At 65.1% G+C, this 56,433-nt stretch carries 55 protein-coding genes and 1 tRNA gene (2 of these 56 cut by a window edge); 25 read left to right on the forward strand and 31 right to left on the reverse strand.

From position 1 onward, the window contains the following. The 3 genes from tuf to RJT48_RS02580 all read right to left on the reverse strand — a co-directional run. Window positions 1–1,039, reverse strand: partial view of a translation elongation factor EF-1 subunit alpha gene (tuf, locus tag RJT48_RS02570; RefSeq protein WP_311170662.1) — the 5' portion only. It extends 227 nt beyond the left edge of the window; only the first 1,039 of its 1,266 coding nucleotides appear in the window; the start codon lies at window positions 1,037–1,039; its stop codon lies off the left edge, out of view. 172 nt (window positions 1,040–1,211) lie between these two features. Next, window positions 1,212–2,177 carry a homoserine dehydrogenase gene (locus tag RJT48_RS02575; protein ID WP_311170663.1) on the reverse strand — a complete coding sequence of 322 codons (966 nt, stop codon included), beginning with the start codon at window positions 2,175–2,177 and terminating at the stop codon, window positions 1,212–1,214. Next, window positions 2,174–2,800: an amino acid-binding protein gene (locus RJT48_RS02580; protein WP_425604692.1), complete on the reverse strand. Its 627-nt coding sequence runs from the start codon at window positions 2,798–2,800 to the stop codon at window positions 2,174–2,176. Before RJT48_RS02580 ends, RJT48_RS02575 begins: the two co-directional genes overlap by 4 nt. A gap of 183 nt (window positions 2,801–2,983) precedes the next feature. Here RJT48_RS02580 and RJT48_RS02585 point away from each other — a divergent pair, with 183 nt between their 5' ends. Beyond that, a complete protein-coding gene (locus RJT48_RS02585; protein ID WP_311170664.1) occupies window positions 2,984–3,235 on the forward strand; it encodes a hypothetical protein in 252 nt (83 codons plus the stop codon). Here the strand turns inward: RJT48_RS02585 and RJT48_RS02590 are convergent. Then, a complete protein-coding gene (locus tag RJT48_RS02590; protein WP_311170665.1) occupies window positions 3,226–5,415 on the reverse strand; it encodes an elongation factor EF-2 in 2,190 nt (729 codons plus the stop codon). The genes RJT48_RS02585 and RJT48_RS02590 overlap by 10 nt on opposite strands. A 263-nt stretch (window positions 5,416–5,678) precedes the next feature. Between RJT48_RS02590 and RJT48_RS02595 the strand changes: the two genes are divergently transcribed. Further along, window positions 5,679–6,443 (forward strand): DUF5781 family protein, encoded by a 765-nt coding sequence (locus RJT48_RS02595; RefSeq protein WP_311170666.1) that lies wholly within the window; start codon window positions 5,679–5,681, stop codon window positions 6,441–6,443. A gap of 108 nt (window positions 6,444–6,551) precedes the next feature. Here the strand turns inward: RJT48_RS02595 and RJT48_RS02600 are convergent, their stop codons facing one another. From RJT48_RS02600 to RJT48_RS02645, 10 genes are all read right to left on the reverse strand, one after another. After that, window positions 6,552–7,166, reverse strand: a complete 615-nt coding sequence (locus tag RJT48_RS02600; protein ID WP_311170667.1) for a 30S ribosomal protein S7 — start codon at window positions 7,164–7,166, stop codon at window positions 6,552–6,554. A 1-nt stretch (window position 7,167) separates the two neighbouring features. Next, window positions 7,168–7,596, reverse strand: coding sequence for a 30S ribosomal protein S12 (locus tag RJT48_RS02605; RefSeq protein WP_089768796.1), 429 nt, complete (start codon window positions 7,594–7,596; stop codon window positions 7,168–7,170). Window positions 7,597–7,781: 185 nt separating this feature from the next. Then, on the reverse strand, window positions 7,782–8,642 hold the full coding sequence (locus RJT48_RS02610; protein WP_311170848.1) for a mechanosensitive ion channel family protein: 861 nt from the start codon (window positions 8,640–8,642) through the stop codon (window positions 7,782–7,784). Window positions 8,643–8,786: 144 nt separating this feature from the next. Then, a complete protein-coding gene (locus tag RJT48_RS02615; protein ID WP_311170668.1) occupies window positions 8,787–9,209 on the reverse strand; it encodes a NusA-like transcription termination signal-binding factor in 423 nt (140 codons plus the stop codon). 3 nt (window positions 9,210–9,212) lie between these two features. Beyond that, window positions 9,213–10,445 carry a DNA-directed RNA polymerase subunit A'' gene (gene rpoA2 / locus RJT48_RS02620; protein WP_311170669.1) on the reverse strand — a complete coding sequence of 411 codons (1,233 nt, stop codon included), beginning with the start codon at window positions 10,443–10,445 and terminating at the stop codon, window positions 9,213–9,215. Further along, window positions 10,438–13,362 (reverse strand): DNA-directed RNA polymerase subunit A', encoded by a 2,925-nt coding sequence (locus tag RJT48_RS02625; RefSeq protein ID WP_311170849.1) that lies wholly within the window; start codon window positions 13,360–13,362, stop codon window positions 10,438–10,440. The genes rpoA2 and RJT48_RS02625 overlap by 8 nt, the downstream gene beginning before the upstream one ends. A 15-nt stretch (window positions 13,363–13,377) precedes the next feature. Beyond that, window positions 13,378–15,207, reverse strand: a complete 1,830-nt coding sequence (rpoB, locus tag RJT48_RS02630; protein WP_311170670.1) for a DNA-directed RNA polymerase subunit B — start codon at window positions 15,205–15,207, stop codon at window positions 13,378–13,380. Between the two features lie 3 nt (window positions 15,208–15,210). Next, window positions 15,211–16,779, reverse strand: coding sequence for a DNA-directed RNA polymerase subunit B'' (locus RJT48_RS02635; RefSeq protein ID WP_311170671.1), 1,569 nt, complete (start codon window positions 16,777–16,779; stop codon window positions 15,211–15,213). Next, complete coding sequence (locus RJT48_RS02640; RefSeq protein WP_311170672.1) at window positions 16,776–17,003, reverse strand: DNA-directed RNA polymerase subunit H; 228 nt, start codon at window positions 17,001–17,003, stop codon at window positions 16,776–16,778. The genes RJT48_RS02635 and RJT48_RS02640 overlap by 4 nt, the downstream gene beginning before the upstream one ends. 422 nt (window positions 17,004–17,425) lie before the next feature. After that, the gene (locus RJT48_RS02645) at window positions 17,426–18,718 is read right to left on the reverse strand and encodes a glucose-6-phosphate isomerase (protein ID WP_311170673.1); all 1,293 of its coding nucleotides are present in this window, start codon (window positions 18,716–18,718) and stop codon (window positions 17,426–17,428) included. Between the two features lie 122 nt (window positions 18,719–18,840). On the opposite strand from RJT48_RS02645, the gene RJT48_RS02650 reads away from it, so the two are divergent. From RJT48_RS02650 to RJT48_RS02670, 5 genes are all read left to right on the forward strand, one after another. Continuing rightward, window positions 18,841–19,374, forward strand: a complete 534-nt coding sequence (locus RJT48_RS02650; protein WP_311170674.1) for a DUF8056 family protein — start codon at window positions 18,841–18,843, stop codon at window positions 19,372–19,374. 106 nt (window positions 19,375–19,480) lie between these two features. Next, window positions 19,481–19,972, forward strand: coding sequence for a DUF5812 family protein (locus RJT48_RS02655; RefSeq protein ID WP_311170675.1), 492 nt, complete (start codon window positions 19,481–19,483; stop codon window positions 19,970–19,972). Window positions 19,973–20,042: 70 nt separating this feature from the next. Then, on the forward strand, window positions 20,043–20,924 hold the full coding sequence (gene secF / locus RJT48_RS02660) for a protein translocase subunit SecF (RefSeq protein ID WP_311170676.1): 882 nt from the start codon (window positions 20,043–20,045) through the stop codon (window positions 20,922–20,924). Further along, window positions 20,924–22,528 carry a preprotein translocase subunit SecD gene (locus RJT48_RS02665; RefSeq protein WP_311170677.1) on the forward strand — a complete coding sequence of 535 codons (1,605 nt, stop codon included), beginning with the start codon at window positions 20,924–20,926 and terminating at the stop codon, window positions 22,526–22,528. Before secF ends, RJT48_RS02665 begins: the two co-directional genes overlap by 1 nt. A gap of 263 nt (window positions 22,529–22,791) precedes the next feature. Further along, window positions 22,792–23,031, forward strand: coding sequence for a DUF7511 domain-containing protein (locus RJT48_RS02670; RefSeq protein WP_311170678.1), 240 nt, complete (start codon window positions 22,792–22,794; stop codon window positions 23,029–23,031). Between the two features lie 96 nt (window positions 23,032–23,127). Here RJT48_RS02670 and RJT48_RS20735 read toward each other — a convergent pair whose 3' ends face one another. From RJT48_RS20735 to RJT48_RS02685, 4 genes are all read right to left on the reverse strand, one after another. After that, a complete protein-coding gene (locus RJT48_RS20735) occupies window positions 23,128–23,280 on the reverse strand; it encodes a PGF-CTERM sorting domain-containing protein (RefSeq protein ID WP_425604696.1) in 153 nt (50 codons plus the stop codon). 6 nt (window positions 23,281–23,286) lie between these two features. Then, window positions 23,287–23,958 (reverse strand): ribonuclease HII, encoded by a 672-nt coding sequence (gene rnhB / locus RJT48_RS02675; protein WP_311170679.1) that lies wholly within the window; start codon window positions 23,956–23,958, stop codon window positions 23,287–23,289. Continuing rightward, window positions 23,955–25,367 (reverse strand): tRNA pseudouridine(54/55) synthase Pus10, encoded by a 1,413-nt coding sequence (locus RJT48_RS02680; protein ID WP_345784725.1) that lies wholly within the window; start codon window positions 25,365–25,367, stop codon window positions 23,955–23,957. The genes rnhB and RJT48_RS02680 overlap by 4 nt, the downstream gene beginning before the upstream one ends. A gap of 273 nt (window positions 25,368–25,640) precedes the next feature. After that, window positions 25,641–26,201, reverse strand: coding sequence for a DUF4112 domain-containing protein (locus tag RJT48_RS02685; protein ID WP_425604693.1), 561 nt, complete (start codon window positions 26,199–26,201; stop codon window positions 25,641–25,643). A 145-nt stretch (window positions 26,202–26,346) separates the two neighbouring features. Here RJT48_RS02685 and RJT48_RS02690 point away from each other — a divergent pair, with 145 nt between their 5' ends. The 7 genes from RJT48_RS02690 (at window position 26,347) to RJT48_RS02720 (ending at window position 31,325) form a co-directional block, all read left to right on the forward strand. After that, window positions 26,347–27,303 (forward strand): ABC transporter ATP-binding protein, encoded by a 957-nt coding sequence (locus RJT48_RS02690; RefSeq protein WP_311170680.1) that lies wholly within the window; start codon window positions 26,347–26,349, stop codon window positions 27,301–27,303. Then, a complete protein-coding gene (locus RJT48_RS02695) occupies window positions 27,300–28,067 on the forward strand; it encodes an ABC transporter permease (protein WP_311170681.1) in 768 nt (255 codons plus the stop codon). The genes RJT48_RS02690 and RJT48_RS02695 overlap by 4 nt, the downstream gene beginning before the upstream one ends. Before the next feature lie 119 nt (window positions 28,068–28,186). Next, the gene (locus RJT48_RS02700) at window positions 28,187–29,092 is read left to right on the forward strand and encodes a S49 family peptidase (protein WP_311170682.1); all 906 of its coding nucleotides are present in this window, start codon (window positions 28,187–28,189) and stop codon (window positions 29,090–29,092) included. Beyond that, a complete protein-coding gene (locus tag RJT48_RS02705; RefSeq protein WP_311170683.1) occupies window positions 29,079–30,068 on the forward strand; it encodes a motility-associated ABC transporter substrate-binding family protein in 990 nt (329 codons plus the stop codon). Before RJT48_RS02700 ends, RJT48_RS02705 begins: the two co-directional genes overlap by 14 nt. A 91-nt stretch (window positions 30,069–30,159) precedes the next feature. After that, on the forward strand, window positions 30,160–30,756 hold the full coding sequence (trmY, locus tag RJT48_RS02710; protein WP_311170684.1) for a tRNA (pseudouridine(54)-N(1))-methyltransferase TrmY: 597 nt from the start codon (window positions 30,160–30,162) through the stop codon (window positions 30,754–30,756). Between the two features lie 3 nt (window positions 30,757–30,759). Beyond that, window positions 30,760–31,167 (forward strand): CHY zinc finger protein, encoded by a 408-nt coding sequence (locus tag RJT48_RS02715; protein WP_311170685.1) that lies wholly within the window; start codon window positions 30,760–30,762, stop codon window positions 31,165–31,167. A gap of 85 nt (window positions 31,168–31,252) precedes the next feature. Beyond that, window positions 31,253–31,325: transfer RNA gene (locus RJT48_RS02720), tRNA-Pro, on the forward strand. 530 nt (window positions 31,326–31,855) lie between these two features. On the opposite strand, the gene RJT48_RS02725 is transcribed toward RJT48_RS02720, so the two are convergent. From RJT48_RS02725 to RJT48_RS02770, 10 genes are all read right to left on the reverse strand, one after another. Next, the gene (locus tag RJT48_RS02725; protein WP_311170686.1) at window positions 31,856–32,788 is read right to left on the reverse strand and encodes a VOC family protein; all 933 of its coding nucleotides are present in this window, start codon (window positions 32,786–32,788) and stop codon (window positions 31,856–31,858) included. 132 nt (window positions 32,789–32,920) lie between these two features. Beyond that, window positions 32,921–33,706: an HpcH/HpaI aldolase family protein gene (locus RJT48_RS02730; protein ID WP_311170687.1), complete on the reverse strand. Its 786-nt coding sequence runs from the start codon at window positions 33,704–33,706 to the stop codon at window positions 32,921–32,923. 123 nt (window positions 33,707–33,829) lie between these two features. Continuing rightward, window positions 33,830–34,192, reverse strand: coding sequence for a VOC family protein (locus tag RJT48_RS02735; protein ID WP_311170688.1), 363 nt, complete (start codon window positions 34,190–34,192; stop codon window positions 33,830–33,832). A 143-nt stretch (window positions 34,193–34,335) separates the two neighbouring features. Further along, complete coding sequence (locus RJT48_RS02740; RefSeq protein WP_311170689.1) at window positions 34,336–35,193, reverse strand: methylenetetrahydrofolate reductase; 858 nt, start codon at window positions 35,191–35,193, stop codon at window positions 34,336–34,338. A gap of 193 nt (window positions 35,194–35,386) precedes the next feature. Then, on the reverse strand, window positions 35,387–36,148 hold the full coding sequence (locus RJT48_RS02745; RefSeq protein WP_311170690.1) for an IclR family transcriptional regulator: 762 nt from the start codon (window positions 36,146–36,148) through the stop codon (window positions 35,387–35,389). 588 nt (window positions 36,149–36,736) lie between these two features. Next, window positions 36,737–37,693, reverse strand: a complete 957-nt coding sequence (locus RJT48_RS02750) for an NAD(P)-dependent oxidoreductase (protein WP_311170691.1) — start codon at window positions 37,691–37,693, stop codon at window positions 36,737–36,739. 200 nt (window positions 37,694–37,893) lie between these two features. Next, a complete protein-coding gene (locus RJT48_RS02755) occupies window positions 37,894–39,213 on the reverse strand; it encodes a hypothetical protein (RefSeq protein WP_311170692.1) in 1,320 nt (439 codons plus the stop codon). A gap of 265 nt (window positions 39,214–39,478) precedes the next feature. Beyond that, window positions 39,479–41,041 carry a class I adenylate-forming enzyme family protein gene (locus tag RJT48_RS02760; RefSeq protein ID WP_311170693.1) on the reverse strand — a complete coding sequence of 521 codons (1,563 nt, stop codon included), beginning with the start codon at window positions 41,039–41,041 and terminating at the stop codon, window positions 39,479–39,481. Window positions 41,042–41,604: 563 nt separating this feature from the next. Then, entirely contained in the window at window positions 41,605–41,817 is a 213-nt protein-coding gene (locus RJT48_RS02765; protein WP_311170694.1) for a YgaP family membrane protein, read from the reverse strand. Window positions 41,818–41,969: 152 nt separating this feature from the next. Next, entirely contained in the window at window positions 41,970–43,946 is a 1,977-nt protein-coding gene (locus RJT48_RS02770; RefSeq protein ID WP_311170695.1) for an aconitate hydratase, read from the reverse strand. A 330-nt stretch (window positions 43,947–44,276) separates the two neighbouring features. Here RJT48_RS02770 and RJT48_RS02775 point away from each other — a divergent pair, with 330 nt between their 5' ends. The 7 genes from RJT48_RS02775 (at window position 44,277) to RJT48_RS02805 (ending at window position 50,113) form a co-directional block, all read left to right on the forward strand. Next, window positions 44,277–44,744, forward strand: coding sequence for a deoxyuridine 5'-triphosphate nucleotidohydrolase (locus tag RJT48_RS02775; protein ID WP_311170696.1), 468 nt, complete (start codon window positions 44,277–44,279; stop codon window positions 44,742–44,744). A gap of 153 nt (window positions 44,745–44,897) precedes the next feature. Next, a complete protein-coding gene (pan2, locus tag RJT48_RS02780) occupies window positions 44,898–46,127 on the forward strand; it encodes a proteasome-activating nucleotidase Pan2 (protein ID WP_311170697.1) in 1,230 nt (409 codons plus the stop codon). 96 nt (window positions 46,128–46,223) lie between these two features. Next, window positions 46,224–46,694 (forward strand): pyruvoyl-dependent arginine decarboxylase, encoded by a 471-nt coding sequence (locus tag RJT48_RS02785; RefSeq protein WP_311170698.1) that lies wholly within the window; start codon window positions 46,224–46,226, stop codon window positions 46,692–46,694. A 249-nt stretch (window positions 46,695–46,943) separates the two neighbouring features. After that, window positions 46,944–48,635 carry a Na+/H+ antiporter NhaC family protein gene (locus tag RJT48_RS02790; protein WP_311170851.1) on the forward strand — a complete coding sequence of 564 codons (1,692 nt, stop codon included), beginning with the start codon at window positions 46,944–46,946 and terminating at the stop codon, window positions 48,633–48,635. Between the two features lie 203 nt (window positions 48,636–48,838). After that, window positions 48,839–49,333, forward strand: coding sequence for an asparaginase domain-containing protein (locus RJT48_RS02795; protein WP_311170699.1), 495 nt, complete (start codon window positions 48,839–48,841; stop codon window positions 49,331–49,333). Window positions 49,334–49,419: 86 nt separating this feature from the next. After that, the gene (locus RJT48_RS02800) at window positions 49,420–49,800 is read left to right on the forward strand and encodes a DUF5811 family protein (RefSeq protein WP_311170700.1); all 381 of its coding nucleotides are present in this window, start codon (window positions 49,420–49,422) and stop codon (window positions 49,798–49,800) included. A gap of 13 nt (window positions 49,801–49,813) precedes the next feature. Beyond that, the gene (locus tag RJT48_RS02805) at window positions 49,814–50,113 is read left to right on the forward strand and encodes a hypothetical protein (RefSeq protein WP_311170701.1); all 300 of its coding nucleotides are present in this window, start codon (window positions 49,814–49,816) and stop codon (window positions 50,111–50,113) included. A gap of 58 nt (window positions 50,114–50,171) precedes the next feature. Here RJT48_RS02805 and infB read toward each other — a convergent pair whose 3' ends face one another. Beyond that, a complete protein-coding gene (gene infB, locus RJT48_RS02810) occupies window positions 50,172–51,986 on the reverse strand; it encodes a translation initiation factor IF-2 (protein WP_311170702.1) in 1,815 nt (604 codons plus the stop codon). Window positions 51,987–52,178: 192 nt separating this feature from the next. Between infB and RJT48_RS02815 the strand changes: the two genes are divergently transcribed. Both RJT48_RS02815 and RJT48_RS02820 read left to right on the forward strand, forming a co-directional pair. Further along, window positions 52,179–52,433, forward strand: coding sequence for a PRC-barrel domain-containing protein (locus RJT48_RS02815; protein ID WP_311170703.1), 255 nt, complete (start codon window positions 52,179–52,181; stop codon window positions 52,431–52,433). Window positions 52,434–52,448: 15 nt separating this feature from the next. Then, window positions 52,449–52,907: an NOB1 family endonuclease gene (locus RJT48_RS02820; protein ID WP_311170704.1), complete on the forward strand. Its 459-nt coding sequence runs from the start codon at window positions 52,449–52,451 to the stop codon at window positions 52,905–52,907. Window positions 52,908–53,025: 118 nt separating this feature from the next. On the opposite strand, the gene RJT48_RS02825 is transcribed toward RJT48_RS02820, so the two are convergent. Further along, on the reverse strand, window positions 53,026–53,775 hold the full coding sequence (locus RJT48_RS02825) for a CPBP family intramembrane glutamic endopeptidase (protein ID WP_311170705.1): 750 nt from the start codon (window positions 53,773–53,775) through the stop codon (window positions 53,026–53,028). 360 nt (window positions 53,776–54,135) lie between these two features. On the opposite strand from RJT48_RS02825, the gene RJT48_RS02830 reads away from it, so the two are divergent. After that, a complete protein-coding gene (locus RJT48_RS02830; protein WP_311170706.1) occupies window positions 54,136–54,552 on the forward strand; it encodes a DUF6276 family protein in 417 nt (138 codons plus the stop codon). Between the two features lie 19 nt (window positions 54,553–54,571). On the opposite strand, the gene prf1 is transcribed toward RJT48_RS02830, so the two are convergent. Next, complete coding sequence (gene prf1 / locus RJT48_RS02835; protein WP_311170707.1) at window positions 54,572–55,822, reverse strand: peptide chain release factor aRF-1; 1,251 nt, start codon at window positions 55,820–55,822, stop codon at window positions 54,572–54,574. 212 nt (window positions 55,823–56,034) lie between these two features. Between prf1 and minD the strand changes: the two genes are divergently transcribed. Then, window positions 56,035–56,433, forward strand: partial view of a cell division ATPase MinD gene (gene minD / locus RJT48_RS02840; RefSeq protein WP_311170708.1) — the start only. Its footprint extends 1,137 nt past the window's final position; the window shows 399 of its 1,536 coding nt (coding positions 1–399); it begins with the start codon at window positions 56,035–56,037; its stop codon lies beyond the right edge, outside the window.

Consider the following 56,433-nt stretch of genomic DNA (forward strand, 5'->3'; position numbering starts at 1 on the left):
AGGCGACCTGCGCCGTGTGGGCGTGGAAGACCGGCGTGTAGCCCGCGGTGATGACAGAGGGATGCTGCATCACGACGACCTGCGCCGTGAACGTCTCGGCGACCGACGGCGGGTCGTCGGCGGGACCACAGACGTCACCGCGACGGATGTCGTCCTTGCCGATGCCGCGGACGTTGAACCCGACGTTGTCGCCGGGGCCGGCCTTCGGCACTTCCTCGTGGTGCATCTCGACGGTCTTGACCTCGCCGCCGACGTCCGACGGCTGGAAGGAGACGTTGTCGCCCGGGCTGATCGTCCCGGTCTCGACGCGGCCGACCGGGACCGTCCCGATGCCGGAGATGGTGTAGACGTCCTGGATCGGCAGGCGCAGCGGCGCGTCCGTCGGCGGCTGCGGCTCCGGCAGGTTGTTCAGCGATTCCAAAAGCGTCGGGCCGTCGTACCACGGCGTGTTCTCCGAGGACTCGGAGACGTTGTCGCCCTCGAACGCGGAGATCGGGATGTAGACGGCGTCGTCGGAGTTGAACTGGACCTGCTTGAGCAGCTTGTTGACCTCGTCTTTGACCTCCTTGTAGGTGGTCTCGCTGTAGTCGACGAGGTCCATCTTGTTGACGCCGATGATGAGCTCGTTGATGCCCAGGGTCCGGGCGAGGAAGACGTGCTCGCGGGTCTGGGGCGCGACACCGTCGTCGGCGGCGACGACGAGGACCGCGTTGTCGGCCTGCGAGGCGCCCGTGATCATATTCTTCACGAAGTCACGGTGGCCCGGACAGTCGACGATGGTGAAGTAGTACTCGTCGGTGTCGAACTCCTGGTGGGCGATGTCGATGGTGACCCCGCGTTCGCGCTCCTCGGCGAGGTTGTCCATCACGTAGGCGAACTCGAAGCCGCCTTTGCCCTTCTCTTCGGCTTCTTCGCGGTGCTGTTCGATTACGTGCTCGGGGACGGACCCTGTCTCGAACAGGAGTCGCCCGACCAGCGTACTCTTTCCGTGGTCGACGTGGCCGATGATGGCCAGGTTCTGGTGCGGTTTGTCGCTCATATTGTGTAGGTCACGCGCTAAGGCGCTCTGTACCGACGAGGTATGCCAGATAGCCGTAAAACCATTTCGATACGTAGGCGGCCGAAACGCCGCAGTATCGCGGTTTGTGGCCGTCTCCCACGATGTGAACGGACGGGGTTCGCGTACCGCTGTAACGCCCGACTGGAACGACTCACTCGAGCCGCCCGACGTCGCCGAGCACCGCCGAGGCGGTCTCCTGCCCGCCCGCACCCCGTCCGCTGAGGTTCAGTTGTCCCGCGTTCGTCGTTTCCAGCTGTGCGATGTTCCGGGTACCCGTGACGGCGAGGGCGGCGTTCTCCGGAACGAGCCGTGGCCCGACGCGGATCCCCTCGCGCGTGGCCTCCCCGACAAGTCGCACTGTGCGCCCGTCCTCCGCGGCGAGTTCGAGTGCGCTACCGGGGACGTTCGTGATCCCCTCGACGTCCGCGTCCGCGAGCGTGAACTCCCGCTCGCCCTCCGAGAGAATATTCGCGAGGATGACACACTTCAGCGCAGCGTCGGTCCCCTCGACGTCGAAGGTTGGATCAGCTTCGGCGACCCCGAGGTCCTGCGCCTCCGCGAGCACGTGTTCGTAGTCGATTCCCTCGGCGGCCATCCGCGAGAGGATGAAGTTCGCCGTTCCGTTGAGGATGCCCCGGACGGCGGTGACCTGTGCGGGGGAGATGTCCTCGATCGTCGAGACGATCGGGATCGCGCCCCCGACGGTCGCCTCGAAGCGCACTTCGCCGTCGCTTTCGCGTTCGAGGTCCCGGACGTCGCCGTAGCGCTCGGCCACCGGTCCCTTGTTCGCGAGGACGACGTGCCGGTCGCGCTCTAAGGCGGTCCGGAGGTGCGAAAAACCGGGCTCGGCGTCGTCGAGCGTCGTGGGCGTCGCCTCCACGAGGACGTCGTAGTCGGCCTCCAGCGCGGCTTCGGGGTCGCCGTCGCCGACGCGACCCTCGGCGGCTTTCCGGTCTAACGCGGCCGCGACGTCGATCCCCTGCTCGCCATCGTCGACGACGGCGGAGGCGGAATCGGCGAAGGCGACCACCGTGTGGCCGTACTCCGCCGCGAGGTCGACGACGGCGCTTCCGACCGCGCCGGCTCCGAGGACGGCGAGACGCTTCCCGGCGGTCATACCGCACCCCCGGTAAGCGGCTCGATGACGTGGAGTTCCTTCTCCTCGGCCAGTTCGTGGACGATCGACAGCGCCGCCTCGGTCTCGCCGGCCCGCGTCGCCATCCGCAGGCGGGCACTGGAGACGTCGCCCCGACCCTCCGGGGCGTTCAGCGCGAAGTCAGCGATCGAGGTCACGGGGCTCTCCTCGATCCGCTTGAGGGAATCGGAGAGGTCACTGTCGACGATGTGGCCGACGAGCAGCACGACGACTTCTTCAGCGTAGTGTTCCGCGCCCGCTTGCACGACGTTGACGCCCTCCTCTCGGAGCGCCGCGACGATCGCCTCGAAGCGATCGGGCGTGGCTTCGACGTCGACCTCGACCGGGATCCGGCCGCGCGGCGTGACGTTCCCGCGCTCGTGGAAGATCGAAAGCAGGTTCCCGCCGTTCTCCGAGATCGGTTCGAGCGCGGCCAAAAGCTGCCCCGGTTCGTCGGCGAGTTCCAGCCGGATGGTGTGCGGCTGAGGGTCGCCGTCGGCGTCGATGTCGCTCTTGGCGCCCCCCACCGGCGATCGGGACCGCCGGCTCCGGTTGTCGCCCGGGGCGTCTTCCGACTCGGCATCGGACCCAAGCTCCGGGCTCACGGTCGACTCACTCCCGAGGGGATCCGGCTTTTGCACCGCGTGCCTCGATTCCCGGAGGACGCGGCGACGTTACGAACCGTGCTCGCGGCCGGTGGGCCCAGCCGCGGGGTCGCCTCAGTACACATACCCCAAGATCAACCCCCGGACCGATATAAGCCTTCATCGATGGCTCGCGGGGGATAGATGCGGCTGCTATCGACGGCGACATCGTCGGGGCGGCTGCTATCGACGGCGACATCGTCGGGGCGGCTGCTGTCGACGGCGATATCGTCGGGGCGGCTGCTATCGACGGCGACATCGTGGGGGCTGCTGCTGCTGTCGACGGCGACACAGTGCGGCAGTTCTCACAAAACGGATCGAGAACGCGTCCAGCAGGAACGGCGAGTCGAGGCCGACGGAACCGTCCGATCTACGGTTCGGGCGATTCAGAACTGATCGACCGAACTCGGGAGTTCGAGCTTCATTCCCTTGCGCTCGCGGATCTCCATAATCTTCTCGCGCTGGAGATTATCGGCGAGCACTCGGAACCCGGCGTTTTCGGTGTTCCACGAGGCGCGGCCCTCGGTCGCCGAGCGGATGTCGGAGGAGAACCCGATCATCTCCTCGACGGGCGCGATGCCCTCGATGACCATCAGGTCGCCCTCCTGGAACATATCGTCGACGCGGCCACGCCGGCCCTGGATCTCGCCGGACGCCGAGCCCATGTGTTCGGAGGGCACGTCGATCCGAACGTTCTGGATCGGCTCCAGCAGCTTGATGTCGGCGTCGATGAGCGCGCGGTGGACGGCGTTGCGGACGGCCGGGATGACCTGCGCCGGACCGCGGTGGATGGTATCCTCGTGCAGTCGCGCGTCGTGCAGGCGAAGCAGCGCGCCCTGAACTGGCTCGTTGGCCAGCGGCCCGTCGTCGAGGGCCTCGTCGAGACCCTCGATCACGAGTTCCATCGTCTCGTTGAGGTGCTGAATCCCCTTCGTGTCGTCGATGAGGATGTTCGTCCCGTGGATGTGTTCGACCTCCTGGGAGGTGTCTTTGTCCATCCCGGCCTCCTGCAGCGCCTCGCGACGCTCCAGTTCGGGCATATCCATCGAAACCTCGCCGAGCTGGATTGCCTCGACGATGTCCTCCGAGAGGGGCTCGACCGTGATGTAGAACTTGTTGTGGCGGTTCGGCGAGACGCCCTCGACCTCGCGGGATTCCGACTGCGGGGACTCGCGGAAGACGACGATCGGTTCGCCCGTCTCGACCGGAATGCCCTGGTTCTTCTGGATGCGCTGGGTGATGACTTCGAGGTGGAGCTCGCCTTGGCCGCTGATGAGGTGCTCGCCCGTGTCCTCGTTGATCTCCACCCTGATGGTCGGATCTTCTTTTGCGACCTGCTGGAGCGTCTCGATGAGCTTCGGCAGGTCGTCCATATTCTTCGCCTCGACGGATTTCGTGATGACCGGCTCGGAGATGTGCTCGATCGACTCGAACGGCGTCATCTCGATCGACGAGACCGTCGAGCCCGCGATGGCGTCCCGGAGACCGGTGACGGCCGCGATGTTGCCGGCGGGGACACCGCGGTCGAGCTCCTCGCGTTCACCGCCCATGAAGATCCCGACCGACTGCACGCGGTTTTTGCCGACGGTTCCGGAGACGTACAGCTCCTGACCCTGCTGGATCGTACCGCTGAACAGCCGCCCGGTGGCGATCTCGCCCGCGTGGGGGTCCATCGAGATGTCGGTCACCATAAAGACGACCTCGCCGTCGTCGTCGACCTCGCGCATCTGCCGTGCGAGCTCGGATTCGTCGTCGCCGCGCCAGACGCGCGGGATCCGGCGAGGCTGAGCGTCGAGCGGGTCCGGGAAGTGCTCGGCGACCATGTCGAGGACGACGTCCGAAAGCGGCGTCTGCTCGTGGAGCTCCAGCCGCTGGTCGTTGCGCTCCATCTCGATGATCTCCGGGAAGCCGATCCCGGTTCGAGCCATCGACGGCGCGGAGACACCCCACTTGTAGAGCGCCGAACCGAAGGCGACGGTGCCGTCCTGGACGGAGACCGTCCAGTCGTCGATGTCGTCGCGCTCTTCGGTCATTCCGCGGATGAGCTCGTTGACGTCGGCGATGACGCTCTGCAGGCGTTCCTGCATCTCCTGTGGTCCTTCCTGGAGCTCGGAGATGAGGCGGTCGACCTTGTTGATGAACAGCGCGGGCTTGACGCCCTCGCGGAGCGCCTGCCGGACGACCGTCTCGGTCTGCGGCATCGCGCCCTCGACGGCGTCGACGACGACGAGCGCCCCGTCGACGGCGCGCATCGCTCGCGTCACGTCGCCACCGAAGTCGACGTGGCCGGGCGTGTCGATGAGGTTGATGAGGTGGTTGTTGCCCTCGTACTCGTGGGTCATCGAAACGTTCGCGGCGTCGATGGTGATCCCGCGTTCCTGCTCGTCCTCTTCGGTGTCCATCATCAGCCGGGTCGCCTCGCCCTCGTCGGCGATCATCCCGGCACCGGCCAGGAGGTTGTCCGTCAGTGTGGTCTTCCCGTGGTCGACGTGAGCCGCGATGGCGATGTTCCGGATCTGCTCCGGATCCTCCATCAGTTGCTCACACTCTTGTACGATCTTCTTTCGTCGGCCCATTATACGAACCCGTACCGGCAGGAGGGTCAAAAGGGTAGTGTTTTGCGGTGGGGGAAATCGACGGATACGGCGGTTTTCGCGCGTCGTATGCCTCTTTTTGTCACGCGCTGTGCCGAAATCTCCTGTGTCGCTCGCTGCGGTCACGTCTCCCGACTCTCCGGGCAGCACTAACGCGGCTTTTGACTCTCCGGACGGCGAGTCGTTTTCTGCCGCTCCGTGCGGGGGCAAGAGTCTTGTCCGCCGGTCCCGTGGGAACTTCACACATGGATCTGCGAGTACGTGGGGACGTTCCGGCCGATCCCTTTCTCGGCGCGGCGGACCTCTTCGAGACCGAGTACGAACTCGACAAGCCGGTTCACGTCGACGTCCGGACGGATCCCGACGAACGGACCTGGGCGGCACACTACGACGACCACCACGTGCTGAATATCTCCCGTCAGGCCGCCACGAGCGCGATGGCGAGGGAGCTGGTCGTCCACGAACTCGCCCATATGGCGCGCAACGAGGAGGGACACACTTCCCACCACTTTCGGACTGAGGAGGCGCTGTTTCTCGCACTCGCGGGCGAATCAGTCGAGCGACGGAAGGTCGCCCACTGCTATCAGATCGCGAACCATATGAAGGACATCTACGCCGACGACATCACGCTCTCGGTGATGCCGCCGGCGAAACTGGTGGCGTTCCTCGAATCCGAACTCGCCCGCGCGGTCGCGACGCGGCCGGAACCGACGCCGTGGCCCGACTCACGACGCGTCACCGCCGGGTCGGATCCGGAGATCACGGCGGTCAATGCGGCGTTCGCGCTCGGCCTCGTCGAGCGCCACGACGTAGTCGACCCCGACCACCGCCTCTACGACCTTGCCCACGCCGCCGCTGACGACGCGCCGACGGTCGACCTGGACGCGTTCAAGCGCCGATTCCGCTCGCTCGGGGAGAACCCCTCCGAGCGCGACTACCGGAAGGCGCTGGTGGACGCGACCCGCGAATACGTCGTCCGAGACGCGAGCACGAACGTCGCCGCCGACTGATCGGTCTCCCTCGACCGACTTCCGATGCAAACCGACGCGTCGCTGCGGGGGAGTCTCCCATCGAAGAGAGAAAACAGAGAGAACCGGAATCCACGCGGTGCGAACGGCTTACCGGGCCGCTTCGGCGACGCGCTCGGACTCCTCTTTCTGGGCGATGGCGTACGACTGGACGTCGTAGTCGGCAGCGCCGACGAGCACCTGCGCGAGCGCCTCGGCGGCGCTCTGGGGGCTCTTGTACGACGCGTTCTGCGTGCCATCGGCGATGAACTTCAGCGCCTGGTCGACGCGGCGCTGGGGGGCGACGTCGACGGCCTGCGGGACGGAGATGCCGCCGTATTTCAGGCGCACCGTCTCCTCGCGCGGCGCGGCGTTCTCGACCGCGCTGACCAGCACCTGCACGGGGTTCTCGTCGGTCCGCTCGTGGACCAACTCGAAGGCGTCCTTGACGATCTTCATCGTCTTCTGCTTGTGGCCCGTGTTCTCCTCGGTCTGCATCAGGCGGTTGATGAGCCGCTCGACGATGCTGATCTCGGACTTCTGGAACTGCTTTCCGGCGTGCCGGCCCATCGTGTGGGCGACGGGCGTGACGTTGATGTACCGCTCCGTCGAGGGATCGGAGTACTCGATGTCGGTGACCTCCCAGAGATCGAACAGCTGTGCGTTCGACTCGGCCTCCTCGCTGTCGGCCGGGGCGTCGGGGTCGGGGGATTCGCTTTCGGACATCTTAGCGCACCGGCTTCTCGGCGTTGCCGCGGACCAGTTCGATCATCGAGACGCCGTTGACCTTCTCGACCTTGTAGTTCACGCCCGAGAGGTCGCCCATCGCGCGACCCTTCGCGCCGCCGATGCCGGCGATGGTGACCTCGTCGTGCTCGTCGATGAAGGAGATCGCGCCGTCGCCGGGACAGAAGGCGGTGACCTGCTTGCCGTTCTTGATGAGCTGCACCCGGACGCACTTTCGGATGGCCGAGTTGGGCTGTTTGGCTTCGATCCCGACCTTCTCGAGGACGATCCCGCGTCCCTGCGGGGCCCCCTCCAGGGGATCGGACTTCGCTCCGAGACCGCGTTCGCGTCGCGCGTACTCCGAGTCGGACCAGCGGCGCTTCTGCCGGTCCTGCTTGAGTTTGCGCGCGGCGTATTTGCCGTTCGCCATAGTGAACTCGAATTCCCGGCGGAGCTACTTAAGGCTCCCTTTTCGCACCCGACGAGACGGTTGCAGGTCCGATTAGCGACCCCTAAGGACGACTCTGAGGGCGTAATTCCTGTCGCTGGTTACGGTCACTCCGCGGAGGAGAGCCCCCGAACGGCGCTGAGAGTCGATCGTTTGGGAACCCGTACTCACGTATCGTCGGGTCGGTTCCGCTTCTCGACGTCGACGGACACCGAGCCGCTGAGTTCGCGGGACGAGGGCGGTCCGATCGTTACGCCGACCTCGTCGAATCTGGACTTCGCTCGACGTCGGAAATCGGATCTGAGCGTCACGAGGTCCACGTCCATCGGGTCGTCGACCCAGAACACCGCGCGAATCCGGATCGAGCCCGGACCCAACTCGGCGAGCGTCGCGGTCGGATCCGGTTCCTCGAGCACGCGGTCGTCACTGCGAACGACCTCGACCAGTTCGCGAAGCGCCAGTTCGACGTCGTCGCCGTACCCGATCTCGAAGGACTCGACGACGCGGTATCGATCGCGCCCGTACGGTCGCGTGAGCGTGTTCGCCGTCAGTTCGGTATTCGGCACGGAGATCGTCTCGTTGTTCAACGTTCGGACTCTCGTCACGCGGAAGTCGATCTCCTCGACGAAGCCCTCGCCGCCCGGCCAGGCGATCCAGTCGCCGACGTTGAAGTCGGGGTCGGCGACCAGAAACAGTCCGCTCGTGAGCGAGCCGACAACGTGCTGACTCGCCGCGCCGACGACGAGAGTCAGCGCGGCGATGACGATCGAGACGTTCGTCAGGAGCGACCACAGGCCCGCACCCGCGATGCCGACGAGGCTCGCAATCGCGACGATGAGGGCGTGAGCGTACGTCCGCGCCGCTGTGGCGATCGTCGGATTGTTCCGGTTCCGCGCGACGACGACGCGGACGATGAGCGGGATGACGACGAAGCGACCTACCGAATACGCCACCCCCGCAGCGACGACAAATCCGAGCACGCCGCGAGCCAGGTCGGCGTACTGCTCGGTGACGATCCCCTCGAACAGTCCAGGCGGAACGAGCTGGGTCGTCCCCGCGAGAGCCAGCCCGAACAGTTCGGAGAGCACGAGTAGACAGACGGGTACAGTGACAAAAAGTGTACTGTGAGAGTGGGATGGACGGATCTCACCGGCGGCGACGGTCGAACGCGGCTACGTCAACTGAATGTCATCGATGTCGTGGTGCCGACTCGCGAGGGTCCGCGCAGTTTCGATGTTGGCGCCGTCGGTCCCGATCGCGACGCCGCGATCTCCGTCGGGGACCTCGACGTATGCGACCGTCTCGCCGCCCTGTTCGGAGAGCGTTACGTGCCGGACCGCCGCGGGCGCGAGCGCGCTCTCGACGAACGCCGTCGGCGTGTCGGCGTCCTCGACGAGTTCGACGTCGCGGCCGACGGCCTCCTCGACGGCCTGAACGTGTGCGCCGCCGGGCCCGATCGCGGTACCCATATCGCCCGCCGCGACGAGGATGACGATCCGCTCGTCGTAGACGAGACAGTCGCGGGCCCGCGCGCCCGTCTCCTCCTCGAACCGGGCGATGTACTGGCGTGCGGCGTCCGACAGCGTGACTCGCATCGGTCAGTCGTCGGTCGCGGAGGGATTCCCGCCGTCGGTCTCGAGCGACCCCATCCGCAGGTCGACGTCGCCCGTCCCGATCGAGACGGGCTTGCCGACGATGACGTTCTCGATGACGCCGTCGAGGTCGTCCTCCTCGCCGTGGACCGCCGCATCGAGCAGGTGGTTGACCGTCACCTCGAAGGCGGCGCGGGCGAGCACGGAGTCTTTCGACCCCGAGATGCCGTGGCGACCGATCGATTCGATCTCGCCGCGGTTCGTCATGATGTCTGCGACCAGCATCAGGTGCCGGATGTTCACGTCGTCGAGCCCCTGCTCTTCGAGCGTCTCCATCGTCTCGTTGATGATGGTCTCGCGTGCGGCCTCGACGCCGAGGTTCCGGTAGACCTCGTGGATGTTGTTACTCGTCGTCCGGGAGGCGTCGACGCCCTCGATCGAGAGCACGTCGCCGAAGGCCGACCCCTCGGTGTAGAGGACGAACTCCTCGCCCTCTGTGTCCTCGTTGTCTTCCTTCCGGATGACGACCCGGGAGATGTCTTCGAGGCCCTTGAAGACGATTTCGCGCAGTTCCTCGACGAGCTGCAGCAGCCGGCGGTAGCTCGGTTCGTCGGGGCCGAACTCGATGAGCGTCCCCGACCGCCGCGTACTGACGCCGAGGGCGTCCTCGATGGTCTCGGCGATCTCCTGGGCGACGGTGTCGACGTCGTCGACGGTCGGCCACCGCTCGTCGAGCGTCCCCTCGTTGAGGTCGACCTGGACGACCATGTCCGCCACGTTGGTGGAGATGTCCCCCAGCGCGAGGATCTTCGTCGCCTCCATCTGCCAGACGACCTCGTGGGCGCGTTCGCGGTTCTCGGCGTACTCGTCTTCGAGGTGGACCGTCATCATCGGCGTGTCGGGCGTCTTCCGCGCGTCGACCAGTTCGATGAGTCGCGGCAGGCCCTGGGTGACGTCGATCTCGGCGACGCCCGCGTAGTGGAACGTGTTCATCGTCATCTGCGTTCCAGGTTCGCCGATCGACTGCGCGGAGACGGTCCCGACGGGGTCGTGGGCGTCGACGCGGTTGTCCTCGTAGCGCGAGGAGACCGCCTGTGCGATCTCGTCGGCCTGTTCGAGGGTGACTCCCTCCCGCTCTTCGATCGTCTCGTAGATGCGGTGCTGGAGGCTCTCGGGCAGGTTGTGGTCCCGCACGATCGCCGCGATGTCGTCGCCGACGTGTTCGTATTCGTCAGTCATCGGATTCCACCCCCAGGCTCTGGGCCTTGTCGAGTCCCGGCCCGGCGTACTCGGAGATGTTGGTCGGCCGCTGCTCCCGACCGAGGAAGCGCTCTTTCTCCGCTTCGGAGTCGAACTCCGCCTCGATGATCCGGTCGGTGACCGCTTCGACGTCGATCGGGTTCTCCTCCGAGGAGGACACCTTCACGGGCGAGGTGCCGTCCTCGCCGAACTCGAACTGGACGACCGTCCCCGAGGTGTCGCGGACGGTGCCGTCGTACTGCGCCTCCAGTTCCGAGAGGGCGTTGATCAGCCGGCGCTGCAGGTAGCCGGACTTCGACGTCCGGACTGCGGTGTCGACCAGGCCTTCGCGGCCACCCATCGCGTGGAAGAAGAACTCCCGCGGGGTCAGCCCGCCGCGGTAGCTGTTCTCGACGAAGCCGTGTGCCTCCGCCGAGAGGTCGTCCTTCTGGTAGTGGCTGAGCGTCCGGCCCTCGTAGCCGCGGTTGATCCGCTCGCCACGAACGGCCTGCTGGCCGACACAGCCGGCCATCTGCGTGAGGTTCAGCATCGACCCACGCGCGCCGGAGCGGGCCATCACTACGGCCGGGTTGTCGTCGCGGAAGTGGTCTTCGGCGATCTCGCCGGCCGAGTCACGGGCCTTTCCGAGCTGCTGCATGATCTTCATCTCGAGGGTCTCGTCGACCGTCCGGCCCGGCAGCGATTCGAGTTCGTCGTTCTCGTAGATGTCGATGAGCTCGTCGACGCGGTCGTAGGCGCCGCCGATTGCCTCGTCGACCTGTGAGGTGGCCTCGTCGGGGATCGACTCGTCGTCGATCCCGATCGAGAAGCCGAAGTGCATGATCGCCCGCATCGCCAGCGAGGCGACCTCGTTGACGAACACGCGGGCGCGGGTCTTCGAGTGCGTCTTCGCGAGCGTGTCGACGACCTCGCCGCCGAAGGCGCCGACGGCGTCCTCGTCGATGGTGCCCGAAATAAGCTGGCCGTCGACGATCTGCACCTCGTCGCCCGCCGAGGAGGTGAACTCGAGGTTCAGATCCTCGGGCAGCAGTTCGCTGAAGAGCTGTCGGCCGGTCCAGTAGGGCTCGCCGTCGGCCTCGCCCGTGGGCTCCGGCAGCGTGTCGATGCTCGTCGCCCGGAGCAGGTCCAGCGCCTGCGTCTCGGTGAACTCGGGGTTGCCGTTGGTCAGGAGGTACGTCCCGGAGATGTGGTCCTGGATCGCTCCGATGATGTTCTCGCCGAAGCGCGGGCTGAGCATCTGCTCCTGGACGCGCATCAGCACGCGCGCTTCCGCCCGCGACTCCTCGGTCTGGAGCGCGTGCATATTCATTTCGTCGCCGTCGAAGTCGGCGTTGTACGGCGGACAGACGACCGTGTTGAGCCGGAACGTCTTGTACGGCATCACGACGACCTCGTGTGCCATGATCGACATCCGGTGCAGCGACGGCTGGCGGTTGAAGATCACGATGTCGCCGTCGATCAGGTGGCGGTTGACCTCCCACCCGGCGTCGATCTTCTCGGCGAGTTCCTCGCAGTTCTTCTCGGTGACCTTCAGCCGGCGGCCGTCGGGCCGCTTGACGTAGTTCGCGCCGGGGTGACCCTCGGGGCCGTTCTGGACGTACTGCTTGGCCCGACCGAGGTTCCGCTCGGAGACGTTCATCGTCTGGGTCATCTCGCGGGCGACCCGCTCGGGGACGCCGACCTCGTTCAGCGACAGCGTCGGGTCCGGCGAGATGACGGTCCGCGCCGAGAAGTTCACGCGCTTCCCGGACAAAGAGCCGCGGAAGCGACCTTCCTTGCCCTTCAGCCGCTGGCTGAGAGTCTTCAGCGGCCGGCCGGAGCGGTGTCTCGCCGGGGGCGTGCCGCTGATCTCGTTGTCGATGAAGGTCGTGACGTGGTACTGCAGCAGTTCCCAGAGGTCCTCGATGATGAGCTGCGGCGCGCCAGCCTCGCGGTTCTCCATGAACCGCTGGTTGATGCGGATGATGTCGACGAGCTTGTGCGTGAGGTCGTCCTCGGAGCGCTGGCCGTTGTCGAGCGTGATCGACGGCCGCGCGGTGACCGGCGGGACCGGCAGGACGGTGAGGATCATCCACTCGGGGCGCGACCGACTGGGATCGATTCCGAGCGTCTCGATGTCCTCGTCGGGGATGTCCTCGAACCAGTCGCGGATGTCCGAGGGCATGAGCTTGTTCATGTCCTCCTCGGTCAGGTCGACGTCGAGCGCCTTCTCCAGTTTCTTGCGATCCTCGCCGACCGGGCGGAACTCGCCCGAGAGGATCTCGTTGACGCGGCTGACGTCGAGGCCGGCCTCCTCGGCCAGGCCCGCAGGCGAGATGCCGTCGTCGTCCGAATCGGGGTCGGGCTGCATCGCCGAAGCGATGCGCTCGGAGTAGTCGCCCGCGAGGACGTCCTGGACCTCGTAGTAGGTCGTCGGCTTCTCGTGTTTGATGTCGTGCTGCTGGGCGCCGCAGTGCGGACAGCGGCTCGCCTTCCGCGCCTGGCGGACCGCCGCTTTGAGCACGTCGGTCCAGTCCTCGCCGAGTTCCTCGTTGCGCTGGAGCCCCTCGCGGAACTCGTCTTGCTCTTCGGCGGTCAGCGAGAGCCGCCCGCAGTCCCGGCAGGTCGACCGGAGCAGCCGGCGGATGAGCTTGGTGAAACCGACGTGGATGACGGGCGCGGCCAGTTCGATGTGACCGAAGTGGCCGTTACACGACCCCGAATGCGACCCGCAGGTCCGACACTCGAGGCCCGGGTCGATAACGCCCAGGCGGGGGTCCATCAGCCCCATATCGATTGGATAGCCGTCGTCGTCGTACGTGTCTGCGGTGATGACCTTCGTCGCGGACATGTCTCGGTACGTCTCGGGATCCATCAGCCCGAACTGGATGGCTCCGATCTCTTTGGGTGTCTGCATTGACATTGTGTGTGGTTAGACTGCGTCTTCGAGGTCGAGGCGTGGTCGGATGCCCAGCGCGATCATCTCGTCGAGGAGAAGTTTGAACGCGTAGCTGATCTCGATCTCGTGGATATCGTCCTCATCGCCCGTGACGGGGTCGTAGATACGGCGCTGGCCGCGGTCCTCGACGGCGACCATCCCGGTGTCCGCGGAGATGTATACCGTCTCCTTGTCGGAAGAGTCCAGCAGGCGCTCCTGCAGGACCATCGCGGCGCCGTGGCCGATGACGGTGTCGCGCTCCATCTCGCCCAGGCGGAGGCCACCCTCGCGGGCACGCCCCTCGGTGGGCTGGCGGGTGAGCACCTGCACCGGCCCGCGGGAGCGGGCGTGCAGCTTGTTGCTCACCATGTGGTAGAGTTTGTGATAGAAGATCGTCCCGACGAAGATCTCGGCTTCGATCTGTTCGCCGGTGACGCCGGAGTACATCACTTCCTTGCCGGAGGATTTGAAGCCGTGGTCCTCCAGGGCGCCCCGGAGTTCGTCCTCGGATTCGCCCTGGAAGGCGGTGCCGTCGACGCGCCGGCCCTCGAGGGAGCCGACCTTGCCGCCGAGCATCTCCAGGACGTGGCCGACCGTCATCCGCGAGGGCAGCGCGTGCGGGTTCAACACGAGGTCGGGCACGACGCCCTCCTCGGTGAACGGCATGTCCTCCTGGGGGGCGAGGTGGCCGACGACGCCCTTCTGGCCGTGCCGGGACGCGAACTTGTCGCCGAGTTCGGGGACCCGCTGGTCGCGGACCGACACCTTCGCGAGCTTCGAACCGTCCTCGCCCTCCATCAGCGTGACCGTGTCGACGACCCCGGACTCGCCGGAGCGCATCGTCACGGAGGTCTCACGCCGCTTCTGCGGGGAGAGCCCGCCCATATCGTCGGGTTCCTCGAGGAACCGCGGCGGCGACGTCTTCCCGAGGAGCACCGAGTTCTCGTCGACCCGGGTCTCGGGGTTGACGAGGCCGTCCTCGTCGAGGTGGGTGTACGCGTCCTCGCCGCGGGCGCCGCGGACGTCCTGACTCGGGATCTCGAAGCGGTCCTCCTGGCCGCCGGGATACCGGCGCTCCTCGCCCTCGTAGGTCCGGAAGAAGTGCGAGCGGGCCATCGCCCGGTCGACCGAGCCCTGATTCATCACCAGTGCGTCCTCGATGTTGAAGCCCTCGTAGGACATCACGGCGACGACGAAGTTCTGCGCCGCGGGGCGCTCGTCGAAGCCGATCTGTTCGGTGGTCTGCGTTTTGACCATCGAGAGCTGCGGGTAATGCAGGAGGTGCTGGCGCGTGTCGGGGCGGATGCGGTAGTTCGCCGCTGGCAGCCCCAGAGACTGCTTCATCATCCCCGCGCCCATCGTAATCCGGGGCGAGGCGTTGTGCTCGGGGTAGGGGATCATCCCCGCACCGATCCCGAAGATGAGCTGCGGGTCGATCTCGAGGTGGGTGTGGTCGTCGGACACCTCCTCTTCGTCGACCGCGACGTAGATGTCCTCTTCCTCCTCGGCGTCGATGAACTCGACGTAGCCGCGCTCGACGAGGTCCTCGAACTCCAGGGCGCCGGACTCGACCGCCTCGATCTCCTCGTCGCCGAGGAGCGGTTCGCCGTCCTCGACGACGATGAGCGGACGCCGTGCGCGTCCCGAATCGGCGTTGACGATGACCTCGCGGGTCCGCTCTTTGACCGACACGTTCACCATATCGCTGACGTCGCCGCGGCGGCGCGCCTCTCTGATCTGTTCTGCGAGCTGCTCTGGGTCGGGATGCGTCCCGACCAAACTGCCGTTGACGTAGACTTTCGCCTCTCGTTGTGCCTGAGCCATTTTTTAATCGTCCGCGGGTGTGCCGGCTGCCGGTCCCTCGATACCGGGAATTCCTTCGACGCCCATCGACGCGAGTTCGCGCTTGAGCGACTGTTCGTCCTCGACGTTCTGGGAGAGCTCCATCGCCTGCGCGAAGTTCTTCACCAGGCCGCAGTTCGGTCCCTCGGGGGTCTCGGAGGGACAGATGCGGCCCCACTGGGTCGCGTGCAGGTCGCGGGCCTCGAAGTGCGGCTGACTCCGCGACAGCGGGCTGCGGAGCCGACGCAGGTGCGACAGCACGCCCATGTAGTCGGTCCGGTCGACGAGCTGTGAGACGCCCGAGCGGCCGCCCACCCAGTTGCCCGTCGCGATCGGGTGTTCGAGCCGTTCGGTCAGCACGTCCGAGCGGACCACGGTACTGACGGTCAGGTCGCGGTTCCGCATATTCGCCCGTTCGAGCTGGTACTTCACGTCGCGGGCCAGCTTGTTCAGCGCCGTCCGGAAGAGGTCCTTCATCAGGTCGCCGGAGACCTTCAGGCGCTTGTTGGCGTAGTGGTCCTTGTCGTCGGACTCGCGGCGCTCCAAGGCGAGCTCGAAGCACGCCTCGGCCATCCGACAGAGGTAGTACGCCTTGTTGATGCGGACGTCCTCGTCCTCGACGCCGTCCTCGTGGAGGTGCGGCAGGAGGTAGCGGTCGATGACGTAGTTCGCCCGCTTCAGCTGGTAGTTCTTGCCCTGGCCGCCCGCGACGCGCTCGCCGAGGGTCTCGATGGCCTCCTGCTCGGTCTGGACGTCGGCCTCCTCCAGATTTTCGAGCATGAACTTCACGATCTCGGGGTCGTCGGAGACGCGGTGAACGATCTCCTCGTCGGATTCGAGCCCGAGGGCGCGGACGAGCGTCACGAAGTCGACGCTGCCCGAAACGGAGGGGAACGAGACCTCCAGCAGCCCTTCGCGGTTGCGCTCACAGAGGACGAGCGCGCGGTACCCGCGGCGCTGGGAGAACGTCTTGGCGACCTGGATCTCGTCGCCGTACTTCGAGTCGTACTCTGCGAGGATCTTGTTCGGCGCCAGGTCCTCGCTCGTCATCAGCACCCGCTCGGAGCCGTTGACGATGAAGTAGCCGCCGGGATCGACGGGGTCCTCGCCGATCTCGATCAGTTCCTCGTCGGTGAGGCCGTGGATGTTGCACTTGGTCGAGCCCACCATAATGGGCATCCGGCCCACCTTCGTCTCGGTGGTGTCGACGACGATTTCCTCTTCCTCCTCGCCGCCGCGCACGATGGACATCTCCATAAAGACGGGCGCGGCGTAGGTGATGTTTCGGAGCCGGGCTTCCTGCGGGAACAGGAGTTCCTCGGAGCCGTCGGCCTCGCGGACGCGCGGGGTCTCGATGCGGACGTCCCCGAGTTCGACGAAGACGGGCTCTTCGCCCTCCTTGTCGCCGATGTCGGTCTCGATCCGCTCCTTTTCGGTGACGACCTCCTGCATCCCCCGTTCGAGGAAGTTGTTGAACGAGCGGAAGTGGTGTTCTGCGAGCCGTTCCTCCGAGAAATACTCGCGCGAGACGACGCGTCGGTCCTGTCGGTTCATTCGATCACCAGTCGGTAAGAGACTGCTCGGTCTGTGGTTCGGGAGTCGCGAACGATCTTCACGACGTCACCGATCTCCGCCTCGTCCGGCAGCGCGGGATCCTTCCGCTTGATCTTCGGGAGATCGGCTCGTTCGGTGTCGTACTGCTGTAACACCGATTCGACCTCCTCCTCGTCGATGAGCGTGTGCTCGGGGACGAGCTCGTGTTGGCTTACGTCTACCATATCTGGGTGTGCTCGATGTTTGGTGGGGAAGAAGTGGTCACGGGATACTACAGCCCGGTTGGAAAGGCAGCCATATAATCCTTGCCAACTTCGGATCGCGGAAGCACGGCTCACCGTCACGAGTGTTCTCTGCACTCGTGTCACGCTCACCCACGACCGTCTCCGATAAAGGTGTTGTGGCGACGTCGACGAGGAACGGCGTGACCACGAGGATAACGCCGCAGGCGACGAAGGTTTATATCCGATACCGGGACCAGCGGCAGTGTGACGTAAATATTGCTCCGCGTCGGGCAGCGGGTGCTCGGCACGACGTCGCGGGCTTGACGAACGCTGGCCGGGAGTGGGACCGGTAACAGCTCCGAATTGTGCCGACTGTTCGCTCTCCCTCGATCCGCTGCATCGTCCTGTCGCTCTCGTGGACGCTACTCCACGAGGAGACTCGTCCGCCCCTCGACCGCCTCGGCCTCAGCGAAGTCGCCGCCGCCGAGCAGCCCGCGGGCTGCGCGTTTCCCCCATTCGACGGCCGGCTGGGTGAACGTCGAGACCGCAGCGAGTTCACCGTAGAGGATGCACGCCGCCTCCATCTCGTAGAGGAGCGACCCAATACTCTCCTCGTCGACCGCGTCGATCTCGACGCGGATGGCCGGTACGTCAGACGCCGCGAGGCTCGCCTCCGTCGCCTCGAACTCCGCGTCGAGCAACTCGCCGAGCGACGCGCCGCCGAGGTACGACAGGCCGTCGAGGTCCGTCTCCGGAATCGCACAGTCGGGGCGGTCTCGCGGCCGCAGCAGCGTCACGAGCTTGTCGTGTGGCCCGGCGCGGTACAGTTGCAACTGTGAGTGCTGGTCGGTCGCCCCGAGCGCCCGCGCCGGCGTCTGTCCGAGGCCGTCCTTGCCGAGGCTCTCGGCCCACAGCTGTGCGAACCACTCGGCGAACGTCTCCAGCCGCTCGGCGTATGGCATCACCGCGTTCGTTCCCGCACCGCGCTCGGCCAGCGCGTACGTCGTCGCGCCGTAGGCGTACGCGGGCGTCGCGAACAGCGACCCCGAGAGGTCGCCGGCGGCGTCGGCAGCACCCGCACAGATCGCGTCGAGGTCGTGGCCCTGGATTGCCGCCACCGCCAGCCCGACCGTCGACAGCGCGGAGAACCGGCCGGGGACGCCGTCGGGCACCGACAGCGAGGGCAGGTCGTGTTTCTCTGCCAGCGCCCGGAGGTTCCCAGACTCCCCGGTCGTCACGAACGTCCGCTCGGTCCAGTCGACGCCGGCGTCGGCCATCGCCTCCCGGACGACCAGGAAGTTCGCGAGTGTCTCGGCGGTCGCCCCCGACTTCGAGACGACGTTGACGACTGTCCGGCCCAGCGGGAGCGAATCGAGCAACCGCGAGACGTGTTCGGGGTCGACGTTGTCGAGGAAGTACGCGTCCGGATCCTCCGGCCCGGCCAGCGCGTCGGCGAATGTCGCCGCTCCGAGCGCGCTCCCGCCGATGCCGACCGTCAGGACCGCCGCAGGATCGTTGAACGGTTCCACGGCTGATCGGATCAAATCGAGATCGACTGTCTCGGGAAGATTCAGGGCCGCGTAGCCGTGTTCGTGGTCGTCGCGACCGGCCTGGATCCGCTCGTGGGCGGTCGCCACCTGTTCGTCGAGCCGTTCGAGCGAGTCCCGGGAGACACCGGGCGTCGCGCCGAGCGCGCTGCCGAGATCGACGTGCATACCTACCCGACCGCGGGCCGCGACGAAAAAGCGGTCGGTCCCGTCTGGTCGTGGCTACGGTGCGTTGTCACCGCCGTCGCAGGGCCGACAGGATCAAATCACCGCACATCCAAGCCGAACTGATGGCATCGGGCTACAACGGCGTCTTCGGGGCGTTCCCCTACGCGTTTCGGGAAAGCGAGTCGCGGGTGTTCAAACTCTACGTCCTCGCGAGCGCGGTCGCGAGCGCGCTCGTCGGCGTTCTCGTCACCATCGCGCTCGTCGTGCTGATCGCCGGAACCACCGGCGGGCAGGGCGGTTCGCTCACGCTCTCGCGCTCTTTCTACGTCGTGGTCGGCCTTCTGGTCGTGCTGCCGGCGGTCGCGCCGGTCCTGATCGTCGCTCGTCGACGACGACGCGGGAGCGGATCCTCCGTCCGCCACGAGACCGCACTCGCGATCGCGGGGTTCGTCTTCCTGCTCTCCGTCTACCTCGGCATCGTCGCGTCGATGCCGGAGACGTTCGTCCTCGACGGCGAGACCGTGATGCGGCCACAGCCGAGTGGCCTCTTCGCGCCGGTGATCGCGGTCCTCTATGCGATCCCGCCTGCTCTGTCGTGGAGCGTGCCGCTCGTGGGAGCGGCGCTCGTCGCTGTCGCCCATCGGCTCTTCGGGTGAGCGGCCTTCGTCGCCCCCCGTTGTCTCTTCGGACGAGCGATGCGCCCTCGCACTCGGGGAGCCGTGCGACGAAACCCGCAAGTGCACCGAACGAGAACGGCCGGTAATGACCGACACTGACCCCGACACGGCGGAGACGCGCGTCGAGGGCACGTTTCTGGTGACTGCTGCCGACGACGCCTCGGCGGTGCTCAAAGACGTCGAGACCGGACAGGTACACACGCTCTCGTCGAATCCCGGCGTCGAGCGCGACGACGTCGTCGAGGGCGCTGTCGCGCCCGATCCGCCGATGAACGTCTCCTACCAGCTGGTGGAGACAGAGTCGCGACGCTCGCTGTCCGTCGAGCGGAGCGAGGAACCGCCGACGGCGCACTCGAAGGAACTGGCGGCCGCACAGGACGTCGGTGGCCTCACCCGCGAACCGCGCGCCGGAACGGGCGAGGTCCACGTGATTACCGTCCCCGAGGGCGAGATCGAGGCGGCCGTGGAAGACGTCCTCGACGACGAACAGGTACTCGCGCGAGCCGCGCGTTTGGGTGTCAACCGCGTCGAAGTCCGGTCGGCACCGGGCGTCCTCTCGGTCCGCTATCTTCCGTAGCGAGTCGAATCTGGATCGTCCGCGGCGAGGTATAAGAAGGCTTATTCGGCGCGGCTCTCCACCGGCACCTATGGTCGAGTTTACGGTACCGGAGGTCGACTACACCCGGTACACGAACCGCCAGCTCGCGGCGATCCCGCTCGCCATCCTGGCGGTGGCGCTCCTCATCATCGCGGGGTGGTTCGTGATGACTGGCTCACCCGTGAACCAGGGCATCGCGTTCACCGGGGGCACCGAGGTCCAGATCGCGATCGACGGCCCACAGCAGGAGGCCGAACAACAGATCCGCGAGGCGTTCTCCGCGGAGCCGGAATCGATCCGGTCGGTCCCCGCCCAGAACGTCTACGTCGTGACGTTCCAGTCCGACGGGGGCTCGGTCGGTGCTACTGAGTTGGAGCGCCAAGCCGAGGACGCCGGACTCGACGTGCGGTCTATCTCGTCAGTCTCAGCGAGTTTCGGTGCCGACACGCAGATCCTCGCGCTCGGTGGCCTCGGGGTCGCCTTCCTCGGTATGAGTCTGCTCGTCTTCGCGATGTTCCGGGTGTTCGTCCCGTCGATCGCGGTCGTGATCTCGGCGTTCTCCGACATCGCGATCCCCCTGGCGCTGATGAACGTCTTGGGGATCGAACTCTCCTTGGGGACCGTCGCTGCGCTTTTGATGCTCATCGGGTATTCAGTCGACTCCGACATCCTGCTGAACAACCACATCCTCCGCCGCTCGGGTGACTTCTACGAATCTACCTACCGGGCGATGCGAACCGGTGTCACGATGACGCTGACGTCCATCGTGGCGATGATCGTGATGACGATCACCGCGACGTTGTTCGGTATCCAACTGCTTGCGGCCATCGGGACGGTACTCGTCTTCGGGCTCGCGACTGACCTGATGAACACCTATATGCTGAACCTTAGCCTGCTCCGCTGGTACAAGTACGAGGGGGTGAACCGCTGATGGTCAATATACGTGAAAACTGGCGGGTGATTCTGCTCGTCGTCTTCCTTTTGATCTCGCTTTTCGCCCTCTTCTCACCGACGCTCGCGGCGGACGACGGCGCGGCCGGCGGCGACATCGCAGCCCAAAGCAGCACGACGAACCTCCAGTACGGGCTGGAACTATCCGGCGGCACACGCGTCCGAGCCCCGCTCGTCGGCGTCACAGCCGAGGAAGTCGACTTCGGCGGGAACGATACGGCGGCGGTCGAGCAAGCGGTCGCAGCGGAACTGGAGGGTGTCTCCCCCGTGGACGTGATCGCCCGTTCGGGGGGGCCGGCCGGACAGCAGACCACGGCCCAGCCCCAGTCGGGAACGGAGAACACCGTTGAGGTGACGGCCCAGAACGTCAGTCCCGACGATCTCGCCGCGGCGCTCGACGACGCCGGCTACGAGTACGAGACGGTCCGCGAGGGCGTCACCGAGACGACGCGGAACAGAGTCGTCAACGTCCTGCAGGAGAAGGTCAACGCGGCCGGCCTCTCCGGCGGAACGGTACAGCAAGTGACGACCGCACAGGGCGACAACTACATCCTGATCGAAGTCCCGAACCAGGACACAGAATCCGTACGAGAACTCGTCAGTGAGCGCGGGACAGTCGTCGTCGAGGCGTACTACCCAGAAGAGAACGGGGACGGATATGCCCAGGAAGTCGTCCTTCAGCAGGAGGATATGAACGAGGGCCCGGCACAAGAAGACGACAGGGGCGGCGCGTACGTCCCAGTGACGGTCGCTCAGTCGGCGGCTCCCGAATTTCAGGAGTCGATGCAGCGGACCGGGCTCGCCCAACCGGGAGGAACGCGTTGCACCTACGAACAGAATCCGAACGGCACCGACCCGTGTCTCCTCCTCGTCGTCAACGGCGAGGTGACCAACGCCTTCGGGATGAGTCCCGGTCTCGCCGATAGCCTCCGGAGTGGCGAGTGGTCACAGGACCCTGTCTTCCAACTGCAGACAACGAATATCTCCGAAGCGCAGGAGGTTTCGATCAACCTCCGCGCCGGCGCGCTGCCGGCACAACTCGATTTCTCGCGTGAGAGCGGGGGGACGACCTCGTACATCTCCCCGACACAGGGGGCCGACTTCCGGGTCAACTCGCTTCTCACGGGAATCATCGCGGTCCTCGCTGTCAGCGGCGTCGTCTTCCTTCGATACCGTGACGTCCGCGTCGCGGCACCGATGGTCCTGACGGCGCTCTCGGAGGTCGTCATCCTCCTCGGGTTCGCCGCCGGCATCGGCTATCCGCTGGATCTGTCGGTCATCGCCGGGTTCATCGCGGTCATCGGGACCGGCGTCGACGACCTGATCATCATCGCCGACGAGGTGATGGCCGAAGGCGAGATCAACTCCAGACGCGTGTTCCGCTCGCGCTTCCGGAAGGCGTTCTGGGTGATCGGCGCGGCCGCGGCGACCACCATTATCGCGATGTCGCCGCTGGCGATCCTCTCTTTGGGCGACCTCCAGGGCTTCGCGATCTTCACCATCCTCGGTGTGCTCGTCGGGGTCCTCGTAACCCGGCCCGCGTACGGCGACATCCTCCGGTCGCTGACGACGATCAACCGCTGACAATGATTACTCTCACTGTTTACCGCCGAGCGCCATCCCCGTTAGCGGCGCTCGGCGGTAAGAGACGAGAGTAATCATTGTGAGGCGCGCGAGCCCGCTTCGATGGCAGTTTTACGTTCGGCGACGACAACGGATCCCGGCGGAGAGACGACTCTCAGCCTACGGTAATAGGCGACTATTTAAATACGAACCCGCATCAATGGCGAAGTGTACCGGGCGACGACCAACGCCGCACCCCAAACCGGGAAACCGAGGTCCGACAGATGTCCACTGACACTAACCTCCCTGACACCGACGGCCCAGGCGACGTCGATATTCCCCGCATCGGCCCCGCAAGCGAGGTCGACCTGCCCGAACAGACCTGCCTCGCGCGGATCGAGGAGTACGACGACGCGCCCGACGAGTGTACGATCTATCCTGCTGACGCGACGCCGGCGGAGCTCACAACGACGTGGATCTCTGCGACAGAGGAGTCGTACGTCGCGCTGGATGCGATGCGTTAGGCGTTCCCGCTGATTTTCCGCTTGGCCAGTACGAAACCCGGACCAGAGCCGACAAGCGAATAGCGTGCGCGAGTAGGCCCCGCTTAACCGAGCCGCTTACGCCTCTAACCGGACTCCGGCGATGGACGCGAGGAGCGCAACGGCTGCCGCGACGAATTCGAACCCCGGCGTTGAGGCGCCCGTCGACGGTCTTACTCGGGCCGGCGATCCGCAGCAGAAGGCTGTCGTTGCGCACCACCGGGACCGAATCGAAAATCAGAACTCCGAGAGCGACGACTGCTCTGCGGCCGCGAGGACGTCCGCTGATGTCGACCACGACGACCGCGCACACGCCGGCAGTCCGCCCGTCTCGCCGACGTATCTCCGGAGGAACGACCGCGTCTGTGGGTCGCTCGGGTAGCCGCTCCCGATCGGCCCGTACTCGTCGTACTCGGCATCGAGTTCGCCGATCAGTGCGTCGCGCCGGACTTTCGCGACGACAGAGGCTGCTGCCACCAATGGGTCCCTCGTGTCGGCACCGTGTTCGGCACGGACGTCAATCGACGTGCCGGCGTCCGCGACACCGTCGCGGAGGCGCTCGGCGAACCGCGATTCGCTGACGTCGCCGGCGTCCGCGAGGAGCGCATCGCCTTCCTCCGCCACCGCAGCCACCGCCTCGGCGTGGGCGGCGACAGTCAAGGAGTTCATATCCGTCTCCGCGTCGTCGATCCGCTCGGTCCCGATCACGGCGACGCCGACATCGATGTCCGACTGCCCCCGCAGCGTCCGGGCAATCTCCTCGCGGACGGCCGCCGAAAGCTGCTTGGAGTCGTCGACGCGGTCCGGAATCAGTTCAGGGGCGCCGCGCACCGCTGCGGCGACCATCGGACCGAGAACGGGCCCTTTGCCGGCCTCGTCGCTGCCGATGCTCGTGGCGTCGGCCGTCATTCCTCCGCTGTCCCTTGGTCGTCCGCCTCGGTCGTCTCCCCGTCGTCCGCCTCGGTCGTCTCCCCGTCGTCAGCCTCGGTCGTCTCCTTATCGTCGACCGCAGCGTCGCTCGCGGCCTCGGCCGGTTCGTCCCGGAAGTAGGCTTCGTCCTCGAAGGGCTCCGATTCGCCGTAGACACCGACGACGTCTAGGGCAGTCACTTCGGCGTCGACGTCCAGCAGGCCTGCGAGGCTCGGCTCCGTCCGCCCTTCGTCCCCGGAGACGAGTTCCTTGATGTAGAGCCCGCCGGCGCCGTGAATCTCGACGGTCGCGTGGGTCGCATCCTCCAGTTCGCCGGTCGCGTCGTACACCTCGCGTGTCCGAGTGAGATTCGCCCGCCGGTGGTCGACGCGCTGGGGCGTGTACTGCTCGACCGTCGCGCCTTCGAGTGCGTCGAGAGCGGCCGTGAGGTCGTCGGCGCCGATCGGTTCTCCGAACGCGACGGTCGCGCGGTAGCGCTTCGAGGCGTCCAGTCCCTTGGTGCGCTCGACCATCTCGTAGGTGGCGAGCCGGAGCCCCTCGACCTCGACGCGTCCTTCGGCGAAGGCGTTGATGTCGCCTTCGAGCCGCTCGACGTCGACGTGGCGGCGGCGCGGTTCCATCACCTCGATCACGAACGGGCGGCCGGTGCCGAGCATCCGCGCGTCGACGTCTTCCCGGCCGGCGCCGTGGAACTTGGCGTCGGTGCCGTCCATCACGTCGCGGACGACCGGCGCGGTCAGTCCCTCGACGCTGTCCTCGTAGAGGTAGCCGGTGCCGTCGCACTTCTCGCAGGGCTGTTTGCCGATGTATCCCGACCCGTGGCAGGCGTTACAGGGCCACTCGGTCTGCGGGATGTCGCGTTCGAGCTTCCGGTACCGGCCGTAGACGAACGCCGAGTGGACGTCCACCTCGACAGTGTCGGCTTCGAGATCCAGCGTGAACTGGACGTCCGGGCGGCCGAAATCGACGGTCGTGTCGGTGAGTCGGCCGATCCGTTTGCCGACCTCGCGGTTGAACTCGGATTTGAATAGCTCCCCGGCATCCTCGGCGAGGCCGGCGGTCTCCCGGAGCAGCACTTCGTTCTCTTCGAGGAGCGGCGACGGCCGCGTGCCCACCTGGTAGGTGTCGAACTCGACGTCTTCGACGGCCGACGCGCATCGCTCGGCCCACTCGCCGAACTCCGCGCAGCGACCCTCACACACCCAGCAGTCCGCGGTGTCGACCGGATCGTGCGGCTCGTCGTCGTCGAGTTCGGCGGCGATGCGGAGGCTTTTCCCCCGCTCGTCGTTCGTCAGCCCGTGGCTCCGCTCGGCGAAGACCCGACCGAGACAGGCGTCACAGACCGGGTCCTGCGCTACGAGCGCGCGGGCGTCGGCGAGAATGCTCATACGGAATCCACTCGCGGCCGCCGCTTCTGTCTTGCCCTTCCACCGTCGGCAGCGTCCCGGCTCGGGAACCGGCGAGCGTTTATATGCGATGACGGAACCAGCGCCCCTGTGACGTAAGAACGGCCCTGCGCCGGATAGCGGGTGTTCGGCACATCGGTGTGGGGAGAAAAGCGCGTCCGTCCCGAACTCCGAACGCGACTACTGTGCCGACTGTTCGCTACTGTGTGTCCGACGGCCCCGACGCGACCGTGCCGCCGGTTCCCGCGAGACCGATCAGACGAGGCCCGCATAGCCCAGCAGCCACCAGACCGCCACGGCGGCACCCGCGCCGACAGCGAGTACGAAAACGAGGAGGGCGACACCGAGTGCGGCAACGACGCGACGGTCCCGGCGCTCGCCGCCAGGGTCGTCCAGTCGGGCTTCGAGAAGGCGGACGTTCCGGTCGTTGGCCCGCCAGACGACGTCGAACGCGTCGCCGACGAGCGGGATCGACCCGACGACGGCGTCGACGAGGAGGTTCAGGCACATTCGCGCGAGGGTCGCCCGCGGGACGCCCAGCGCTGCGGCTTCGACGACGATGTACGCCGCGGCCGCCGTCGCAGTCGCGTCGCCGACGACGGGGAGTAGCCCGAGGAGCGGATCGAGGCCGATCCGGACGTTGATGTAGGGGATCTCGACCGCGCTGTCGAGTGCGTGGCTGACCCGGCGTAGCCGCGCTACTCGCTCCGCGGGCGCCGGCTCGATCGCAGGGCCCGGTTCGTCGCCGTCGACGATTTCGACGGTTCCGGGGTCGTCGTCGGAACCGCCGTTCCGGGTAGTCGTTGGCTCGTCCACACCTGTCTCTCGTGACCGACTCGTATCGGTGTTTCGTCGGCCGATGAGTCGCGCGCGCTACGAAACCCACGAGTCACCGTGGACAACGAGAAACTCGCGCCGGCTTCGGTGACCTTAGGTCCGCGCAGGACGGAGTCCGAGGAGAATGGAGTCTGCGATCCAGACACGCGATTTACGGAAGTCATACGGCGACGTCGAGGCGCTGGACGGGATCGACCTCACCGTGCCGTCGGGGTCGTTCTTCGGGCTCCTCGGCCCTAACGGCGCGGGAAAGACGACGTTCATCAACGTCCTCGTCGGACTCGTCCGCAACAGCGGCGGCGAGGCCCGCGTGTTCGGCCACGACGTCGAGGACGATTACCAGGCGGCGCGCGACTGTATCGGCCTCGCGCCCCAAGAGTTCAACGTCGATCGCTTCTTCCCGATCCGCGAGGTCCTCGAACACAAGGCCGGCTACCACGGGATCCCCGGAGACCGCGCCGAGGAACGGGCTGACGAAGTGCTCAAGCGGGTCGGCATCTACGACAAGCGCGACACCCGCTTCGACTGGCTCTCCGGCGGGATGAAGCGACGGTTTATGCTCGCGCGAGCGCTCATCACGGATCCGGATCTGCTCATCCTCGATGAGCCGACCGCCGGCGTCGACGTCCAGCTCCGCCACGAACTCTGGGAGACGATCGTCGACCTGAACCGGCGCGGGACGACGATCCTGCTGACCACCCACTACATCGAGGAGGCCGAGCGGCTCTGCGACGAGGTCGCGATCCTCGATTCCGGCCGGGTGCTCGACGTCGCCAGCCCGGAGGAGCTGATGGACCGCGGCACCGACGACGTCGTCGTCCAGTTGCGCGAGGAACCGACGGCAGTCCCGGACTTTGGGGCCGACGACGACCGGGTGGAGTCTGTCGACCTTGACGGAACGCGACTCGTCGTCACTGCCAGGCAGGGCGGACTAGTGGCGCCCGATATCGTCCGCCGACTCGACGAGGACGGCCACGAGATCGTCGACCTGGAGATCCAGCGCACGTCGCTCGAAGAGGTGTTCGTCGAAATGACGCGAAGTGGGCAGGGACGTGCAACACCAGAGGTGGCCTCGCAGTGAGCACCGAGTTCACGGGTTTTCTCGCGTTGCTCCGCCGCGAGATCCTCCGGTTCGTCCGTCGCCCGAAGAACACCTTTCTCCCGCCCTTTATCACCAATGTGCTGTACTTCTCGGTGTTCGGCGTCATCCTGGGCGAGCGGATCGACACGATAATCGGCGTCCCGTACATCCTGTTTATTCTCCCGGGGCTCGTCGTCCTCGGCGCGATCTCCAACGCCTTCGAGAACACGTCGTTCAACATCTTCCACGGCCGGTGGAACCGGTACATCGAGGAGGTCCTGACCTCGCCGCTCCCGTACCGGACGATGGTCGGTGCGTACGTCCTGGCAGCCGCGATCCGCGGCGTGATCGTCGGAACCCTCATTGCGCTCATCGGCGCGTTCTTCACGTCGGTCGGCGTGGTCCGCCCGTTCTATCTCGTCGCGTTCGGCGCCGTGATTACGCTGCTTTTCGCGGCCCTGGGCGTGGTCGCCGGGCTCTGGGCCGACGACTTCGACGACCTGACGATGCTGAACCAGTTCATCCTCCGCCCGCTGGTCTTCTTCGGCGGGGTGTTCTACTCGCTGAACGAACTCCCCGCGACGCTCCAGCAGGTGTCGCTTCTGAATCCGATGATCTACATGGTCAACGGGATCCGGTTCGGCTTCCTCGGCGTCAGCGAGGTCGACCCGAACATCTCCTTGGCCGTGCTCTCGGGACTCACCATCGCCGTCGTCGCTCTCGACGTGGCGCTCTTCCGACGGGGGTACGGGCTGGCAAACTGACCCCGGATTCCCGGCTCCTGTCGACGCCCACACGCCGCGCAGTCGGGTGAATTGACTCAAATCCGCGTTTTGGTTACGGGAACGGATTTACCACCCGGCCGACACCGTTGCGATGCAGTATGCAAAGCAACTCATCCGTGGCGTCGGCCAGGGCGTTTTTCGTCGTGGCCGTCGTCGCGGCCGTCCTGGTGAGTGCGGTACTCGCCCCCGTTGCGCACGACTACGCGACGTCCGCCAGCTCCGACGGGACAGTGTCGGTGATCACGATCTCCGGCACTATCTCTGCGACGACGGTGGACGGAATCTCCGAGGACCTCCGCAACGCGCGGACCAACGAGTCCGTGAAGGCGGTCGTCCTCAAAGTCGACAGCGGTGGTGGGGCCGTCGCTCCCAGCGAGCGATTGTACCTCGAAGTATTGCGAACGGCAGAACAGATGCCGGTCGTCGCCTCCGTACAGGGCGTCGGCGCGTCCGGCGCCTACTACGGAATGCTCCCGGCAGACGAGATCTACGTTCTCTCCTCGGCGCAGGTGGGCAGCGTCGGCGTGATCGGCTCGGGCGGCAGCGTCCCCTTCCCGGACTCGGTGATCCGTACCGGTCCTGACAAAGCACAGCCGACCACGGACCAGCGGGAACGGACGGTCGAGTCCCTCAAGCGGCAGTTCGTGGGCCGTGTGATGGAGCACCGCGGGGAGAACATCACCCTCTCGCGTGAGGAGGTCGCCTACGCGAAGACCTACCTCGGTCCGGAGGCCGTCCAGAACGGCTACGCCGATCAGATCGGCGCGCTTCCGACGGCGATCGACCGCGCCGCGGAGCTGGCCGGAATGGAAGACTACGACGTGGTCAGACAGGAGCCACCGAACTCGCTCGGTCTCATCTTCTTCGCCAGCCAGACCGATGATGGAACGGAAATCTACAAGCGAAGCGATCGGACGAACGGCCTCGCCCCCGTCACGCAACCGTTGATGGTGGACGAAATCCCCATTCACGATCCGGAGGTGACCGCCAATGCAAGCGCGTGACCTCGTCGCGCCCGCGGTCGCGTTCGTCGTGATCGTCGCCGTCATCGTCGGTGGTGCCGCGGTGATTCCGCTCGTCTCCGGCGGCGATGACCCCGAGGTGACAAACCTCGCCGAGCGACAGACCGACCTCGATGCAGTTCGCGTCGCCCCCGCCGAGGAGAGCGGCGAGATCACGATGGACAGCGACGCGTCGGGCAAGACGATCCTTATCGACCGAGCGCACGGGAACCAGCTCTCGGAGGAGAAGCTCTCGACGCTCGTGACCACGCTGGTCGAGAACGGTCACGAGGTCCGGTTCGTGACCCAAGAGCAGGCCCGCGGGCAGGCCTGGAACCAGACGCTTCGGAGCGCCGACGCGCTGCTGGTCGCGAATCCGGGGCAGCCGTACACCTCGGAGCAACTCGCCGGCGTCCGCGAGTTCAACGAGGCGGGCGGACGCGTCGTGCTGCTCTCGGACCCGTCGTCGTCGTCGGGCGCTTTCGCGGTGACGAGCCTGCTTGGACTGAGCGTCCAACAGCCCGCAAGCGGCGGCTCCGGGCTGGGGTCAACCCTCGGCGTCGCGGGATACTCGGGATACCTGTTCAATATGCACGAGTACCAGCACAACTTCGAGAGCGTCTACGCAACGAGCGAAGGCGGGTCGCTCTCGCAGGGCGTCGACCGTGTCGTCTTCCACGACGCGCGCGCGGTCACGACTACGAACGGGCAGACCGCGCTGTCGGCGACCGAACAGACCCGCCTGTCGACGGCGCGCCGCGCCGACACCTACGCCGTCGCGGCACAGTCCGGTGACGCCGCTATCGTCGGCGACACTGACTTCCTCGCGCCGACGAACGCCTACGTCGCCGACAACGAGGCGCTCATCGGAAACCTCGCGGACTTCCTCGTGAGCGGCGAGAAGACGTCGAACGCGCCCTCGCAGCCGTCGTCCGAACAGAGCGGGAGCGCGCCGACGCGACCGACAGCGACCCCCTAGGCCGACTCGAAGCTCCCGAGAACTTTTTTCGACTGCATATCGCGCCGGCCGCGAACGGACCACTCTTGCCGATCGAGCGCAGAGCATGCCTATGCGACAGTTCCTCGTCGTCGGCCACGACGCCCCGACGACACCCGAGTTCTCGCTCGACGATCTCGCGGGCGGCGCGGGTCGGCTCGACGTCCTCTGTCGGTGTGTCACGAGCGCGTTCTTCCTCTCGCACGCGATTCGCGAGGACGTGCGGGTCCACCTCGTCCTCGGCGATACGTTCACCATCCGCTTCGACGGCCAGGAGCTCAGGCGTCTGAATCCCGACGAACGGAGCACGGCGGCGCTCGTCCGCGGCGCGCTGGCGGAGCGCGACGACGCCATCGGTCACGTCCCGGCCGAAAGCTCGTCGGGCGTCTCGATCCGACGGATGGGGTTCGAGGCGACGCTCTCGGATCTCGCTCCCGGGGCGACCGTGGTCGGACTGCACGAAAACGGTACTCCCGTCGCAGCCGTCGATCCACCCGACGAACCCTTGTTCGTGCTCTCCGATCACCGGAATTTCACCGATCGGGAGACCGCGCTCCTTTCGGACGCCGCCGACGAGCGGGTCCGCCTCGGTCCCGAAGTACTCCACGCCGACCACGCGATCACCGTCGCGCACAATTATCTTGATACCGAGGGATACACAACGTACTGAAGGATGCGCGACGACGAGAACCGCGACAGCGAAACCGTCGACGAAAGTGGGGGCTCACGCCGGACGACGTGTTTCCCCGAGTTCGACGACCGTTTTCCCGTCCCGCTCCGTGGGGTCGCTGTGGATCCCGAGACGCGGTGCTCACACTGGGACGACGACGTCGACGTCGTCGCGCTCCGGTTCGGGTGCTGTGAGACGTTTTCGCCCTGCGACGCCTGTCACACCGAGACGGCTGATCACGACCCGGAACCGTGGCCACGGGACCGGTTCGACGAACCCGCCGTGCTGTGTGGCGTCTGCGGGTCGACGCTGACCGCCGGTCGGTATCTCGATGGCGACGACGCCTGCCCGGAGTGTGGCGCGGCGTTCAACCCCGGCTGTCGTCGCCACCGGGACCGGTACTTCGAGTGACGAGAGAATGGCACAATCTCCAGTGCCGCCCGACGCCGCGCGTGTTCGGAAGCGTTAAAAGAACGAACGGCGACGTAACGAGTGCGGGCCGGTGGGGTAGCTTGGTATCCTTCGGCCTTCGGGTGGCCGTAACCGCAGTTCGAATCTGCGCCGGCCCACTTCTCCCGCATTCCAGCCCTCAGCGGCTGCTGTGAATTCTCGAGTCCTCTGATCGATCGAGCGGGACGTCCCGCTCTCGTCCCGACGGCCTGCTGGCTCTTTTCGTGTCGAACAATCAGCGGGCGAAGACCGGTGTCGGCAGAAATAATAAATAAAATATGGTTAGGTGAATTAGTCGTAAAAGTATAACTTATACTGGGCGCGATTGTGGTGGCTGTATCAGTAATCGACCTGGTGACAGATATCAAAATTATAGCGCATAATGCTCATATCGAAGGAAATATATTCGCAAAATACTGTGAGATGATTTTCTTTAGGAGGGAGACTATTCAGACTTTCCTTCCAATCAGCAGGACGGATTCTCCCGTTTCGATTCCTGATTCTATCTATATATTCTATCAATATAATTTGAATATGTATATCAAATTTAATATATTAGTCTCCCCGGATTGCTGGTCTCGCGTGTCCTCGAAACGAACCCGATCCTGTGAACGGAACCCGAAATTCCGAAGACGCGTTGTGCCGTACTCTAATACTCGACCCGCTTTTTCGACTCGATCTGGCCGATCCACTGCCGGTCCTCGAGGTCGCCCTCCTCCCACTCGATCGGCTCCCACTCGGGGTCGAAGACGAGATAGCCGCCGGCGTTGAATTCGATCCGGTGGCCGCTGACGGGGTCACGCACGTAGAGGAACTTCCCGCGGGAGATCGAGTGCTGGCCGATCCCGTCCGTCGGAATCCCGTGTTCGTTCATCGCGTCGTGGGCATCGAAGAGGTCGTCGGCGGAGTCCACCTTGTAGGCGATGTGGTGGAGCGCGGGTTCGTTGCTCGCGTCCTCGTCTTCGATCACGGCCGCTTCGATCTTGTTGCCGTTGGCGCTGAGGAACGTCCCCCACCGGGAGCCGTCAGCGCGGTTGTAGCGCTCCTGGACGCGGAAGCCGAGCGTGTCCTGGAGCCACTCGCGGAAGTCGTTGGCCTCGGGGTCCCACAGCTGCGTGTGGTCGATCCGCCGCGGGGCGATGGGGTTCGTCGTCGTCCGCGAGTAGGTCTTGTTCTTCAGTTTCGAGCGGCGCTCGGCCGGCGGATCGGGCTTTTCCATCTCGTAGTAGAACTCGAACTCGTGGCCGGTCGGCGTGGTAAAGCGGATCGCCTCCCCCTGGCCGAGCTCCGTGCCGGCGTCGACCCAGGTCACCTCGATTCCCTCGTCTTCGAGGATCGTTTCGAACTCCGAGAGGTACTCCGGCGCTTCGGTCTGCCAGCCGATGTGGTCGACACCGGATTCTGCGGCCTCCGAGAGGACGATCGAATGATGATCGAACTCGTCGACGGCGCGCAGATACGAGGTGTCGCCGTCGCGAACAACCTCCTCGAACCCCACGGCATCGACGAAAAATTCGAGCGAGCCGTCGAGGTCTGGGGTTTCGAGTGCTACGTGACCGAGTCTGGCTAGGTTTGAGGACATACGTCCAGTGTAGCTGTCTTCGCGTATCATAATTCCTTCGGCGAGGAGGCCTCTACGGGAAGCCCGGTTGCCGGGCTCGATTAACTTCCACTATGAGGTTCGGTGAAAAAACGGTCACTCCGCCGGATCCGACTACCGGAACTGCTCGACTGCGTCCAGCCGCTCGCCTATCACCGACGTCACCGACGAGAGGTCGCCGCCGATCCGGATGATCTGATGGCCGTCTTCGACGGCCGTTTCGATAGCGTCCGGGTCGCTGGCGATCACGCCCGTGGGGATTCCGGCGTCGTGGGCCGCCTCGCGGATCTCGGTGATCGTTTCCGTGACGTCCGGGTGGGTCTTGTCGCCGGGGTGACCCAGCTGCACGGAGAGATCGGAGGGGCCGATGAACACGAATCCCAGATCGGGGACCGAGAGGATCTCGTCCAGGTTCTCGACTGCACTGGTCTTCTCGATCATCGCGCCGAGACACACCTCCTCGTCTTCGGTCGCAATGTAGTCCTCGCCGCCGAGACCCCAGGTCCGCGAGCGGCCGCTGGCCATCCCCCGTTCGCCGGCGTCGCCGTCGTACTCGAACCGTGTGGCCTTTACCGCGCTGCGGACCTCCTCGGCGGTGTCGACACGCGGAACGAAGATGTTCCGGACGCCGGCGTCGAGGACTTTCCGCACGAGGGATGGATCGCCGCTCGGCAGCCGAACGAACAGTTCCGTGCCGCCGATCTCCGCGGCCCGCGTCAACTCCTCGAAGACCGTGCTGTCCCAGGGGCTCGGCCCCATATGCTCGAAGTCGAGCCAGACGAAGTCGATGCCGAGTTCCCCGTAGATTTCGATCACTGCCGGCGAGAACGTCGACGAGCGCGCCCCGAAGACGACGTCACCGTTCTCGATTGCCGCCCGAAAGCCGTTCTGTTGCTGCATAGGCCCCGGTGCGGCAGCGACGTGGTTATACGTTCCGATGGCGGCGACGCCGCCTGCTACGGAAATCTCGTCGACCCAGTGCTGCGGTCTACTGGCCGCAAAAAGACCGCTGTAGGGCCGTCGTTACTCGTCGTCGACGATCTGGAAGCGGCGGCCGTCGGGGTCGCGGAAGTTCGTGATCCTCCGCCCGGTCGCCTCGACGTCGTACGGGCCGACGATGGAATCGACGTCCTTCTCCTCTAAGTCCTCGGTGATGCCTTCGATGTCCTCGACTGCGAACGCGATGTGGTTGATGCCGGGGACCTCCTCGCCCTCGACGGTGTGGATCTCGAAGATCGGCCCGTCGCCGTCCGCGGGTTCGAGCTCGAACGACTCGCCGTGGTGTTCGGTGCGGCGCAGTTCCTCGTAGCCGAGTTTCTTCAGGAAGTCGGCCATCTCGGTTGCGTCGCTCGCCTCGATCTCGATGTGGTCGATCTCTCCGATCATACCCGATATCTCCACTCCGACGCTGGTAAACATTCCGGTACATCCGGAGTAACACGGCACGAGTGGAAAGGACAGTGAATACCGATACCCGGCGGCTGGCCCGGGAGAGCGACCGTCTGCCCGCGGTTGGTGCTTCTCGTCGCCTACGCGTCGAGCCGGCCCAGTCGCCACTCTTCGGTATCGGAAACCTGATTGAACGTGTAGATGTGGAGGCCACGGATCCCGTACTCCTCGGCGTGCGGTGCGAGCCCATCGACGAGTTCGTCCGGTCTGTACCGTCCGCGGGAGCCGATGAACTGCTTGATGAATCCCACGATGCCCGTCGTCTTCTGGAGGAAGCGGACCGAGTCGCCGACGCCGACCTTCTGGGAGATGCTCAGGAGCTTCTCGTATTTCATCACGCCCGGGATCCCGACCTCGATCGGGAGGTCGATACCGCGGTCGCGGACCCCGTCGATCCACGCCAAGACCGCGTTCGGGTCATAACAGAGTTGCGTCGCGATGTAGGTCGCGTACGGCGCCTTCTTCTCCATCGCTGCCGCGAGGGTCTCCTCCGAGAGGAAATCGTGGCCCTCCGGGTAGCCCGTGATCCCGATCTCCTCGAATTCGTACTCGAGGTCGTTCAGAGCGACGAGCATATCGTAGGCCGACTCGAACTCGCCGATCGGTTCCTCGCGATCGCCGCCCGGCACGAAGATGTCCGTGATCCCGACAGCGCGCAGTCGCTCGCAGATCTCTGCGAGGTGGTCGGGTCCGCGAACGTACCGCGCGGAGACGTGCGGGACGACCTCGTAGCCCGCTTCGGCCGCCTCCTCGGCGGTCGCGATTGTCGCTTCGAGTTCCAACTGCGGTGAGGCGGTGATCGTCACCGTCGCGCCGTCCGGGAGGTGGGCGACCTGTTCGTCGAAGCTATCGAACGGCATCAACTCGAACCGCGGATCCGAGAGAAGTGATTCGGCGGCTGCCCGCGATTCCGATCCCGTGAGTTCCTTAGAAGCCATTGGTGGAATACGAAGGCGTGTTTGAGGACGGTCGTGTATCGATACCGGCTGCCGCGATACGCAGGACGGCGGAACGAATCTTTGAAAGGAATTTCATATACTTAGGGTTGGAGTACTGTCCTGATAAAATTTCGCCTCCGGCGTCGCTGCCGGTTATCAGCTGTCCGACAGGAAGGCATCGTCTCCGTGGCGATCAGTTCCCGTACTGGTAGTTGATCGAGACCGTGTTCGCCATCTCCCGGAGTTTCTGGAGGAACTCCGCCTGTTGCTCCTCCTCGCGGATGCGGCCCGTGGGGGCGACGAGTCCGAACGACCCGAGGACGCCGTCATCGACGAGGATCGGGACTGCAGCCATCCCCATCCCGATCACCTGCTCGTCCCAGTCGACTGCATACCCGTCCTCGCGGATCCCTGCGAGTTCCGACTTCAACACCTCGGGATCTGTGATCGTGTGCTCGGTCCGCTGTTCGAGCCCCCGCTCGTCGATGATCTCGTCGACGCGCTCTGCCGGCAGGTGTGCCAGAATCACTTTCCCCGTCGCGACGGTGTGCATCGGGGTGGCGACGCCGGTGTAGGTCCCCAGATTCAGGGCCTGTCGCCCTTCCTCCTGGTGGTAGACGATCGCCCGCCCGTCGTTTTCGATCGTCAGTCCCACGAGTTCGTCGGTTTCGGAGACGACCCGTTTCATCTCCGGTTTCGCCACCTGGAACAGTCGGTTCCGGTACTTCATCTTCCCACCGATGGTGAGGAAGTACGAACTCAGCCGGTACTCGCCGTCGACGCGGGTCACGTACCGGGTCTCGCTCAGTGACCTGAGATAGTCGTACACCGTGCTGTCCGGGAGATCAAGTCGCTCCGCTACCTCGGACGGCCCGGCCCCGTCGAGTTCCCAGAGGAGGTCGAGCACCTCGAACGCCCGCGTGACAGTGGTCAGTGACGTGCGGTCAGTGGGCATACTAGTCACTCGGAGTCGATCGTTGTGAAACTCCCGATTTACTCGGATACATATACAAAGTGATATTTCGGTCCCTGCCGGGTCTGCGATCGCAGGGCGAGCGATGGGATCATCCGGACTGACTGGCGATCTGGCAGTTACCTGCGACTCAACTTGATCGCAGGGCGGTGTCAATTTCCGGTGGATCGGCCGCTCTGTGGCCTGCAGTACGGTTGGTACGCTGCGAGTCGTGATTACTGTGGCGTCCGCGACGAATCTACTCACGAGTATCTCGGATTACCTTTCGCCAGATCTGAACAGTATCGCGTGCCGGGCCCACCCAACCGGGCAGATAACCGTCACTCCGGTTCGGCACGCTCAGATACGGCCAGAGGCCGGTTTCAAATAACATCTGTACGTCCGTTATTCGCTTCCCCGGTCCCGTCGAACTCGGGGCACCGTCCGGAGACGGAATACGGAAACCGAGTATATCGGATTAACTTGGTATCTTACACTTCGTCCGGTGGCGTCGGATGCGGCGCACACATTCTCCCCTCCCGACATCGGCAATCGCCGGTTGAGGCGAGTAAAAAGCAGTGTGCGGTCGCGTCAGGCGTCGACCGCGACGTAGCGGTCCAGGATCCGCTCGCCCGCCCACAGGCGGGTGACGTTCTCGACGAGCTGATCGATGTTGCCCGCGCGACACTCGGTGGTCATCGCGGCGATATGCGGGGTGGTGACGACGTTATCGAGGGCGACAAGCGGCGAATCGGCAGCGAGCGGCTCGCTTCCGTACACGTCGAGGCCGGCGCCGCCGATCGATCCGGCCGAGAGCGCCTCGACGAGCGCGTCCTCGTCGATGACCGGGCCGCGGGAGACGTTCACCAAAAGCGCCGTGGAGTCCATCCGGTCGAGTTCGTCCGCGCCGATCAGTCCCTGCGTCTCCTCGGTCAGTTCCGGCGTCAGGATCACGATATCGCTCTCGGCCAGCAGGCGCTCCAGATTGGTCTGCTCGCCGTGGACGAACTCGGCGTCGATACTCGGGACGTACGGGTCCGACACCAGGACGTCGACGTCGAACCCCGAAAAGAGCATCCCGACGCGTTTACCGACGTTTCCGAAGCCGACGATGCCGACGGTAGAACCGGAAACACGGATCCCGAGCGGGTACTCGTCACGCCACCGACCCGCCTCGATGAGCGCCTCGGCGGTCGGGAGCCGCCGAGCGATCGCAAGCGTCAGGCCGAGCGCGTGCTCCGCGACCGAGAGGGCGTTGTGGCCGGGCGTGTGCGTCACTGTGATCCCCGCCTCGCGCGCCGCGTCCAGATCGATCGAGTCGATGCCGGTCCCGAGTTTGCCGATCAACGACAGCCGGGGCGCGCTCGCTATGACCTCCCGTGAAAGCGGGATCCGTGACGTGACGAACACGACGTCGTACTGCGGGAGTTCCTCCCGGAGCGTCGCCGGATCGTCGTCGATTCCGACGGTGACATCCCAGGCGTCGTCCAGCTGGTCGAGCAGCCGATCCGTCGGCGTGATGTCCTGATCGACGAGTGCGCGTGTCATACCGGCCCCGAGACCCTCGGGGTACTTTGCACTTACTCGATCGAACTGCCGATCGACGGCTCCCGATCGTGCATCGCTCGCACGCTCGGGCGTATCGATGACGATAGCACCCGCTTGTGGGGTATCGAAGGCTGCGTGGGTGCAGCCGAAAAACGGCGTCGGGTGGGACAGACGCGACGCCGGAGGTCAGTCCGGGTCGATCACCGCTTGTCTTCGCTGTACGGTGCGTTCGCGACGGTCGCGGTGATCTCCTTTTGCGTGTGGCGCTCGACCCGCTTGTTGTCGTTGTCCTCGGGGTCGCCCCAGATGAGTGTGACCTCCGTGCCGGGTTCGCTGTACTCGGTGTCGATGACGGCAAGCGAGATGAAGTCCCGCTCGTTGTAGATGTAACTCTTGTCCGTCGAAACACCGACCTGCTCGCCGTCTTTCAGAACCGTGTCGTAGGGACAGGCGGCCGTCCGCGGGTGCGGGAAGTCCATAAACTGGTAGGTCTCGCCTTCCCGGAAGAGGGAGGCGAAGACGTCGACGACGTCCTCGGGGTCCCAGACCAGCGTGACCTTCCGGCGCGCGGGATCGTCGATCTCGGCTTCGAGGGCCTCCTTGCCGACGAAGTCGTGATCGAAGTCGATGATGTGGCCGTAGCCGAGTTCGATCGGCGTGAAGTAGTAGTCCGTGATGTCGTCGGACTCGAAGCTGCCGCCGATCGACAGGAGTCCGTCGCCGACGTCCAGCCACTCGAGGTACGCTTCCATCCCCTCGTCGAAGATCGCCGGGACGACCAGCGGGATCCAGCCGAGGATCGCATTCGGCGTCTGGTAGGACTCCGCGCCCAGGTGCTTGATACCGTACTCCTCGCCGGCGTCCATCACGATCTCTTTGATCTCGTCGCCGATATCGTACGGACCCCAGAACTCGAAGCCGGCCTCGCCGGCCATTCCGTGGCGCAGGAGGTTGACCTCGTGGCCCTCGATGGTGATGGTATCGAAGTTGAAGAAGCCGAGATCCGGGAGCGGATCGTCGGCGACCTCTTGCATCACGTCGATGGCTTCGGGTCCCTGGACCTGGAACCGGAAGTTGTTCGGATCGTCGCCGGTCGCGACCGGCCGACCCTGGAGTTCGCCGGTGACGTCGTACTCGCCCGTCTCGATCTGGTACTGGAGCCAGTTGTGGGCCGGGCGGCTGCCGACGCTCAGGAACGTCTCGTCGTCGAGGTGGAACCAGATCGCGTCGCCGATGTGCTTCCCGCTGGGGTTGGCGACGACGAGTTGCTTCGCCTTCCCGGGTTCGGTGTTGTCGAAGTTGTTGACGGCGACGTCGGAGTACAGTTCGAGGGCGTCTGGTCCCTCGACGTAGTGGTCCGTCATGTGATACGACTGGTCGGCGAAGGCGACGGTCTCCCGCCAGGAGCGCTGCTCCTCGATCCAGTTTGTAATCTCGTCCGGGACCTTGGTGAACTGTCCGACACCGAGGTCACGGGTCAGTTCGACGGGGCTGCCCGCCTTCTCGACAGCCGCTGCCATACTATCGCTGAAAGACCACGCTCGTTCGCTCATCGTAGGATTCTACACTACAGGACTCGCGTTCACTACTTAATATTTAGGTACCGTCGCCGCTCGACTCCGGGCGAGAAGGTAACGGTATATAAAATTTGTTCACGTCCGGGTCGTTCCACGGTATTTTTCCGGTCCCCATCGCGGGACGGGGCGCTCGCAAGGTCGTCTGAAGGACCACGAGAACGAAATCGGGGTCAGCGCGATCCCGAATGGATGCGTGCCGGCGCCCCTGTTATCCCAAGTCCTCGTCTTTGGCACTCAGCCGGTCGAGTTTGCCGGTGGAGGTCCTCGGTAGCGACTCCTCGACGAAGCGGTACTCCCGCGGCCGCTCCATCCGCGCGACCTCGTCGCTGTCGAGACACCACTCGTCCAGTTCCTCGGCGGTGAGATCCGGGTCCGACGCGTAGATGTACGCCGTCACCTTCTCGCCGTATTCGTCGTCCTCGACGCCCACGACTGCCGATTCGTTGACAGCGGGGTGTGCGTTGAGCACCTCCTCGACCGGCGAGGGATAGACCTTGATTCCCTTCGACATAATCATCAGGTCCGTCCGCCCTTCGAGGTAGATGAACCCCTCCTCGTCCTTGTAGCCGAGGTCGCCGGAGTACCACCAGCCGTCCTCGAACACCGCTTCGGTCTTCTCGGTCCGCCCCCAGGCCCAGACCGGACAGTCGGGGGCTTTGACTGCGATTTCGCCGACCTCCCCCGGCGGCTTGGTGTTCTTGTAGCCGCCGTCCTCGTCGATGATCCGGAGTTGGACGCCGGGGACGGGCTTGCCGACGCTCTCGACGCGTTCCTCTGTCAGTTCCGCGTTTTCCATCACCGTCGCGTACGCCTCAGTTGCCGCGTAGGAGTTTTTCACCACCTCGCAGACGTTCTCCCGGAGGCGCGTGAGCGTCGTCGCGTCTAAGACTTCCCCGGCAGACATAATTGCCTCGAGTGAACGCAGATCGAACTCCTCGAAGTTGTCCAGGTTCAGGATCTCGCGCCACATCGTCGGCACCAGCAGTGCCGACGTCAGATCGTGGGCCTCGATCATCCGGAGATAGTCCTCGGGGTCCCACGAACGAAGGAAGTAGGTGGTCGCCCCCGAGACGAGCGCGGGTAACACGACCGAATACCACGCCGCGAACGACGGGGTGAAGACGTGTGGCTGCCGGGCCGATCGGTGGAGTTCGTAGACGCTCACCAGGGTGTTCGCTCGGAAGTACAGTCCGCGATTCGTGTGACACCAGCCCTTCGGTTCGCCCGTCGTTCCCGACGTCCACATCACGGCCGCAACGTCGTCTTCGCGCACGCGCACGTCCGGCTCCGTCGCCGGCTGGCCGTCGAGGAACGAGTCGTACCCCTCCTCGTAGTCGGTCTGTGCGGCGCCAACGTTGACGACGGCGTCGAGGTCGGTCGTGATCTTGTCCTGCAGTCGGTCCTCGTATATTTCGGAAGTCGACTCGTCGACGACCAGGACCTTCGGCCTGAGCGTGTCGATACAGTGTTCGAGCGTGTTCGCCGACGCGCGGATGTGGAGATTCGAGACTGTACAGCCCGCCTTCAGGCCGCCGTTCCAGAGGACCGTATGTCTGAGCGAGTTCTCACACAGGAGCGCAACTCGGTCGCCTTGTCCGACGTACTCGCCGAACGCGTTTGCGGCCCGGTTGCTCAGTTCGTCGAATTCGGACCACGTGACCGTTTCGCCGTCGACGCCGTTACCGAAGGCGACCTTGTCCGGGTTGTTTTCCGCCGCGATCCGGGAGAGATCCTTCACTACCGGCACTTCGACGGTCGAACTGTGGTGCATAGCCGGGGAGTTCGCAATCATCGTTCTTATACTTTGAGAAAGTCATAGACGCCGAAGTCGGCAGATCCGTCTGATGGGCTGTAGCTTCGCAAAATCCAGTGAGCCGTAGGGCGGGAACGCGTCCGTCCCGCGCCATCGCCGCAGGCGTTCTCGACGACATAGTGAGGCCGATTCTGTTCGCGAACTCCAGAGTAATACAAAATAATATATAAAATAAACTATATACATTGTATTTATAATTAATCGACAAGCCACTCCTGTGCTTGACGAGACTACCTAACTGTGCTCTGGTTCGAGCTCTCAGCCTATACTGGACGCTAACACGTGAATTGATGAGAACCAAGATTACTTCTTTGCCTTACCAGACCGCTGGAGATGATCTCCTGAAATGTTTATAAATTTGCTTATGATACGTAGAAAAGTTTCTTATTATTACTATAGTATTGGTGGTTACTAAATGAATAAGATTATCGAATTTTCGAAACTATTCCGTGTGTGATGTGCCGTCCGAATTCTGCACGTCCAACGGCGGACGATAGCGCGACGATGTCGATTCGGCGCGTTCACTCCTCGGTAGTGTCGAGGCCGAGGGTTTCGTTCAGGCCGCAGAAGCAGGTCGTCGCGTTGAAGCCGAAGCCGAGCGCGCCGACGCCGGCCAGCAGGCCGGTTTTCCGCTTGCCGCGCCGCAGCGCCTGCACGGCGACGACAGTCAGGAGGGCTGCGAGCAGTCCACGGACGAGTCGATCGCGACCACCGACGTTCTGTTCGAGTTCCATACTCGGCTGGTGGGGTGGCGCGAAGAAAAGCGCGTCGGGGGAGGAGGACTGCTATCGTAGCGTTTGCAACTGATTGCTCATCCGATCGCACGACTGCGTGCGATCGTGTGAGTGAAGACTTGCAAACGCTACTATAGGATGCAGCGTGTCTTTCAGTCGTCGGCGGGGGCCGCGCCGCTGCCCTCGTTGGCGTACTGCTCTTTGGTCAGGCGGAGCTTGCCGCCAGCCTTGAGGATACCACGTTCGCGCTCGGAGGCGTCGAGTTCGGCGGTCGCTTCCCAGTCGTCGTTCACGCGGATGGTGAACTCGGTTTCGCCGGCGGCGACGGCCTCGGCGACGTCGGTGACGATCTGGACGTCGTCGCCCTGGTCGATCTTCTCGTAGGTCTCCTGGTCGATCGAAAGCGGAACGATCCCGAAGTTGAACAGGTTCGCCTTGTGGATGCGGGCGAACGACTGCGCGAGGACGGCCTCGATCCCGAGGTACAGCGGGCACATCGCGGCGTGCTCACGCGAGGAGCCCTGGCCGTAGTTCTCGCCGGCCACGAGGACGCCGCCGTCGGCGTCGAGCGCGCGCTGGGCGAATGTGTCGTCGACGCGCGAGAGGGTGAACTCCGAGAGCTTCTCGATGTTCGAGCGGTACATCAGGATGTCCGAGGTGGCCGGGATGATGTGGTCCGTCGTGATGTTGTCCGCCATCTTCAGGAGGACCTCACCCTGGATGTCGGACTCGAGCGGCTCGCCGATCGGCGCCGAGCCGATGTTCGGCCCCTTGACGAGTCCATCGTCGACGGCCTCCTCGGGCTCGATGATGTCCGTCTTCGAGCCGTCGTACTCGTCGGGCAGTTCGATGCCGGGCGCCTCGAGGTCGCCGAGTTCCTCCGCGAGGTCACGGGGGTCGACGATTTCGCCTTTGATCGCCGCCGCGGCGGCGACCTCCGGCGAGCAGAGGTACACGGAGTCGTCTTCGATCCCCGAGCGACCCTCGAAGTTGCGGTTGAACGTCCGCAGCGAGACGGAGTCCGAGGAGGGGACGTGCCCGATGCCGATACAGGCACCACACGTCGCCTCCGAGAAGTTGACGCCGGCCGCCATCATCTCGGCGGTCCAGCCCTCACGGGCGAGGATCTCCGAAGCCTGCTTGGAGCCGGGGGCGACGATCATCTCGGTCTTCATATCGATCTCGCGGCCCTCCAGCATCTTCGCGGCCGGGAGGATGTCCTCGTAGCCGCCGTTGGTACAGGAGCCGACCATAACCTGCTCGACGGACTCGCCCGCGACCTCGCGGACGGGCACGACGTTGTCGGGCATCGACGGGGTCGCGATGAGCGGTTCGAGGTCCGAGAGATCGACGACGATCTCGTCGGCGTACTCGGCGTCCTCGTCGGGCGCGAGTTCGACGTACTCGTCCTCGCGACCCTGTCGGGCGAGGTAATCGCGGGTCTCCTCGTCGGTCGGGAAGATCGAAGACGTCGCGCCGAGTTCCGTGCCCATATTGGTGATCGTCGTCCGCTCGGGCACCGAGAGCGTCTCGACGCCGGGGCCGGTGTACTCGAAGACCTTGCCGACGCCGCCCTTCACCGAGAGCCGGCGGAGCATCTCGAGGATGACGTCCTTCGCGGTCGCCCACTCGGGGAGTTCGCCCTCGAGGCGGACGTTGACGACTTCCGGCATCTCGACGTAGTAGGGCCCGCCGCCCATCGCGACGGAGATGTCGAGGCCGCCAGCGCCGATCGCGAGCTGGCCGAGGCCGCCGGGCGTCGGAGTGTGGGAGTCCGAGCCGAGCAGCGTCTTGCCGGGCGCGGCGAAGTTCTCCTTGTGGACGTTGTGGCAGATGCCGTTGCCCGGGCGAGAGAAGTACGCGCCGTAGGTACCCGCCGCCGAGCGCAGGAAGCGGTGGTCGTCGGTGTTCTTGAAGTCGAACTGGTAGGTCTGGTGGTCGCAGTACTGCGCTGCCAGTTCCGTCTGGACTTCATCGAGGTCGAGCGCCTCGAACTGAAGCCACACCATCGTTCCGGTCGTGTCCTGTGCGAGGACCTGGTCGATCTCGATCCCGATCTCCGCTCCGGGCTCGAGTTCGCCCTCAACGAGGTGGTCGTCGAGGATTTTCTCCGTAAGCGTCTGTCCCATAACGTCCGTGAATCGACCGTCTACAAGTATAAATCCCGCGTGTTTGAGGTCAGATATATGCTCCTTATACACATACTCTGTCCTAATTTGATATCAAGAGAGATCGCTCCCGTCCAGCAGTTCTGCGATATTTCGGCGTCAGAAGATCATCCAGGGCGCGGAAACCGGCCTCTCAAGTTCGGTCCGGGAAGGCTACTGTCGCTGCCGGGGAGCCGTTGCTGTCGAGGATACGTTGCTGTCGAAAACAGACCAGTGTCGCCAGAGTGCTTCGGTGCGGCTGTGCGCTATCGAGAACGATACGGTTTTGCGGGTGGACCCGGCCCTTCCGGTATGTTCCGCGCCGGTTCGTTCGTCGCGACGTGTATCGACCCTGTCGACGGCGAGCAGATCCAGCCGAACGGCGTCGATCTCACGCTCGCCGACGTCCTCGAACAGGTCGCCCCCGGACGAATTGGCACTGACGACAAGACCGTCGGCGAACGCGAACCGGTCGGTGCCGACGACGACGTCTTCCACCTCGATCCGGGCGGGTACATCCTCCAGTACGCCGAGACGATCGCGATCCCCGACGAGCACGTGGGCTTTCTGTACCCCCGATCGACCCTGATGCGCAACTCCTGTATGCTCAATACGGCGGTCTGGGACGCCGGCTACGAAGGCAAAGGCGAGGGGCTGCTGCAGGTGCATCACCCGATCGAACTCGAACGCGGCGCCCGCGTCGCCCAGATCGTCCTCGCTGCGGCCGATCACGACGACGTCTACGAGGGGACGTATCAGGGCGAGCGAACGGAGGAGTGAACGTAGGCCGAGCGCACGGACGATGAGCGGGGATCATCAGTCGGGAACTCTCCCCGAGGCTGGACCAGCCGTGCGCCTCGCACAGCCGACATCGACAATCGAACGGGGATACCCAAAGGCACATTTACGCCCGAGTCTAAGTGCTGTTAACTGATGTCCCGGAGTCCGTCGCTCCCAGACCGCCCACGTCTGGACCTCGATCCTGAGATGTCGGACGCTGAGCGTCTCTCGGCGATCCGCCAACATTTCGAACGCCTCCTCAGCGTCAACGAGGAGCTCGACGAGCGCCTCTCGGCGGCGACCGATCGCCGCGAGGAACTGCAGGAGGAAGTCGAGCAGCTGAAGCGCCGCAACGAGACGCTGAAGACCTCCTCTCTGTATCTCGCGACCGTCGAGGAACTGACCGAGGACGGCGTCGTGATCAAACAGCACGGCAACAACCAGGAAGTGTTGACCGAGGCGTCGCCGCACCTCGACAGCGAACTCGAAGCGGGCGATCGGGTCGCGATCAACGACTCCTTCGCGATCCAGCAGCTCTTAGACGACGAGACCGACTCCCGCGCGCAGGCGATGGAGATCGACGCCTCGCCGATGGTCTCCTACGACGACATCGGCGGGATCGACGAACAGGTCCGGGAGGTCCGCGAAGCCGTCGAGGATCCGCTGACGAACCCCGAGATGTTCGAGAAGGTCGGCGTCGAACCGCCCTCGGGCGTGCTCCTGTACGGACCGCCGGGGACGGGCAAGACGATGCTCGCGAAGGCCGTCGCCAACGAGACCGACGCGACGTTCATCAAGATGGCCGGCTCCGAACTCGTCCGGAAGTTCATCGGCGAGGGCTCGCGGCTCGTCCGCGACCTGTTCAATCTGGCTGCCGAACGCGAGCCCGCGGTCATCTTCATCGACGAGATCGACGCCGTCGCCTCGAAGCGGACGGACTCGAAGACCTCCGGTGACGCGGAGGTCCAGCGGACGATGATGCAGTTGCTCTCGGAGATGGACGGCTTCGATGACCGCGGCGACGTCCGGATTATGGCCGCGACGAACCGCTTCGACATGCTCGACGAGGCGATCCTCCGGCCCGGCCGCTTCGACCGCCTCATCGAGGTGCCGAAGCCCGACGAGGCGGGCCGCAAACACATCCTCGAGATCCACACCCGCGAGATGAACGTCGCCGACGACGTCGACTTCGCCGACCTCGCGGCGTCGCTCGACGAGTACTCCGGGGCCGACATCGCCGCGCTGGCCACGGAGGCCGGGATGTTCGCGATCCGCGACGGCCGCACCGAAATCAGGCGGTCGGACTTCGACAACGCCTACGAGAAGATCGAGGACGTCGAGGCCGGCCCGACGATTCCGGGGCCGCGGCCCTACCAGTACTGACGCGGGCGACAGGTCCCGTCGCTCCACCGACTACCGGGATCGCTTTCTCCCGTCCCAATCCGTAACCGCTTATTCGCCGGGCCGTCGATGTCGTGTATGAGCACCATCCGGATCGTTCGCGGCGTGGGCGATGCGCCCACCAAAATGGCGTCGTACGACGCCGCACTCGCCGCCGCGAACGTCCACAACTACAACCTCGTCCCCGTCTCCTCGGTGATCCCGGCCGACGCGACGGTCGAGGCGGACGACACCGCGCCGGATCTGGGACCGGCGGGCAACCGCCTCACAGTGGTGGAAGCACGCGCGACCACCGGCGGCGTCGGTACCGTCTCGGCAGGGCTCGGCTGGGCAACTGGCCCGGGGCCGGGGTTATTCTACGAAGCCTCTGGCGGGGATCCGGCCGCGGTCCGGCGAAGCGTCGAGGTCGGACTCGACGCCGGCCGCGACCTCCGGGACTGGCAGTTCGACGACGAGCGCGTTACCGTCACGACCGCGGAAGCCGACGGGGAGGGCTACACGACGGCGGTCACGCTCGCCGTCTACGGGCAGAGCGAACCGATCGTCTGACGCCTGTGAGGGACCGTCCGGCAGGTATCTCCTCCGTGCCTCTCCGAATATACGGATTCTGCAGTTCCACCGCCGATTCTGCTTGATTAGTTCGCAGATGGAACTTTCTTCGGACGAAAATCCATATCAATTTAATAAACTAAGGTGAAATAAACACTTATTATACCTGCTGGGGCTGGTTCGAATATGGCCAGTGCAAGTTACGGCCTGCTCGCACTGGCGCCACCACTCCTGGCGATCGTCCTCGCGATGACCACGCGGCAGGTACTGGTGTCGCTGTTTGCGGGCGTCTGGATCGGTGCATTGATCGTGGCAGAATGGAACCCGATCGCCGCCACCGCGCTCACGATGGACTGGCTCGTGGAGGTGGTTCGGTCCCCGTTCGACACGAAATTCATCCTGCTGATTATGTTTATGGGCGCCGGCGCGGCCTTCATCTACCGATCCGGCGGGATTTTGGCGCTGGAACGGTGGATCGGCGACCGAGTCGACACGGCGCGCGAATCGCAGATTCTCACCTGGCTCATCGGCGTGTTCATCTTCTTCGACTCCTACACGAGCACTGTCGTCACCGGGAACGCGACCCGGGAACTCTCCCAGGAGAACCGCTCCTCCCGGGAGATGCACTCCTACGTCCTCGACTCGACGACGTCGCCGGTGACGACGTTCGGGCCGGTCTCGAACTGGATCGGCTTTCAGGTGTCGATGATCATCGCCGGCTTCGAGGCCGCGGCCGTGACCGCTTCGGAACTCGGGATGACTCCCTTCGGACTGTTCTTACAGAGCATCCCGTGGAACATCTACTGCTTTATGGCGTTCTTTATGGTCGGGCTCATCTCCATCACCCAGCGGTTCTTCGGCCCGATGCTCGACGCCGAGTGGCGGTCGCGCTCCACCGGTCAGACGATCCGGGAGGACGCCACCCCGCTCTCGGACGTCTCCCAGGACGTGGGTGAGCCGAGCGAGAAGAACCCCTCGCTCGTGAACTTCTTCGTCCCGATCGTGGTGTTGCTCGTCGTCGGCCTCGTCTCGATGTGGTGGCTCGGCGGCGGCTATCAGCCCGACGTCGACATCGCGACGGCGTTCCAGGAGACGGACGTCGCCCTGGGACTGCTGTACGGGGCGTTCGCGTTCATGCTCGCGGGCTTCGTCGGCTCTCTCGGCTACCGGACGATGGATCTCGACGAGGCGGGCGAGACGATCATCGACGGCTTCAAGACGATGAACATCGCCATCGCCATCATCGTACTCGCGTGGGCCATCGGCCTCGCGGCCGAACAGGTCGGCACCGCGCAGTTCATCGTGGACACGATGGTCGGCAGCGGCGTGCCCGGATCGTTCCTCCCGGTTATCATCTTCCTCGCGGCGATGTTCGTCGCGTTCACGACCGGCACGTCGTGGGGGACGATGGCCATCCTCACCCCGCTCGCGATTCCGCTGGGGTACGAACTGGTCGGCCCCTCGGTCCTGCCTGTCCTGATCGGGGTGCTGTTCGGCGGCGCAATCTGGGGAGATCACAGTTCGCCGATCAGCGACACGACGGTGATGTCCTCGATCTTTGCGGGCTCGGACCACATCGACCACGTCAACACCCAGATTCCCTTTGCCGGAACGGCCGCCGGCGTCACGCTCGTGGTCCTCGTGCTGTACGGGGTCGGCCTCCAGACGCCCTACATAGCGCTGCCGCTCGCGTTCGTGCTGACGGCTATCGCGGTGTTCGCGCTCAACAAACTCGACGCGAAACGCAAGGGACTCCCCGAGGTGATGCCGACGAGCGAGGACATCGAGTCCGGCGCGGTGGACGTCGACGCCGTCAACCGCGGGGACACCGACGGCGTCGACGTCAGTCACGACCACTTCTCGCTCGTTCCGGTGGTCGCGGTGATCGTCGTCGTCGCGTATCTCGCGCTCGTCTTCGCGTTCGCGATGCTCGGGGGCTGAGCCGTTTCGACAGCCGCCTTTCATAGCACGGGAAGCCGCGACATCTGGGGTCGGCTCCCCGGGACACGTCCGATTTCAGTCGAGGGAGTCGGTAGCGATCGGTCGCTGGCCGCACCTCTGACCGACTGGAGCGATGACGGGTCACCGATTGAAAACACCGATCGGCCGTAGAGTTTTGATCGCCGTCGCTGTAGCCACAGACGATGAACGACCAGCACATCCACTTCATCACGACGGGCGGGACGATCGACAAGGATTACGAGGCGGGTCGGGGTGTGCGGAACTTCGTGATCGGCGAACCGGCCGTCGAGCGGATGCTTGAGTCGTTAGCTCCGCCGCCGAACTTCGAGTACAGCGTCGAATCCGTCGTCCGGAAGGACAGCCTCGAACTGGACGACGACGACCGTGAAGCGATCGCCGCAGCCTGTGAGGCGGCTCCGAGCTCACGGATCGTGATCACCCACGGCACCGACACGATCATCGACACCGCAAGGGAATTACCCGAGGGGCCGACGATCGTCCTCACCGGTGCGGTCCGGCCACAGCGGATGCGGGGGTCGGACGCCGAATTCAATCTCGGGACCGCGATCGGCGCCGTGCAGACGCTCGATCCCGGGACGTACGTCGCGATGAGCGGCAGAGTGTACCCCCACGATGACGTGCGGAAGACCGAAGGTGGGCAGTTCGTCGAGCGGTGATCGTGAGTATCTCGGTCCCCGACCGAGGTTTTGATGACGCCAACGGCTTTATAACACGTCCTCCCCTATGTCCGCCACTCATCGAAATGAACGGAAACAACCCATACGCGGGCGCTCCCGGTGTCGTCGACGCCGGCCGGCCCGAGGACGTCGAACTCTCCGCGGCGCAGGTACGACGGCTCCGCACCGCCGTCGCGGGCATCGTCTCCCGGACCGAGACGTACCTCCCGGACGGCTACGCGGTCGGGTCGGAACTCACCTACGGCGCCAACGGGCCGCAGGCGACGGTCGCGGTCCGACCGCCCGCCGGTCGCCCGGTCAGCGCGGGCTTTACGCCCGACGAGGAGGACCTCGAGTCGGGGCTCACCGACGAGGACCGCGACGAGGTCGCCCGCGGCCTCGCTGCCTCGGCGGCGCTCCAGGTGATGAACACCGTCGGCGACGGCCTGACGCCGACGGCGCGGTAGTCGCAGTCGGCGGATGGAGTACTCCGCGGCGTTCGACGCCGATCTCGCAGCGCTCGAGGCCGCCGCGATCGATCTGGCCGAACGCCACGAGGCGGGACCGGTCGACGCCACCGATCGCCGGGACTACGTGGCCAACATCGACCACCTCGTCAACACGTATCCGCTGTCCTTCGAGACTATCCGAGCGCACGCCGAACATATAAAACGGATGTACCGGAACCGAACGAACGAGAATACCGTCCGCAAGCGGATCGACACCGAACACCAGGCGTTCGTGGCCGACGTCTGCGACGACTACGATCCGCAGTTCTGAGGTCTCTCCGGGAGAGTCCGCGTTTTACGGCTGTTCGAAAATCACCGACGAGTAGCGCTCACTTCCCCCAGAAGGGGTCCCGCTTCCGATGCATATCGAGGTAGTTCGTCAGCGCCTCCAGTTCGTCGGCAGGGATCTCGTCTTTCAGTTCCTGTTCGAGGATCTTCGCGTGCTTCTCGGGGAGTTCGATCCACAGTTCGTCGCCCTCCTCGATCTGGCGGCCGACCGTCGGCCCGTCGATGGCGACGGAGACCCGCGTGCCGGATCGGGCCTCCGAGACGTCTTCGCCTTGCTCTTGGATCCCTGAGAGCTGGCCGACCCGGGTCGGTTCGTTGCCCTCCCACTTCACGACGTTCTGGTTGTTCTTCAGCGTCCCCGAGAGCACCTCGACGCCGACGACCGCCGGGTCCGACTGCCGGAAGACGTGGTCTTCGAGGATCCGGAAGCGACACGGCCGGACGATCTTGTCGAGGACCGTCTCCTGTTGGGCGCGTTCGATATCCTCGACGAACGCCTCGTACTCCTCGACGAGCTGATAGATCACGTCGTCGTCGAACAGCGTCACCTCGCTGTCCTCCAGTTCGTCTTCGGCGTTCGAGAGGACGTCGACGTTGAAACCGAGGATGACCTGGTGTTTGTCCTCGTTCGCCGTCGAGGCGACGGTGACGTCACGCGGGGCGATGTCGCCGACCTCCGCCCGGAGGATCGGCACCTCCGCCTCCCGCAGGGCGTTCGCGATCGCTTCGAGGCTGCCGAGCGTGTCGGCCTTGACGACGACGCCTTCCTCCTCGGTCGAGACCTGGATGTCCGCGAGTTCGGCCTCCACTTCGTCGATGACCTCGCTGCGGTCTCGATCGCGGATCACCCGGATCGGTGCGCCCGCCATCGCGTCGTCGAGGTCGGGCGCGGCGACCTTGACCCCGGCGGCGGCGCGGGCTTCCTCGACCTTCTCGAAGCGCTTCTCCACCCGGATTTCCGCGTTCGGCCGGGGCTGAAGCAGCGCCCGCACGTCAGTCACAATCGGCCCGTCGAGACCGCCGACGACGACCGTATCGTCCGCGCGGATACTTCCATCGTAGAGCACGACGTCGACGGTCGCTCCGAAGCCGCGTTCGTCTTTCACTTCGAGGACCGTCCCCGCCCCCGGTCCGTCGACGTCGACGGCCATCTGGTCTTTCATATACCGCTGGGAGAGGCCCATCAGGACCGCAAGCAGATCCGGGACGCCCTCGCTCGTGATCGCCGAGAGCGGCACGACACCGACGTTTTTCGCGAAGTTCTGGACGCGCCAGTAGAGGTCCGCCGAGAACCCCTTATCGGAGAGTTCGCCGATGATCTCATAGAGGTTCTCGTCGAGACGGCTGCGGGCGCTGTCCGACTGTTCGTCGTAGGTCTTCTGGATCGGCTGCCCGTCGTTCGGATTCCACCCGGGCGTCGTGTCGATCTTGTTGGCGGCCACGACGAAGGGGGTGCCGGTCCGCTGGAGGATCTCCAGGGCCTCGACCGTCTGCGGCTGGAAGCCGTCGTTGACGTCGACGACGACCACCGCGATGTCGGCTAACGCGCCGCCGCGGGAGCGGAGCGTGGTGAACGAGTGGTGCCCGGGGGTGTCGATGAAGAGCAGACCGGGCAGATCGAAGTCCGTCGGATCGACGAGGTTCCCCGCCATCTCCGAGACGGTTTCCAGCGGCACCGCGGTGGCGCCGATGTGCTGGGTGATCGACCCTGCCTCGCCCTCGCTCACCGCCGATCCGCGGATGGTATCGAGCAGCGTCGTCTTGCCGTGATCGACGTGCCCGAGGACGGCGACGATCGGTGTCCGTAACGCGGTCGGTTCGGCCGTCGAGGCAGCGTCGGCGTCAGTGTCAGACATAGAGAATCACCCCGGAAAAGTTCCTTGTCTGTAGTAGACTGCTGGACTGTAGTTAAGTCCATCGTCATCCACGGACGGCGTCGTCTGGCCGGGTTTCGCCGATCGATGCCGACGCGGGCGGGGCCACCGATTCGCCCGCGACCGCGTCAGACGCCCGTGGAGTTTATGTAATCGTACGCAGTATCGGAGAGTATGCCGGACGAACTCGCGGAGAACCTCTCCGGGAAAGAAGTGATGACCTCGAACGGCACCTACATCGGGGTCCTGCACAACATCGAGATGAACGTCAAAACCGGGACGATCAGCGACCTGTTCGTCTCGCCGTACGACGACGTCGACACCGACAAGCACCGCTTCGAGACGGCTGAAGACGACGGCGAGCGGAAGTTCAACATCCCCGTTTCGCGCGTCCGAAGCGTCGACGACTGCATTGTCGTAGAACAGTAACGCGAGCGAGGTCAGATGCACGTTCTAGATTCTTCGGCGTTCATCCACGAGTACCACACGACAGACGACATCGCGTCGATCCCGATGGTCCGCGAGGAACTGGAGGGGGAGGCGTCCTACCGCTTCGACGCCGACGAGGGCTCCGGGATGCACATCCACATCCCCGCCTCCGGCACTGTCGAGAAGATCAAACGGGCCGCCCGCGAGACGGGCGACGAGGAGACGCTCTCGGAGACCGACGTGCGACTCCTCGCGGCCGCGTTCGAGCTCGACGGCGTCCTCGTCACCGACGACTACGCGATGCAGAACGTCGCCGACCGGGTCGAGGTCGACGTCCAGATCATCGCCCGGGAGGGCATCTCGGAGACCCGCGAGTGGACGTTCCAGTGTCAGGGCTGCGGCCGCGAGTTCGACGAGGAACGCGACCGGTGTCCGATCTGCGGGACGGAACTGGCGCGGAAGAATCCCGCCTGACGGGCGCCGGTTCGAGTCGACGCCACTGCCGCGTTCGACCTGCCGCGCCAAGCCGCATTTAACCGCGCGCGCTAAGCCGCGCTCGAACCTACCGCGCCCGACGTGTTCGAACCGAAGCCTACCACGCGACGAGCCCCGTCGTCGTCGCGTAGACGGCGGCGAACTGAACGGTGTTGAACAGTCCGTGGACGACGGCCGGGACGACGAGGTTCTCGCTTTTCTCGTAGACGATCCCGAGGACGCCCCCGAGGACGAGCACGGTCGCAAGCGTCGCCAGCAGGCCGTCGCCGCTGTAGGAGGTGATATGGATCGCTGCGAACACCGCGCTGGCGCCCGCGACCGCGACCGCGGGGCCGTACGCGCGGCGGAACAACCCCTGGACGATCCCCCGGAAGATCAGTTCCTCGGTCGGCCCGACGAGCAGGATCGTCACCGGGATCAGATACAGGAAGTAGATCGGCTGATCGCTGCCCTGCGCGACGATCGCGCTGTCGGCGCCCTCGATACCCAGCGCGCTCAGTCCCGCGGCGACGACCACGTACAGCGCGATGAGGCCGGCAAACCCGCCGGCGAGCCACTTCAGGTCCGCGCGCGTCGGCGTGCGGATCGGGACGAGATCGACCTGATCGGTCACAAGGAGGAAGCCGACACCGGCGATTCCGAACCCCACGAACTGGAAGGCGCTCCGTAGTGCCAGGCCGAGAGCGCTCTCCCGAGCGATTCCCGCCGCATCGAGCAGCGGTGTTCCCAGGGAGACAGCGATCGAGGCGAACAGGACCACCAGGGCGACGATGACGAACGCGCCCCCGAGCGCGCGGAGGTGGGTTCGCAGGCCGCCGCTCGAACTCGTGTGGGCGTCCGGAGCCATTCGTTGCGCGGAGTAGGCGGCCGGTGCGAATAGGGATACCGATCTCTGCTGCGGTGTGGCCGCCAAGGGTTTATGAGCGATGCCGAGGCCAACGTCTCCGTGACGTAGGAGCGACCCCGCGTCGGGCAGCGATCTCGTCGCGTTTGCAAGTCTACGCACAATCGATCGTACGTCCCCTTGCGATCGGAAGCGCTACCAGTTGCAAACGCGACGATAGTTCGGCACGTCGGCGCGGGATGTTTTGCGGTGTGCCGACTGCTCGCTCTCTGGCCGCTCCGCCGGCGGAGGACCGTCGGGTCTCCCCGGGATCTCGATTGACCGGAGCGACACCATCTTGCCCCGTCCGATCAACCCGAATCTATGGTCGAGAACTGCCCGGAGTGCGACCGCCCGCTCGCCCGGATCGACGTGCCCGCCGATCTCCGCGAGTTCGCCCCCGACGGCGCCCCGATCGTCGGGTGTTGCCCGCGCTGCCTCCGGACGTTCGCAGCGGATGCCAGCGAGGACACCGACGTGGATGGTGGCGACAGCGGAGCCAACGCCGATCTGCCGCCAGCGATCCCCGACGGCGACGGCGGCGTAGCGCTTTTGCTCGCGCTCGGCCGGCTCGATTCGCTGGCGACGAACCGGCCGGCGATCCAGTCGCTCGTCGAAGCCGCCGAGGCCGCAGGCGTCGATGTCTTCCTCGCGTTAGATCGACTCGCGGCCGACGAGTCGGTCGACGCACACGCGGATCTGGCGCGTCGGCGTCGGCAACTCGAAACGCTGCTGGAATGACTCGATCTCCCCGGGTCGATCAGACGCCGGTCGAGTACCGCAGAATGCCGGCGATCCCGCCGAAGGCGTCGTGGAGCTGTTCGCCCTTCTCGAAGTCCGTCGAGATGAACTTCGTCTCGGTGCCGCGCTGTTCGGCGATCGCCATCAGGTGTTCGATGACGTCCTCGCGGTCCTGCTTTTCGGCCTCCTCGCCGCACTCGCTACAGACGTGATCGGGGTCGCTGTGACGGCTGTCGACGACCTCGTACTCCTCGTGGCCGTTCGGACACTCGTAGATTACCACGTCCGAGCGGAGGTCCTCCGAGAGGAGGAGCCGATCGACCGACCCCATCATCAGGTTCTTGCGGGTCGGCTCGAACCCGTAGGTCGCCTCCTCGCCGGTGTGGAGGTTCTCGAAGAACTCCTCCATCTCGGCTTTGTCCTTCATCACCTCCTGGTCGGCGAGGACGTCCTGTGCGGCGTCGACGAGGTCGTACAGTCCTGACTCGTCGGTGTAGGAGACGTCGAACTTCCCGACCACCAGATCCTGCAGTTCGTGGTGGAGGTAGTCGCCGTCGAGGAACTCGTCTTTGGTCGGCGAGGGCCCGCCGACGAGGATGCCGTCCATCTCGTGGCGCTTCGGGACGTACAGATCGTCGGCCATCCCGGCGATCTCCTGATAGAAGTTGTCGATCGCCTCCAGGCGCAGGCGGGCGAACCGCTGGGCCGACTGTCCACCTTTCCGCTGTTTTCCCGGGACGAGCGACGACGCGGACTTGACCGGTTCGACGCGCTTGCCCTTCAGCCAGCCGACGTTCGCCTCCCGCCTGTCGAGGACGATCAGCCCGAACAGGCCCTTGTCGGTCAGCATATCCTCTAACGGCTGGGTGAGGAAGTTCGAGTCGCAGTGATAGCGGAAGGACTGGATCGGCTCCGGCGGGCTCTCGAGCACGCGCGTCACCATATCTGTCTGGCCGCCACCGGCGTCGACCGCGCCCGAGAAGATCACCAGCCCGTTGTCCGGCGGGTAGGTGTCGTAGTAGCGGAGGCGGTCTTTGATCGACGTCAGCGCGTCCTGGACGTTCGTCCGGGTCTGCTTGGACTTGATGTTGGACGCCTCCGAGTGCTCCTGGGTGACGTGGGCGACGACGGCGGAGATCTGCTTGTCCGGGGGGATGTAGATCGTGACGAGCTGTGTGCCGGAACCCTCGTAATCTTTGAGTTCCTCGATAACCTTCCGGAACTCGTACTTCCGACGGTCATCGTTCACCTCGTCGGCGTCGGTGCTCATTACCCGTTCTAGTCCCGTCGGGAGGTAAGTTTGTGTCGGTCGGCCCTAATCGGCCGACCGTTCTTGGCGGTCGGCCCCGTCCTTTCGAGACGACGCTCCTCGTCGGTGCAGCCTTCTCCTGACCGGAGCGAAACGTCAATCAACGAGACGGACCGGTCGAAACGCCCGATTTCCGGACAGATTTATAAGCCCAACGCGGGAGTCTCGAAACTATGGGACGCGTGTACGCAGTCGTCAGCGCGAAAGGGGGGGTCGGCAAGACGACGACGGCGGCGAACGTCGCCGCGTCGTTAGCCGCCGCGGGGTCGAGCGTCGTCGCCGTCGACGCAGACCTCGGGATGGCGAACCTTGCGAACTCCCTCGGGGTCACCGTCGGGGACGTGACGCTCCACGACGTGCTGGCCGGATCGGCCGACGTCGATGCGGCGATCCACGAGGGGCCACACGGGATGGCCGTGATCCCGGGAGCTACGGATCTCGACGCCTTCGCGGGCGCGGATCCGGAAGGGCTCGAACCGGTGCTCGCGGAACTCCGCGACCGGTACGAGTACGTGATCCTCGATACGGGCGCGGGGCTCAGCAACGATACCGTCGTGCCCCTCACGTACGTC

The sequence above is a fragment of the Halobellus ordinarius genome, from assembly GCF_031823395.1.
Taxonomy (GTDB): Archaea; Halobacteriota; Halobacteria; order Halobacteriales; family Haloferacaceae; genus Haloquadratum; species Haloquadratum ordinarius.

Coding starts and splice junctions, on each gene's coding strand:
- RJT48_RS02790 (WP_311170851.1), top strand. CDS start 46,944: ATGACCACGCGGCAGGTACTGGTGTCGCTGTTTGCGGGCGTCTGGATC.
- RJT48_RS02690 (WP_311170680.1), top strand. CDS start 26,347: ATGGAGTCTGCGATCCAGACACGCGATTTACGGAAGTCATACGGCGAC.
- infB (WP_311170702.1), bottom strand. CDS start 51,986: ATGTCTGACACTGACGCCGACGCTGCCTCGACGGCCGAACCGACCGCG.
- RJT48_RS02785 (WP_311170698.1), top strand. CDS start 46,224: ATGAGCACCATCCGGATCGTTCGCGGCGTGGGCGATGCGCCCACCAAA.
- RJT48_RS02715 (WP_311170685.1), top strand. CDS start 30,760: ATGCGCGACGACGAGAACCGCGACAGCGAAACCGTCGACGAAAGTGGG.
- RJT48_RS02640 (WP_311170672.1), bottom strand. CDS start 17,003: ATGGTAGACGTAAGCCAACACGAGCTCGTCCCCGAGCACACGCTCATC.
- rpoA2 (WP_311170669.1), bottom strand. CDS start 10,445: ATGACTGACGAATACGAACACGTCGGCGACGACATCGCGGCGATCGTG.
- RJT48_RS02775 (WP_311170696.1), top strand. CDS start 44,277: ATGTTCCGCGCCGGTTCGTTCGTCGCGACGTGTATCGACCCTGTCGAC.
- RJT48_RS02615 (WP_311170668.1), bottom strand. CDS start 9,209: ATGCGAGTCACGCTGTCGGACGCCGCACGCCAGTACATCGCCCGGTTC.
- RJT48_RS02680 (WP_345784725.1), bottom strand. CDS start 25,367: ATGAGCATTCTCGCCGACGCCCGCGCGCTCGTAGCGCAGGACCCGGTC.
- rpoB (WP_311170670.1), bottom strand. CDS start 15,207: ATGGCTCAGGCACAACGAGAGGCGAAAGTCTACGTCAACGGCAGTTTG.
- trmY (WP_311170684.1), top strand. CDS start 30,160: ATGCGACAGTTCCTCGTCGTCGGCCACGACGCCCCGACGACACCCGAG.
- RJT48_RS02735 (WP_311170688.1), bottom strand. CDS start 34,192: ATGATCGGAGAGATCGACCACATCGAGATCGAGGCGAGCGACGCAACC.
- RJT48_RS02650 (WP_311170674.1), top strand. CDS start 18,841: ATGGCATCGGGCTACAACGGCGTCTTCGGGGCGTTCCCCTACGCGTTT.
- RJT48_RS02665 (WP_311170677.1), top strand. CDS start 20,924: ATGGTCAATATACGTGAAAACTGGCGGGTGATTCTGCTCGTCGTCTTC.
- RJT48_RS02820 (WP_311170704.1), top strand. CDS start 52,449: ATGCACGTTCTAGATTCTTCGGCGTTCATCCACGAGTACCACACGACA.
- RJT48_RS02600 (WP_311170667.1), bottom strand. CDS start 7,166: ATGTCCGAAAGCGAATCCCCCGACCCCGACGCCCCGGCCGACAGCGAG.
- RJT48_RS02825 (WP_311170705.1), bottom strand. CDS start 53,775: ATGGCTCCGGACGCCCACACGAGTTCGAGCGGCGGCCTGCGAACCCAC.
- RJT48_RS02575 (WP_311170663.1), bottom strand. CDS start 2,177: ATGACCGCCGGGAAGCGTCTCGCCGTCCTCGGAGCCGGCGCGGTCGGA.
- prf1 (WP_311170707.1), bottom strand. CDS start 55,822: ATGAGCACCGACGCCGACGAGGTGAACGATGACCGTCGGAAGTACGAG.
- RJT48_RS02800 (WP_311170700.1), top strand. CDS start 49,420: ATGAACGGAAACAACCCATACGCGGGCGCTCCCGGTGTCGTCGACGCC.
- RJT48_RS02635 (WP_311170671.1), bottom strand. CDS start 16,779: ATGAACCGACAGGACCGACGCGTCGTCTCGCGCGAGTATTTCTCGGAG.
- RJT48_RS02590 (WP_311170665.1), bottom strand. CDS start 5,415: ATGGGCCGACGAAAGAAGATCGTACAAGAGTGTGAGCAACTGATGGAG.
- RJT48_RS02730 (WP_311170687.1), bottom strand. CDS start 33,706: ATGCAGCAACAGAACGGCTTTCGGGCGGCAATCGAGAACGGTGACGTC.
- RJT48_RS02585 (WP_311170664.1), top strand. CDS start 2,984: ATGCGGCTGCTATCGACGGCGACATCGTCGGGGCGGCTGCTATCGACG.
- RJT48_RS02725 (WP_311170686.1), bottom strand. CDS start 32,788: ATGTCCTCAAACCTAGCCAGACTCGGTCACGTAGCACTCGAAACCCCA.
- RJT48_RS02760 (WP_311170693.1), bottom strand. CDS start 41,041: ATGCACCACAGTTCGACCGTCGAAGTGCCGGTAGTGAAGGATCTCTCC.
- RJT48_RS02750 (WP_311170691.1), bottom strand. CDS start 37,693: ATGACACGCGCACTCGTCGATCAGGACATCACGCCGACGGATCGGCTG.
- RJT48_RS02755 (WP_311170692.1), bottom strand. CDS start 39,213: ATGGCAGCGGCTGTCGAGAAGGCGGGCAGCCCCGTCGAACTGACCCGT.
- RJT48_RS02655 (WP_311170675.1), top strand. CDS start 19,481: ATGACCGACACTGACCCCGACACGGCGGAGACGCGCGTCGAGGGCACG.
- RJT48_RS02815 (WP_311170703.1), top strand. CDS start 52,179: ATGCCGGACGAACTCGCGGAGAACCTCTCCGGGAAAGAAGTGATGACC.
- RJT48_RS02645 (WP_311170673.1), bottom strand. CDS start 18,718: ATGCACGTCGATCTCGGCAGCGCGCTCGGCGCGACGCCCGGTGTCTCC.
- secF (WP_311170676.1), top strand. CDS start 20,043: ATGGTCGAGTTTACGGTACCGGAGGTCGACTACACCCGGTACACGAAC.
- pan2 (WP_311170697.1), top strand. CDS start 44,898: ATGTCCCGGAGTCCGTCGCTCCCAGACCGCCCACGTCTGGACCTCGAT.
- RJT48_RS02740 (WP_311170689.1), bottom strand. CDS start 35,193: ATGGCTTCTAAGGAACTCACGGGATCGGAATCGCGGGCAGCCGCCGAA.
- RJT48_RS02770 (WP_311170695.1), bottom strand. CDS start 43,946: ATGGGACAGACGCTTACGGAGAAAATCCTCGACGACCACCTCGTTGAG.
- RJT48_RS02805 (WP_311170701.1), top strand. CDS start 49,814: ATGGAGTACTCCGCGGCGTTCGACGCCGATCTCGCAGCGCTCGAGGCC.
- RJT48_RS02595 (WP_311170666.1), top strand. CDS start 5,679: ATGGATCTGCGAGTACGTGGGGACGTTCCGGCCGATCCCTTTCTCGGC.
- RJT48_RS02795 (WP_311170699.1), top strand. CDS start 48,839: ATGAACGACCAGCACATCCACTTCATCACGACGGGCGGGACGATCGAC.
- RJT48_RS02670 (WP_311170678.1), top strand. CDS start 22,792: ATGTCCACTGACACTAACCTCCCTGACACCGACGGCCCAGGCGACGTC.
- rnhB (WP_311170679.1), bottom strand. CDS start 23,958: ATGACGGCCGACGCCACGAGCATCGGCAGCGACGAGGCCGGCAAAGGG.
- RJT48_RS02830 (WP_311170706.1), top strand. CDS start 54,136: ATGGTCGAGAACTGCCCGGAGTGCGACCGCCCGCTCGCCCGGATCGAC.
- RJT48_RS02605 (WP_089768796.1), bottom strand. CDS start 7,596: ATGGCGAACGGCAAATACGCCGCGCGCAAACTCAAGCAGGACCGGCAG.
- RJT48_RS02625 (WP_311170849.1), bottom strand. CDS start 13,362: ATGCAGACACCCAAAGAGATCGGAGCCATCCAGTTCGGGCTGATGGAT.
- RJT48_RS02700 (WP_311170682.1), top strand. CDS start 28,187: ATGCAAAGCAACTCATCCGTGGCGTCGGCCAGGGCGTTTTTCGTCGTG.
- RJT48_RS02705 (WP_311170683.1), top strand. CDS start 29,079: ATGCAAGCGCGTGACCTCGTCGCGCCCGCGGTCGCGTTCGTCGTGATC.
- RJT48_RS02765 (WP_311170694.1), bottom strand. CDS start 41,817: ATGGAACTCGAACAGAACGTCGGTGGTCGCGATCGACTCGTCCGTGGA.
- RJT48_RS02745 (WP_311170690.1), bottom strand. CDS start 36,148: ATGCCCACTGACCGCACGTCACTGACCACTGTCACGCGGGCGTTCGAG.